The sequence below is a fragment of the Aquabacter sp. DMC10 genome, from assembly GCF_056314145.1.
Map to the genome: position 1 here is coordinate 169,680 of NZ_JBQUYX010000003.1, position 56,824 is coordinate 226,503.

The following is a 56,824-nucleotide window of genomic DNA, read 5'->3' on the forward strand; positions in this document are numbered from 1 at the left end:
AGCCGCGCGCGGGCATCCTGGAGGCGGCCGCGATCGCGGCCGAGCATCTCCACATAGGCCATGAGATGATGACCGAAGGTGACCGGCTGGGCGGTCTGGAGATGGGTGAAGCCGGGCATGACCGTGCCCGCATGGGCCAGCGCCTTCTCGGCCAGCGCCAGCTGCAGGTCGGCGATCTGGGCGTCGAGCGCGTCGATGGTGTCGCGCACATAGAGGCGGAAGTCGGTGGCCACCTGGTCGTTGCGTGAGCGGGCGGTGTGGAGACGGCCGGCGCTGGGGCCGATCAGGTCGGCGAGGCGCTGCTCCACATTCATATGGATGTCTTCCAGGTCGCGCCGGAAGGTGAAGCGGCCGGTCTCGATCTCTGACAGGATCGTGTCTAGACCCTGGGTGATCTTCTCGACATCCTCCGCGCTCACGATCCCCTGGGCGGCCAGCATGGCGGCATGGGCCTTGGAGCCGGCAATGTCCTGAGCGTAAAGACGCTGATCGAAGCCGATGGAGGCGTTGATCTCCTCCATGATGGCGTCCGGGCCGGTAGAGAACCGACCGCCCCACATCTTGTTGCTCATATCGGACCTTCCACTGATGACAGAACCGACCGCGCCGCACACCCCAGACGCCAAGGCCCCCAAGAGCGGCAAGGCAGGGGCTGTGCTTCTGGTGGGCGGGGCGATGCTGGCCGGCGCCCTCGTCGGCGCGCTTGCCCTATACGGGATGAATGGCCTTCCGGGCAATGCGCCGCTTCCGCCGCCGGCGACGTCCGCCCCCGCCTCCGGCGATGCCAGCGCGGCTGCACCCATCAAGGACCCCAACTGCGCGGGGGCCGTGACCTTGGCGGAGCGCCTGAAGCCCTATGCCAAGGGCGAGATCGCTGCCCTCTCGCTGGCCCAGGAGCCAAGGCGCATCCCGGCTCTCACCTTCGCCAATGCGGAGGGCAAGCCCATGAGCCTCAAGGACTTCGAGGGCAAGCTGCTGCTGGTGAACCTCTGGGCCACCTGGTGCGTGCCCTGCCGGAAGGAAATGCCGGCCCTCGACACGCTTCAGAAGGACCTGGGCGGAGATCGGTTCGAGGTGGTGGCCATCAATCTGGATACGCGCGACCCGGAAAAACCGAAGGCCTTCCTGAATGAGATCGGGATCACGTCGCTGGGGTTCTTTGCGGATTCGGGGACCAAGAGCTTCCAGGCGCTGCGCGCCGCCGGCCGCGGCTTCGGCTTGCCCACCACCTTGCTGGTGGATGCCAAGGGCTGCGAGGTGGGCTTCCTGGCCGGTCCCGCCGAATGGGCGAGCCCCGATGCTCAGGCCTTGGTGAAGGCCGCGCTCCAGCCCGGCTCATAGCCGGGCGAGCGGATGAATGAAGACGGGGGCCGGATCGCCCGCAGGCGCCCGGCTCAGGGTCAGCGGGTGGGAACCGGCTTCTCGCCGCGATAATCGTAAAAGCCGCGCTTGGTCTTGCGACCGAGCCAGCCAGCTTCCACATACTTCACCAGCAGCGGACAAGGCCGATACTTGCTGTCGGCGAGGCCCTCATGGAGCACCTGCATGATGGCGAGGCAGGTGTCGAGGCCGATGAAATCCGCCAGCTGCAGCGGACCCATGGGATGGTTGGCGCCGAGCTTCATGGCCCTGTCGATGGCGTCCACGGAGCCGACGCCCTCATAGAGGGTGTAGATGGCCTCGTTGATCATCGGCAGCAGGATGCGGTTGACGATGAAGGCCGGGAAGTCCTCCGCCACCGCATAGGTCTTGTGCAGGCGGGTGACGAACTGCTTGGAGCTTTCGAACGTGTCGTCGTCGGTGGCGATGCCGCGCACCAATTCCACCAGCTCCATCAGCGGAACCGGGTTCATGAAGTGGATGCCGATGAACCGCTCCGGCCGGTCGGTGGAGGCGGCGAGGCGGGTGATGGAGATGGAGGAGGTGTTGCTCGCCACCAAGGCATCCGGCCGCAGCACCGGGCAGACCGCCGCGAAAATCTTCCGCTTGGTCTCTTCCTTCTCCGTCGCCGATTCAATGACGAGATCGCAGGTGGACAGATCCTCAATGGCCGGCGCCGGCTGGATGCGCGCGAGGGCGGCCTGCCGTTCCTCCTCGGAAATGGTGCCCTTCGAGACCTGCTTGGCCATGTTGCCGTTGATCGTGGCGAGGCCCGAGCGGACCCGATCCGGATCCGCATCGTTCAAGGCGACGTCGTAGCCGGCAATGGCGCAGACATGGGCGATGCCGTTGCCCATCTGCCCGGCACCGATGACACCCACCTTCTTGATCTCGAGCGGCATTTTGCTCTCGTCTTTCACTTGGTTGACGGGGACGGACACGGCGTCCGGCCCCGTGGGTTCCGGTCGGGAGGCCGACCGGTCCCGTCAGCCCGGCCCGGTCAGCCCTTGGCCTTCTGCAGTTCAGCCTTCAGCTCGGGCACCACGGTGAAGAGATCACCCACCAGGCCGTAATCGGCAACCTGGAAAATGGGAGCCTCCTCATCCTTGTTGACGGCGACGATGACCTTGGAGTCCTTCATGCCGGCCAGATGCTGGATGGCCCCGGAAATACCCAGCGCCACATAGAGCTCGGGAGCGACCACCTTGCCGGTCTGGCCCACCTGCCAGTCGTTCGGCGCGTAGCCGGCATCCACCGCCGCGCGGGAGGCGCCAACGGCGGCACCCAGCACGTCGGCCAGCGGCTCGATCACTTCCGCGAACTTCTCCTTCGAGCCGACAGCCCGGCCGCCGGACACGATGATGCGAGCGGCGGTCAGTTCGGGCCGATCGGAGGCCGACAGGCTCTCATCCACGAAGCTCGACACGCCGGGATCGCCGGCCTTCGACACCGCTTCAATCGCTGCCGAACCACCCTCGCCGGTAGCGGCAAAGGAGGCGGTGCGCACGGTGATGACCTTCTTGGCCTCGCCGGACTGCACAGTCTGGATCGCATTGCCGGCATAGATGGGGCGCTCGAACGTGTCGGGCGATACCACCTTGGTGATGTCGGAAACCTGCATCACGTCCAGCAATGCCGCGACGCGCGGCAGGACGTTCTTGGCGGCGGTGGTGGAGGGGCCGACGATGGCGTCATAGCCACCGGCCAACCCCACGATCAGATCCGCATAGGGTTCCGCGAGGCGATGGGCATAGGCCGCATCGTCGGCCACCAGCACCTTCTCGACGCCGGAGAGCTTCGCGGCGGCCTCGGCCACCCCGCCCACATTCTGGCCAGCCACAAGCACATGGACCGGGCCGCCGAGGGCGGCGGCAGCGGTGAGGGCCTTGGCGGTTGCGCCGTTCAGCGTGGAATTGTCGTGTTCGGCGAGCAGCAACGTCGTCATCAGATCACCCCCGCCTCATCCTTGAGCTTCGCAACCAGCTCGGCCACCGAGCCCACCTTCACACCCGCTTTGCGGCCGGCCGGCTCGGCGGTCTTGAGCACCTTGAGGCGCGGCGTCACGTCGACGCCATAGGCCTCGGGGCTCTTCTCGTCGATGGGCTTCTTCTTCGCCTTCATGATGTTGGGCAGCGAAGCATAGCGCGGCTCGTTCAGCCGCAGGTCGGTGGTCACGATGGCCGGAAGGGAAAGCTTCACGGTCTGCAGGCCGCCGTCGATCTCGCGGGTGACCAGGGTGGCGCCGTCCTCGACCACCACCTTGGAGGCAAACGTGCCCTGGCCCCAGCCAAGCAGCGCCGCCAGCATCTGGCCGGTCTGGTTGCAATCGTCGTCGATCGCCTGCTTGCCGAGAATCACCAGGCCTGGGGCTTCCTCGCCCACCACGGCCTTCAGGATCTTGGCGACCGCGAGCGGCTCGGTGGGCACGTCGGTCTTCACCAGGATGCCGCGATCCGCGCCCATGGCGAGGGCGGTGCGCAGGGTTTCCGAGGCCTGTGCGGGGCCTACGGAGACCACCACCACCTCGGTCGCCTTGCCGGCCTCCTTGAGGCGCAGCGCCTCTTCGACTGCAATCTCGTCGAAGGGGTTCATAGACATCTTGACGTTGGCGAGCTCAACCCCCGTGCCGTCCGATTTCACGCGAACCTTCACGTTGTAATCGACGACACGCTTTACGGGGACGAGAATTTTCATTACCGCGCGCTCCCCCAGACCGACACTTGAAGTATGGCCGCGGGACAATGTCCCGCGTTTGACGCTCGCGCCACGTTGTCCGCAGCGCAGCATACCTTGGGGGCGGCAACGTAGGAGTGGCCTTGGAAGCTGTCAACGCCGAACGGACAGGGCTCCGCGGTGCAGCAAGTGCGGCAAACCGCGCGCCTTCACCCCTTTCTCAGGATGGCGAAGAACTCCAGCGCATTCCGTAGGGTCGGGTAGAGCTCAACCACCGAAAGATCCACGAGCCCCATCTGCTTCAGCTGGTCGAGGATGAGGCTGAAATGATCGGGCGTGAACTTCCAGCTGTGCACGTCCACATAGGCCGAGGTCGCGCCGCGCGCCTCGGCCACCACGTGCAGGAGGTCCGCGGGAGCGGTGGCCTCGATCAAGGGCACGCCGTGGTCGCCGCTCCAGTGGCGGGCGGGATCGCTATGGGTGGTGAGCAGGCGATGCTCCAGCACCTCCAGGGGAGAATGCAGGCGCCGGCTCTCCAGATGGGCCGCGAGCACGTCCACCAGCCGGGAGGGCGGCAGGAAATGATCGAAGCAGTAACGATGGTCCGGCAGCACCAGGAAATAGCAGCCGCCCGGCTGCAGGAGGCGTGAAACACTCTGAAAGTGGCCGATCAGATCCGGCTGGTGCTCGGCGCAATGGCTGCTCAGGACGTGGGCGAAGGTGCGGTCGATGATACCGAGGTCGCCCTCGTGATGGACAAAGTCGATGACCGGCGCGTTGGCAATCCGCGCCTCCCCCTGCTCGCGGTCGAACGCGCCGATCGCCATCAGATGCTCGGCACGCGCGATGAGCTGCGCGCGATCCAGCACGTCGAAATAGGCCACGGTCCCATCGTCCCGACGCAGACAGGGCGAGAGGAAGGGGCCGATTTCCAGGACATCCTCGCCTTCCGGGACCAGCGCCAGGAAGTCATGACGCTCTCGGACGCTTGAGGTGACGCGGCCTTCCGCGCGACCGTGGTCGAGATAATGGCGGCGCAGTGCCGCATCGTCGAAGGCAGAAAGGTCCGCATTCTCCGCGCGATAGATCGGAGGGTCGTAGGCGGGCGGGAACGAGTGGGGCACGAGGGTCGCTTTGCCAGAAGAGTGGCAACGACCCTCGCCGTGTGGCGTCCTCAAGTCAATGCGGGCGGCTCACCGCTCGCGGAAGGACTTGAGCAGTGCGTCGGTCAGGGGGCGGGTCAGATAGCTCATCACCGTCCGTTCACCCGTGGTGAAGACCACCTCCGCCGGCATGCCTGGACGCAGCCGCGCCTTCATCTCCTCCGGCAGGTCGGTGGAATTCACAGCCACCACGGCCTGGTAATAGGGCTCGTGGGTGCTTTCATTGACCAGGCGATCCGGCGACACCGTGCGCAGTTCGCCGAGGATGAGCGGCGTGGTGCGGGAGTGGAAGGCGGGGAAGCGCACTTCGACACCGGTGACGCCGTTGTGCAGGCGGTCGATGTCGGTGGTCGGCACCTGCGCGTCCACGATCAATTCGTCGTTCTGGGGCACGATTTCGAGCATGGTGTCGCCTGGGCGCACCACGGCACCCACGGTGTAGATCTTCTGGTTGATGTTCTGGACCACGCCATCCCGCGGCGCCCGGATGTCGATGCGCTTCAGCACATTCTGGGCCACGGAGAGCTTCTCGCGCAGGTCGGCGATCTTCTGGCGGGTGTCGGCGATCTGCCCGGCCACTTCCTCTTGCTGCTTCTGGAGCAGTTGCTGGATCTGAAGCCGCATCTCGCCGATGCTGGTCTCCGCCTTGGCGGCATCGGCCATGTTTCGGCCGACCGTACCCTCCAGGCGCGCCTTTTCCCGCTGCAGCTGCGCAAGGCGCGGCTTGGAGACGAGTCCCTTGTCGTTCAGGGTTCGAATGCCAGCCAGCTCGTCATCGATGAAATAAAGCTGTTGGTCCGCGGAATCCCGTTCCCGGGCGAGGCCCTCGAGCTCGCGCTGGCCCTGCCGGATGCGGCTGTTCAAAATGTCGGTCTGCCCCTCGATGGAGGCCTTGCGGTCCCGGAACTGGGCCAGCTGGTCCGACAGCGCGGACTTTACCGTGGGCTCGTTGGCGCGCGTCGTCAGTTCCGGCGGAAACGTCACCGAGCTGGCCTGGGCGCGCTCGGCTTCCAGGCGGGCCTCTGTTGCCAAAAGGGTATCCAGCTGCGCGCGGACGGATTCGTAATTGGCGCGGGAGGTGGTGGAGTCGAGGCGGAACAGGACTTGGCCCTGCTTCACGTCCTGGCCGTCCTTCACCATGATTTCGGACACGATGCCGCCTTCCAGGTGCTGAACCACCTGGCGCTTGCTCTCCACCGACACGACGCCGGACGCGATCACCGCGCTGTCGATGCTGGCCATGGCGGCCCAGCCGCCGCACACGCCGAAGGCGCCGATGATGACCGCGTAACCCAGCATGGCCACCCGGCGGTAATCGCTGGAAGGCACGGGCGCCTCAAAGTCGGAGGCTGGGAGGGAGGCACCGGCCGGCTGGGAGGCGAGCGGACCGCCGGAGGCCGGCGCGGGGGCCAGGCCCTTCCCCTTGAGCGGGATGTGTTCGAGCACCTGCATGGCGAGCACCGAGCCCAGCAGCCGGTTCTTGAGGCGCAGCATCATGTCCTTGAGGCGGACAAAGCCCGTGCGGAGATGGTTCATCATGACTCAGCCCTTCTTCGCGCCGGCATCGACCTTCGGCGGCTCGCCGCCCGCCTCGCGGGGGCGAACGAGACGCGGGCCGAGCATCTTTGCCAGCACCTCGTCCCGCGGGCCGAAGCTGTGCACCGTGCCCTCGCTCATCAGCAGGATCAGGTCGCAGAGGCCGAGGCTGTTGGTCTTGTGGGTGACGAGGATGACGGTGGACCCGCCCGCTTTGAGCGCCTGCACCGCCTGGGCCAGGGCCTGCTCGCCGGCGGCGTCGAGGCTGGCATTGGGCTCGTCCAGAACGATAAGGGCGGGCCGGCCATAGACGGCGCGGGCCAGGGCGATGCGTTGGCGCTGGCCACCCGAAAGGGCGGCACCGCCATCGCCGATGTCCGTATTATAGCCCTGCGGCAGGCGCTGGATCATGTCGTGCACGCCCGCCATCTGCGCGGCGTCCACCACCTTGGCCTCATCCTTGGCGCCGAAGCGGGCGATATTCTCCGCCACGGTGCCGGCAAACAGCTCCACGTCCTGGGGGAGATAGCCGATGCAGCGGCCCAGTTGCTCCGGGTCCCAGTGACTGAGGTCGGACCCATCTAGCCGGATGGAGCCAGCGGAGGTGGGCCACACGCCGACCAGCGCACGAGCCAGGGTGGACTTGCCCGCCGCGCTCGGCCCGATGACGCCCAAGGTGGTTCCCGCCGGCAGCGCGAAAGTCACGTCCCGGAGCACCGGTATCTCTCGGCCAGGCGCCGTCACGAACACATTCTCGGCGTGCACGACGCCCGTCGGGTCGGGCAGGCGCATGCGCGGCGGCTGGGCCGGGCTGAGGCGCAGCATCTCCTGCACGCGGCGATAGGCAGACCGCATGGCCACGATGCCCTTCCAGTTGCCGATGGCCATCTCAATGGGCTGGATGGAGCGCCCCACCACGATGGAGGCCGCGATCATCATGCCAGGCGAGATCTCGCGGTTGATGGCGAGATAGGCCCCGAGCCCCAGCACGAGGCTCTGCATGAACATGCGGTTGAATTTGGTGGCCGCGACCAGGAAGGCGGCGCGGTCGGAGGCGAGCCCTTGCCAGCCCAGAGCCTGGGACCGGTGGGTCATCCAGCGCTCGCGCAACTGGCGCACCATGCCCATGGCCTGGAGCACCTCGGCATTGCGGAAGGTGGTGACGGCCTGGTTGTTCGCGCTGATATTGGCCTTGGTGGCCCGGTCGAGGATCGGCCGGTTCACCCGGTCATTGGCCACCGCCAGGACGGCCGAAATGAGACAGCTGACGACCGCCAGCACGCCGTACCAGGGGTGCAGAAGGGTTGCGAAGGCGATGTAGATGGGCACCCAGGGCACATCGCACAGCGAGATGAGGCCAGCGCCGGTGAAAAAGTCGCGGACGGTGTCCACGTCGCGGAGGGCCTGGACGTGGTTGGCGGACGGGCGCCGCAACGATGCGCGCTGCACCGCGTCGAAGGCGTGCTCCTTGATGCTCTCGTCGAACTTGACGCCCGCCCGCACCAGAAGCTGCGTGCGCAGCGCCTCCAGGCCCGCAGACACCATGTAGAGGAAGGCAATGATGATGGTCAGCACCACCAGGGTCTGGATATTGCGGCTCGCCAGCACCCGGTCATAGACCTGCATCATGTAGATGGACCCGCTCAGGCCCAGCAGATTGATGAAGAAGCTGAAGGCAATGACACTCCACATGGCCGGTTTCGCGGCCTGCAGAGCAAGGTCGAGGGCGGTCGGCGCAAGGCTGGTGTTCGGACGCGCTGAGGCATGCGTCTGGGTCATGAGTCACCGATCTGAATGCCGCCCCCCGCGAGGCGCCGAATGTAAGTTCCACCAACGGTTTTGGCGTTAAAACCGCAGCGGCGCAAGGACGCCCGGGGAGATGGATGAACTTTAATCAAGCGATCTACTAATGAACTTCGCTTGCTTCAAACTGACGACGCTCCCGCCGCTTTCCTTACCTTTCATCGCAGAATCTGCCGACCCGCCGGAAGCAGGCTCGCGCGCCACCGTGAGCGCATGCTCTTCGCGGGTGCGGAAAAACGTGTCTAAACTGCCGCCTTAGACGAAAGCAGGGGGGAGTTCGGGCATGTCGAGCGCCGTTTGGGCCGTGGTGGGGGAAGGCGACGAGGATAGCAGCGAGAAGGATCGTCCCCTGCGGGACGACATTCGTCTGCTTGGTCGTCTGCTCGGCGACACGGTGCGCGCCCAGGAAGGTGAGCCGGTCTATCACCTGGTGGAAATCATCCGGCGCACCTCCATCCGCTTCCACAGGGACGCGGACGAAGGCGCGCGGCAGGAGCTGGAGACCATCTTGGGCCAGCTCTCGCCAGAAGTGGCGGTGCAGATCGTGCGCGCCTTCTCCTATTTCTCCCACCTCGCCAATATTGCGGAAGACCAGCATCACATCCGGCGCAACCGTGCCCATGCCATTGCCGGGTCCGCGCCCCGACCTGGCACCTTGTCCAATGCGCTGTCCAAGGCCAGGGCTGCGGGCTTGAGCGTGTCTGATCTGAAGAATTTTTTCGCCGGCGCCATGGTGAGCCCGGTGCTCACCGCCCACCCGACCGAAGTCCGCCGCAAGAGCACGCTCAACCGGGAGATGGAGATCTCGGACCTGCTTGATCAGCGCGAGCAGGTCGCGGCCACGCCCGAGGAACGCGAGCTCCAGGATGAGACGCTGCGGCGGGCCATCCTGACCCTCTGGCAGACGGCGCTGCTGCGCCGCATCAAGCTGACCGTCACCGACGAGGTGGTGAACGGCCTATCCTACTATGACTACACCTTCCTTCAGGAAGTGCCGCGTCTCTTCTGCACCATCGAAGACCAGCTGGGGAAGTTCGATCCTAAGGCGCCGGATGCGGAGGTGCCCTCCTTCCTGCGCATCGGCAGCTGGATCGGGGGGGATCGGGACGGAAATCCGTTCGTCACTGCCGAGGTCCTGCGCGAAACCGTTGCCCTGCAAAGGGACAGGGTGATGCGCTTCTATGAGGAGCAGGTGGAGGCCCTTGCCGGCGAACTCTCCCTCGCTGGACGGCTGGTAAAGGTCTCCTCCGACCTCGTTTCGCTGATGGATGCCGCACCCGACCGCAGTCTGATTCGTCGCGAGGAGCCCTATCGCCTCGCCCTGGCGCTGGTGGCGGCGCGTCTGCGCGCCACCGCTGCCGCATTGAAGGGCAGCTCCGCCGGGGCGGATGTCGAACCTTATGCGGGCCCCGCCGCCTTCAAGGCGGACCTTGATGTCATCCATCGCTCTCTGGTGGAGAATGGCTCGCGCATCCTGGCGCGGGGGCGCCTGCGCCACCTGCGGCGGGCGGCGGATTGCTTCGGCTTCCACCTGACCAGCCTTGACCTCCGGCAAAACTCCGACGTGCATGAGCGTACGGTGGCCGAACTTCTGGAGAAGGTGGCGCCGGGCACCGACTATCTGGCCCTCGACGAGGCGGGCCGGATCGCCCTGCTCACGCAGGAGCTGGGCAATGCGCGCCCGCTCACCTCGCCCTATCTGGCCTATGGCGAGGAAACCCAGTCGGAGCTGGACATCCTGCGCACCGCCGCTGAAGCCCATGCCCGGCTTGGGGCGGCCGTGATCCCCAATGCCATCATCTCCAAGGCCGAAGGGGTGTCCGACCTGCTGGAGCTGGCCTTGCTGCTCAAGGAAGTGGGGCTCGTGCGCGCCGACGGCACGAGCGCCATCAACGTCATCCCGCTGTTCGAGACCATCGAGGACCTGCGCGCCTGCGCCGAGGTCATGGACCGGCTGTTCTCCATCCCCGCCTATCGCGCCTTGCTGGACAGCCGGGGCGGGGTCCAGGAAGTGATGCTCGGCTATTCCGACAGCAATAAGGATGGCGGCTTCGTCACCTCGGGATGGGAATTGTACAAGGCTGAGATCGGGCTCATCGAGGTCTTCCGCCGCCATGGCGTCAAGCTCCGCCTGTTCCATGGCCGCGGCGGTTCGGTGGGCCGCGGTGGCGGGCCGAGCTACGATGCCATTCTCGCCCAGCCCGGCGGCGCGGTGAGCGGTCAGATCCGGGTGACCGAGCAGGGCGAGATCATTGCCTCCAAATATTCGACCCCCGACGTGGGGCGCCGGAACCTGGAGATCCTGGTGGCCGCGACTTTGGAGGCGACTCTCCTGCAGCCCAAGGAGAATGCGCCGCGTCCGGACTTCCTCACCACCATGGAGGACCTGTCCCAGACCGCCTTTGCCGCTTATCGCAACCTCGTCTATGAGACCGAGGGGTTCGAGGACTATTTCTGGTCCTCCACCGTTATCAACGAGATCGCAACGCTCAATATCGGCTCGCGTCCGGCATCGCGGAAGAAGACGCGGTCCATCTCGGCGTTGCGGGCAATTCCCTGGGTGTTCAGCTGGGCCCAGTGCCGGCTCATGCTGCCCGGCTGGTACGGGTTTGGTGCGGCGATCGAGGCCTATGTGGCCGCCCACCCGCAGGACGGGCTCGCCCAATTGCGGGCCATGTATCGCGAGTGGCCGTTCTTCCGCACCCTCTTGTCCAACATGGACATGGTGCTCTCGAAGAGTTCGCTCGCGGTGGCCTCCCGCTATGCCGAACTGGTGGAGGATGATGTCTTGCGGGAGCGCATTTTCGGCCGCATCAGCGCCGAATACCAGCGCACCATCGCGCATCTGCTGGCCATTACCGGTCAGGCGAAGCTGCTGGAGGGCAATCCCCTGCTCAGCCGTTCCATCCGCAACCGCTTCCCTTATCTCGACCCGCTGAACCACGTGCAGATTCAGCTCCTGAAGCTGCATCGGCGCAATGAGGCAGAGGCGGTGCCGGATGAGCATGTGCTGCATGGCATCCAGCTCACGATCAACGGGATTTCCGCAGGCCTGCGGAACAGCGGCTGACGGGCGCGGGCGCGCCTTGCGGCCGCTGCGTTCCCGGCAAAAGATCTGACCCGCCTCGGGGCCGGTTCCGGGGCGGATCGCGAGGGTGGGCATGCGCTGCGCCTTGCTTCCGTCTCGCCGATCCCTTAGAAGGCACAGGGACGCCCCGGTCCAAAGCCGGGGCTTTGCTTTGTTCGCGCCTCCCTCCCGGGAGGACGCTTCGCGGAGGACCCCACACCGTGACCAACGTGGTCGTGGTCGGCTCGCAATGGGGCGACGAAGGTAAAGGCAAGATCGTCGACTGGCTCTCGGAGCAGGCCGACGTGGTCGTTCGATTCCAGGGCGGGCACAATGCCGGCCATACCCTGGTGGTCGACGGCGTGACCTATAAGCTCTCCCTCTTGCCCTCCGGCGTGGTTCGCTCGGGCAAGCTGTCGGTGATTGGCAATGGCGTCGTGCTGGATCCGCAGGCCCTCGTGGCCGAGCTGGAGCGGCTGGCGGCCCAGGGGGTCGTTGTGGGGCCGGAGCGCCTGCGCATCGCCGAGACAACCCCTCTCATCCTGCCGCTGCACCGCGAGCTGGACGCCCTGCGGGAGAATGCCAATGTGGGCACCCGCATCGGCACCACCCGTCGCGGCATCGGCCCAGCCTATGAGGACAAGGTTGGCCGTCGCGCCATCCGCCTCGTGGACCTGGCGGACACCGCCTCGCTGCCGGCCAAGGTCGAGCGGTTGCTCAGCCATCACAATCTCCTGCGGCGCGGCCTCGGCCTGCCCGAGGTGGATGCGACGGCCCTGATCGCCGAGCTGGAAGAGGTGGCGCCGAAGGTGCTGCCCTTCATGGACCGCGTGTGGGACCTGCTGGATCGGGCGCGCCGCGAAGGCAAGAAGATCCTGTTCGAGGGCGCGCAGGGCGCGCTTCTGGACATCGACCACGGCACGTATCCCTATGTGACGTCCTCCAACACGGTGGCCTCCTCGGCCGCGAGCGGATCGGGCGTCGGCCCGGGTTCGCTCGATTACGTGCTGGGCATCACCAAGGCCTATACGACGCGCGTCGGCGAAGGCCCCTTCCCCACCGAGCTGACGGACGAGATCGGTCAGGCCCTGGGCACCCGGGGGCGCGAGTTCGGCGTCGTCACCGGGCGGCCGCGCCGCTGCGGCTGGTTCGATGCGGTACTGGTGCGCCAGACCGTGCGGACCTGCGGCATTCATGGCATTGCGCTGACCAAGCTCGACGTGCTCGACGGCTTCGACGAGATCAAGGTGTGCGTCGGCTACATGCTGGATGGCCAGGAGATCGACTATCTCCCGGCCGAAAGCGGGGCCCAGGCGCGGGCGACGCCCCTCTACGAGACGATCCCCGGCTGGAAGGAATCCACGGCTGGCGCGCGCTCTTGGGCCGACCTGCCCGCGGAAGCGGTCAAGTATGTGCGCTGGATCGAGGAATTGATCGGCTGCCCGGTGGCGGTGCTTTCCACGAGCCCGGAAAGAAACGACACGATCCTGGTTCAGAACCCGTTCCAGGCGTAACCTTCAACCTGCGGACAGGCACCAAGCTCGGGACCGATGGCTGACTATTATCCGCTCCTGGTTCGCGCGATTTCCGGTCTCGCCCAGAATACGGCCGAGACCCGGAAAATCGTATTCGACCGCGCGCGGGCAGCCCTGCTCAAGCAATTGCGCAGCGTCGAGCCCCCCCTGCCGGAGGGTGAGATCGTCCGCGAGCGCCAGTCGCTGGAAGAAGCGATCCGGCGCATCGCGGCCGAATATCCCGAGCCGCCCGCCTCGGAGGAAACGACGGTAAGGCCCAGGTCAGCGCCGCCGAGCGCCGCTGCGCCTGCGGCCACACCTGGCGAGACGACCGCCCCGCCTGTGGCCCCGAAGCCCGCAGGCGCGGAGCCCACTTTGCGGGATGCGGCCAAGGACCCGTCCAGGGATGCAGCGCGGAGCGAAGGGGCTTCTGTACCGTCCCGCGCGGACGTTGCCCCCGCCCCCGCCAAGGGGGCCGCCGTCGCCGCGGACGCGCCCGATGAAGCGGACGAGGGTCCGGCTGCGCCGGAAGACGAGAAGACGCTCACGGATCGCCGCCCCGTGCTGGGCAAGGCGCCGGTGGCGGCCAAGACCGCACGGCCGCGCCTGCCCGCGGACAAACGCGCCGGTGGCTCGCCCCGTTGGACGCGCACCATCCTGATTACCATCCTGGTTGCTGTGGTGGTGGCGGGTGCCGTGTTCGCGGCCGTGGAGCGCGACAAGCTGATGGGCTTGGTCTCTGGCGCGCCTGCGCCGGCCGCGCCGACCCCGGCCGCCGCGCCCGAGCCGGCCAAGGCCGCAGAGCAGGCCAAGTCCACCGATCGGATCGCCCAGGCGTCCGGCGATGCCAGCAAGCGTGCCGCTCCCCCGCCCATGCGCCCGGCCAATGCGGCGGCGCAGCGTGCGGTGCTGTTTGAGGAGACCACCGGCGCCTCGCAGGGATTGCAGTCCTACGAAGGCACCGTGACGTGGAAGACCGAGACCTATAATGCAGGTCCCGGCCTTCCCCCCGACATCGGCATTCGCGGTGACATCCAGATCCCCGAGCGGCGGATCTCCATCAGCTTCACCCTGCGCCGCAACCTGGACCAGGCCTTGCCCGCGTCTCACACGGTCGAGATCGGCTTCGCCCTGCCCCAGGACTTTGCCTATGGCGGCATCAGCAATGTGCCGGGCATCCGCATGAAGCAGACCGAGAGTGCCCAAGGCGCGCCGCTTGCCGGCCTCTCCGTTCGCGTCAATCCCACCTATTTCCTGGTGGGCCTGTCCGCCGTGCCGGCCGACAAGCAGCGCAACATCCAGCTGTTACAGACGCGCCCCTGGATTGACGTGCCGTTGGTCTATACCAACAACAAGCGCGGCATCATCGCCTTCGAGAAGGGCCCGACCGGCGAACAGGCGTTCCAGGATGCCTTTGCCGCCTGGGGTGAACTCATCGCCGTTACGCCGCCGCCCATGAGCCCGATCCCCGACGCGACGCCCAACCGCTGAGGCCCTGCGGGGCTACGCGGGAGCGGCCCCTCTATCGTCTATTGCAAAGGCAGATTCACACGCACGACCGTAGGGTCGTCGCTGCCTGCGGTGATCTTGAAGCCCAGGTCCTCCGCCATGTGCAGCATGGGCAGGTTTTCCCGCAGCACGTCGCCGAAGATCCGCTTCAGCCCCCTCTGCTTCCCGTAGTCCAGAATGCGCGTCATGAGCTGGAAGCCGAGGCCCTTCCCCTTGCTGTCCGAGCGCACCATGATGGCGTATTCAGCGGCTTCGTTGTCGGGATCGGCGATGATGCGGACGACGCCCAGCACTTCCCCCTCCTTGTTGACCGCCACCAGGGCCATTTCCCGGTCATAGTCGATCTGTGACAGGCGGGCGGCCATGAGGTGGGGGAAGTCCTTCACCGAGCCGAGGAAGCGCATGCGCACGTCGCGGGGGTCGGACCGGCGCACGATGTCCACCAGTTGCGGCTCATCCTCCGGCCGGATGGGACGCACCAGCAGGACCTGACCGTCGGTCAAGGTCATGGAGCTGGTGAGCTTGGTGGGATACGGCCGGATGGCGAAGCGTTCCGTGCCGATGCCCTTGGTGGGATGCACCACGATGCGAGCATCGAGGGCGATCACCCCTTGGGCGTCCGCGAGCAGCGGGTTGATGTCCAGTTCGGAGATCTGGGGCAGGTCTCCCATCAGTTCCGAGATTTTCACCAGGGTCGAGGAAATCGCGCCGATATCCGCCGGCGGCCGGTCGCGATAGCCAGCCAAGAGCCGCGCGACCCGTGTGCGCTCGATCATCTCGCGCGCGAGCACGCCATTGAGCGGCGGGAGAGCCACGGCGCGGTCGGCGATCACCTCCACTGCCACACCCCCTTCCCCGAAGAGGACCACGGGGCCGAAGGTGGGATCGTTGGCGATGCCAGCGATCAGCTCCTGGGCGTGGGAGCGGTTGATCATTTCCTGGACGGTGAAGCCCTCGATGCGGGCCGCCGGCATGCGCTCGGCCACCGTCAGCAGCATGCCCCGCGCCGCCTCTTCCACCCCGGCCGGTGTGCGCAGGTCGAGGCGCACGCCGCCGACATCGGACTTGTGGGTGACGTCGTGGGACAGGATCTTCAGGGCCACCGGCTTGCCGATCTCGGCCGCCAGGCGCCCCGCCTCCTCTGGCGTGCGGGCGATGCGGGTGTCGACGGTGGGGATGTCATAGGCCTTGAGGACCTGCTTGGCCTCGTATTCCGTCAGCGCGCTCCGGCCCTCATCTATGACCGCCTGAACAATCTCCCGCGCACGATCCCGGTCCGGCTCGTCAAAGGTCCGGGCCGGCGGCGTCTCCATCAGGGTGGTCTGGTTGCGCTGGTAGGAGACCAGATGATTGAAGGCCCGCACGGCCTCGTCCGGGGTCTCATAGGTGGGAATGCGGCAGGCGGCGAAGTTCTGGCGGGATGCCGCCACCGCGGTTTCTCCCAGCCAGCAGGTCAGCACCGGGGCCCGCCGCCGCTTGGAGACCACGCGGATCACGGCATCGGCCGCGTCCGAGCTGTCAGCGACAGCCGTCGGGCAGTTGAGCACCAGCGTGGCGTCCGAATTGGGATCTTCCAGGAGGATGGACAGCGCATCCTCGTAGCGCTTGCCGGGCGCGTCGCCGATAATGTCCACCGGATTGGCGCCGGACCAGGTGGATGGCAGCACGCCGTTGAGCTTGGCGATGGTCTCGGGGGCGAGGGTTGCCAGCTGCCCCGGCGTGCCCTCGATGGCATCGGTGGCCAGAACGCCGGCGCCACCGCCATTGGTCAGGATGGTGAGGCGATCCCCCTGCAGGCGGATGCCTGACGACAAGGTGGTCACCGCCTCGAACAATTCCCGCAGTTCGTAGACGCGCAACATGCCCGCGCGCCGGAAGGCGGCGTCATAGACGATGTCAGCACCCGCCAGCGCGCCGGTGTGAGACAAGGCCGCTTTGGCCCCGGCCGCGCTGCGCCCCGCCTTGATGACGATGACCGGCTTGGCGCGGGCTGCGATGCGCCCCGCCGACATGAACTTCCGCGCATCATTGATGCTCTCCACATAGAGCAGGATGGCGCGGGTGGTGTTGTCCAGCGCCAGCTGATCCAGCAGGTCGCCGAAATCCACGTCCGCCTTGTCGCCCAGCGAGATCACATGGGAGAAGCCCACCGACCGGGCACTGGCCCAGTCCAGCACCGTGGTCGCCATGGCGCCCGACTGGGTGACGAAGGCCACGTCGCCCTTGCGCGGCATGAGATGGGCGAAGCTGGCATTGATGCGCCGGCCGGGAGAGATGAAGCCGAGGCAGTTGGGCCCCACGATGCGCAACAGGTGGGGGCGGGCCGCATCCAGCATGCGCTGGCGCAACTCCTTGCCCGAAGCCCGATCCCCTTCCCCGAAACCGGCCGTGATGACCACCGCCGCCCGGCATCCCTTCTGGCCGAGATCCGCAATGGCCTGGGGGATGGCATCCGGCGCCGTCGCCACCACCGCAAGGTCCACGGCGATGGGAAGGTCGGCCACCGAGCCGTAATTCAGCGAGGAGCGCACGGCACGCTCCTTTGGGTTGACCGTGAGGATGGGACCCTCGAAACCCGCCTCGAACAGGTTGCGGGCAATGACAGCCCCGATGGAGCCGGCCCGGTTGCTGGCCCCCACGAGGGCGATGGCGGAAGGGTTGAAGAGAGCGTCCAGATTGCGGGTGGTCATGCGCCGGCCTCGCTTGGTCTGTGTCGCGCCTGGGCGCGATGTGGAACGCGGTCCTACGGGCGTGCCCTAAGGTAACACGCTGCGCGCTGTTCTGGTTGTCGGGAGCGGGGGCGACCCGCTTGCCATGGGGCGGACCGAGAGGAGTGAAGTCAGGCCGAGAGGCCTGCAGATCCCTCACCGGTGCGCGAGAAGCTGTCGCGGACGGCTTCGCTCAGGGCGTTGTTGAGAAGGGGTTTTTCGATGATGGCCACGCCGGCCGAGGTCGCCCGGCGGCGGACATTGGCTGTCGGCTGCGTGGTGATGAGAATGGCGGGGAGCGAGACATGGCGGTCGCTGAGCTCGCGCAACAGGTCGAGGCCGTTCACGCCGGGAAGATAATAATCGACGATGAGGCAGCCGCGGCTTGGAAGATCATCCGCCCGAAGCAATTCGTCCGCATTGGCATAGGTGCGGACGTCGAAGCCTTCGATCTCCAGCGAGAATTTCAGCGAGCCCCGGACGGCGGGATCGTCATCGATGACGAGAACGACCCCCCCGGCAGACGTGCCGCTCTCGCTCTGAACCACAGGCATTTCAATCATCTCCCACGAGCTGCTCGTGGGATCGCGCAGTCGGGCTACTGGAAGTATCCCTTCTGACGGTAAGGGGAGCCTTGAGCTAGATCAACGGGACATTTCACGTGGCCTTAGGGCAATTGCGGATGACCTAAGGTTAGTTCTTGGGCGATACCTGCCCCCCGATTCCGGCCAGGAGCGCCATCCGCACCAGTTCCGAGAGGCTTGCGGCCTTCATCTTGGTCATGACATTGGCGCGGTAGACCTCCACCGTCCGCGGGCTGATGCCGAGATCATAGGCGATGGTCTTGTTGGCGTGGCCCGCCACCAAATATTCGAGGACCTGGTGCTCGCGGTGGGAAAGCGTGGCGATGCGGTCCTCCACGTCCTCGCGCACGGCGTCGATCTTCTGGGTCTCCTGCGCGCGGGACAGGCAGGCGCGGATGGCTGAGAGCAGCGCCTCGTCGTCGAACGGCTTTTCCAGAAAGTCGGCTGCGCCGAGCTTCATCGCTTCCACCGCCAGGGGCACGTCGGCATGGCCGGTGACCACGATCACCGGGATGCGGCAGCCGGCAATGTCCAGCTTCTGCAGCAGTTCAACCCCGCTGAGGCCGGGCATCCGCACGTCGGTGATGATGCATCCGGCCTTGGCGGGAATGCCGGCCTCCAGAAAGGCGGCGGCCGAGTCGTGCTGCTTCACCTCAAACCCGCTGCTGGCCAGCAGGAAGGCGAGCGAATGCCGCACCGCATCGTCATCGTCGATGACATGAATGAGTTGCGAGTCAGGCATCGTCCTCCCCTTCCTCCCGCACTGTGCGCAGCGTGAAGCAGAAGACTGCCCCACCCTCCGGGTTGGGCTCCGCCCAGATGCGACCCCCATGGGCCTCAATGATGGTCCGCGAAATGGAAAGCCCGACGCCCATGCCTTGAGGCTTGGTCGTCACGAAGGGGGTGAACAGCTGCTGGGCCACCTCCTCCGTCAATCCGTAGCCGGTGTCGGAGACGGTCACGGAGACCATGTCGTCCGCGGCGGGTGCGGTCTGAACCGTCAATCGGCGAACCGGGGCTTCCATCATGGCTTCCACGGCGTTGCGCAGCAGGTTGAGAAGCACCTGCTGTACCTGGACCTTATCCGCGAGCACCTGGTCGCAGGTGGGGTCGAAATGGAACCGCACCTGGATGCCGTATTCCTTAACGCCCACCAGCGCAAGCGCGCTGGCCTCTTCTACCAGCTTGGCCAGGCTCTCCACCCGCCGTTCGGTCTCCCCGCGTGAGACGAAATCGCGCAGGCGCCGAATGATCTGGCCAGCGCGCAGCGCCTGCTCGGCGGCCTTGTCGAGCGCTCCCTTGAGCATTTGCGACGTGCTGTCTTCGGAGGCTTCCAACAGGCGGCGAGACCCCTTGAGGTAGTTGGCGATGGCCGAGAGGGGCTGGTTGAGCTCGTGCGCCAGTGTCGAGGCCATCTCGCCCATGGCGGTGAGGCGGGAAATATGGACCAGTTCCGACTGCAGCTCCTGCAGGCGCGCCTCCGTCTTCTGGCGCTCGGTCAGGTCGCGGATGAAGCCGGTGAAGAAGCGGCCGGAGGAAGAGCGCATCTCGCCCACCGCCAGCTCCATGGGAAAGGTGGTCCCGTCCTTGCGCTGGCCCACCACCACGCGGCCGATGCCGATGATCCGCCGCTCGCCTGTAGACAGGTAGCGATCCAGATAGGCGTCGTGGGAATCCCTGTGGGGGTTGGGCATCAGGATCGACACATTGCGCCCCACCGCCTCCGCCGAGGAGAAGCCGAACAGGCGCTCCGCCGCGGTGGAGAAGGACTGCATGATGCCGCACTCGTCGATGACGATCATGGCATCCGGCACGGTGTCGAGGATGGAGGACAGGTGGGCCTCGCGGGCCAGCAGCGCCCGGTCGCGGGCGGCTGCATCCACGCGGGTGCGCCGCAGCCTTTCGCCCAGTATGGCGGTGCCGAGCCCGGCCACCAGAAGCAGCAGGAGAACCGACCAGTCGGTTGGGGTCGGATCGGTGCCGGTATTGGCCAGAAGCAGCAGGCCCAGAATGCTCACCACCAGCGCGCCAAGGCCCGCGGCAATGCCGCGCGTGCCCACCAGCACCACGGCCAGGGTGCACAGGAGGGCGGCATGGGTGCCGAAGGGCGGCATCTTCAAGATGCCGATCAGACCGGTCACCACCGTCGCTGCGGCCACGCCGATCACCATGCGCAGGACGGTGGGAGGCATGAGGCCAAAGGCGGCCCGGCTTACGCTTGGATCACTGGAATTGAAACTCATGCGGCCCCAGCTGGATCGCCACTTAAGGTCGTGAGGCACGTTAGCACGCACTTTGCGACTAGGGGATATTACTTAAGGAGGCAGACGTAAGGGTTCAATCCGAATTTCGCCTTTCCAGGCAACGGACTATCCCTGTCGACGTCCAGATGGAGACCGCTCCGATGAACGTCCACGTCGCCCCCCTGTCCTCGCATAATGCGCTGAATGCCCGCGGCGAAGTCCGGTGGGGAGAGACTGTCGATGTCTCCCGCGCTGCTGATCTTGTCAGCAGCCTCGGCACTGTCGTGCAGGTCGCCCGCAACTCCGAAATCTTCGGAGAGGACGAGCCAGCCGAATATATTTACGTGGTGCTCTCCGGTGTGGTGCGCATCTGCAAGCTGCTCGGCGACGGCCGCCGCCAGATCGAGGCCTTCTGCCTGCCGGGCGATGCCTTCGGCTGGGAGCGCGGGGCCACCAACCGCTTCTCCGCAGAGGCGGTCAATGAATGCCGGCTCGCCCGGGTGAAGCGCTCCATCCTCTTCGCCCGTGCCTCCGATGATGCCGAGCTTGCTCAGGCCCTGTGGGCGCTGACCTTTGCGGAACTCCATCGCGCCCAGGATCACCTGCTTCTCCTCGGCCGCAAGACCGCGCAGGAGCGCGTGGCGGCCTTCCTGCTGGACCTTGCCCGCCGCTCGGCGGCGAGCCTTGAGCCGGCCACCGAAGTGGTCCTTCCCATGTCCCGCCAGGACATCGCCGACTATCTCGGGCTGACCATCGAGACCGTGTCGCGGACCCTCACCTCGCTGGAAGAAGCGGCGATCATCGCCCTGCCCTCCTCGCGCCGGGTGATGCTGCGCGACCGTCATGCCCTGCGGCGCCTCGACTCCTGAGGCCGCCGATCTCGTTTTGTGCCGCGTACCCGCGTAACTTCCTCCCCACCTCACACCGCCGCCGAATGCCGTCGAGGCTCGGCGGCGTTTTCTTTTGCGCGGGGCAGATAGGCATCGAACACGGCGCACACCACGCGCGTAAAGCTGCGCGCGGTCTCGGGGACGCGAATCACGGAGCCGATGACCTGGACGAGGCCGTCCGCTTCGAGGGGGGCCAGTGCCGCGCACTCCGCCGTGAAGACCGTGGGCGAGACGTCATGACGGGTGCAGACCGCTTCCAGGTCCACCGCCAAATCGCACATGAGGCGTTCGATCACGTCCCGCCGCAGCGTGTCCTCAGCGGTGAGCGCCCGGCCCCGGGCGATGGGAAGAAGGCCTTCGGCCACAGCCTTATGCCAGGCGGGCGTGGCGGGAAGGTTCTGAACATAGCCTTGCGGCAATGCCCCAATGGAGGACGGACCGAAGCCGATCAAGGCCGGGGCATCGTCCGTGGTGTAGCCTTGGAAGTTGCGCTTCAGCGCACCTGCTTCGGCCTTGGTGGCCAAGCTGTCGTGCGGCTTGGCGAAATGGTCCAGCCCGACGGAAACATAACCGGCCTCATTGAGCATGCGGGCAATGAGGCTCGCCTGATCGAGCCGCGCGGATGGACCCGGCAGAGTGTCCTCGGGGATGAGCGCCTGGTGGCGCTTCATCCAGGGCACATGGGCATAGCCGAACACCGCGATGCGGTCCGGCTCCAGTTCCAGCGCAGCGCGCACGGTGCGCGCCACTGTTTCAAGCGTCTGATGCGGCAGCCCATAGATGAGGTCCAGATTGATGGAGGGCACGCCGGCGGCGCGCAGCCAAGCCGCGACCTGGGCCGTCTCCTCGAAGCTCTGCATCCGGCGGATGGCCTTCTGGACATCCAGCTCGAAATCCTGGACGCCGAGGCTGACGCGGTTCACCCCATTGCGCGCGAGGGCGGCCGCCTTCGGTTCGTCCATGACCCGGGGATCGACCTCGATGGCGATTTCCGCGCCGTCCGCAATGTCGAACACCGACCGCAGGCGGTCCATGACGCGAGTGAAATCGGAATCCGACAGCATGGTGGGCGTGCCACCGCCAAAATGGACATGCCGCGCTGACAGCTTGTGGGGCAGCCGCTGGGCCACCAGCGCGATCTCCTCCAGCAGGCGATCGGTGAAGGCAGCAACGGGCGTATAGCTGCGCGCCACGCTCGTCTGGCAGCCGCAATAGAGGCACAGCTCGGCGCAGAACGGCACGTGCAGGTAAAGGGAGACATCCGCCCCCGGCGGCAGCGCTGCAAGCCATTGCGCGTAGGTGCCGGCATCCACCTGGGGCCCGAAATGAGGCGCGGTGGGATAGCTCGTATAGCGCGGCACCGGGCCGCCATAGCGCGCCAGGAGATCCTGTGCGGAGGGCAGGGCAGGCGCGGAGCGGGGGGAAAAGGCGAGCGCGGTCATGAATTCTTCATGCCGCGACCGCCCATGCAGGGCCTTGATTCAGGACAAGATGCTTTGTCCGCTCAGTGCTTGAAGTGACGCACCCCGGTGAACACCATGGCGAGGCCCGCCTCGTCGGCCGCCGCGATCACCTCGGCGTCGCGCATGGAGCCGCCCGGCTGGATCACGGCGGTGGCGCCCGCCTCCACCGCTGCCAGCAGGCCGTCGGCGAAGGGGAAGAAGGCGTCGGAGGCCACAACCGAGCCCTTGGTGAGCGGCACCGAAAGACCGGCCGCCTCGGCCGCATCCTGCGCCTTGCGGGCGGCGATGCGGGCGGAATCCACGCGGCTCATCTGCCCGGCGCCGATGCCGACGGTGGCGAGGTCCTTGGCATAGATGATGGTGTTGGACTTCACGTGCTTGGCCACGCGGAAGGCGAAGCGCAGGTCCAGAAGCTCCTGCTCGGTGGGCGCGCGGCGGGTGACCACCTTCAACTCCAGGTCGTCGGCGCTGACATTGTCACGGCTCTGCACCAGGAGGCCGCCGGCCACCGTGCGCACATTCAGGCCCTCGGCGCGCGGGTCAGGCAGGCCGCCGGTGACCAGCAGGCGCAGATTCTTCTTGGCGCCGACAATGGCGATGGCTTCCTCGGTGGCGTCGGGGGCGACGATCACCTCGGTGAAGATCTCCGTCATCAGCCGGGCGGCGTCCGCATCCAGGGTGCGATTGACGGCGATGATGCCGCCGAAGGCCGAGACGGGGTCGCAGGCCAGCGCCTTGCGATAGGCTTCTTCCAGGCTCGCCCCCTCGGCCACGCCGCAGGGATTGGCGTGCTTGACGATCACCACCGCCGCTGAGCGGGCGGGATGGAACTCGCCAACGCACTCGAAGGCTGCGTCGGTGTCATTGATATTGTTGAACGAGAGCTGCTTGCCCTGCACCTGCCGGGCGGTGGCGACGCCGGGGCGCTGCTCGCCGGTGGCATAGAAGGCCGCCTTCTGGTGGGGGTTCTCGCCATAGCGCAGCTCCTCCAGCAGCTTGCCGCCAAAGGCGCGATAGGTGGGCGCGCTCACATCCACCTGGCCCGCGAACCAGTTGGAGATGGCGGCGTCATAGGCGGCGGTGCGGGCATAGGCGGTCTGGGCGAGGCGGCGGCGCAGCGCGAGCGTGGTGCCGCCGTGCAACTCGATCTCCTTGATGACCGCCTCATAGTCGGCCACATCCACCACCACGGCCACGTCATTGTGGTTCTTGGCCGCGCCGCGGATCAAAGCCGGCCCGCCGATGTCGATATTCTCGATGGTCTCGTCGAAGTCGGCGCCGCGCGCCACGGTGGCCTCGAACGGATAGAGGTTCACCACAACCAGATCGATCGGGGCGATGGCGTGCTCGGCCATGGAGGCCTGGTGGCCGGCATCGGCGCGGATCGCCAGGATGCCGCCATGCACCTTGGGGTGCAGCGTCTTCACGCGGCCGTCCATCATTTCCGGGAAGCCGGTGAGTTCGGCGACGTCCAGGACCTCAAGTCCCGCCTCGGCCAGCGACTTGCGGGTGCCGCCGGTGGAGACGAGCTGCACGCCGGTCTTGGCCAGCGCGGTGGCGAAGGGAATGAGCCCGGCCTTGTCGGACACCGAGATCAGGGCGCGGGTGACGGGGCGGACATCAATGGTCATGGAGGCACTCCGAACGGGATTGGGCTCGCCCTATCACGTCCGGCCGCCTGTCGTCATCAAGGTCGCGCGGCTGGCCCCCGCACCGGGGTGGGACGCACGGACGGCGCCTCGCGGGTGCGCACGAAGGTCCAAAGCAGCCGCGGCGTCTCGGCGAGATTGCCGGAAAGCGCAAGCTGGAGCGTCCGACGAGGGCCATCGGGGGCTGCCAGATAGACGCTCTCCTCCACATTCACCATCTGGTTCGGGGCCACGAAGGCCCAGGCCTCCCCCCCGGGAACCGTAAGCAGAACAGTGCTTTGGTCGTCCAGCCGCTCCACTGTGATGGCCGGGTGCAGGTGGAAGCGGGCAACGAAGCCCACGGCCGGCAGCGCCGCCTCGGGCCCAGCGGTGGAGCGGAATACGTCCTCCCCGTCCAGGCGCCCGCCCTCCCCGTCCAGGCGCCAGGAGCGCTGGTGGATGACGCCGAACGGCTCTGCATAACCGTCATGGCTGGCCCGCAGCATGATGGTGCCGTCGCGGCTGCCTCTTTGCACTGGCACGGATTTCGGGCCGGACACGATGGGAATGCCCACCATGCGGGCGAGCCGCCCCTCGCCGAAGAAACGGCAGGACGAGGTATCGCCGATGACCACCGTGGAATGGGCCGCCGTGGCACGGGCCACTTGGCGCCAGCGCTCCCGGTTGATCTCGGTCATCCCGCAATTGACCACGATGCGGTGCCGGCCGGACGACATCTCGAAGGCGAGGCAGCTGGCATGCGCCTCCTCGCTGGCCGAGAGGGGCGGCGGCGCGCCGGTGTCGGCGATCACCACCGTGCCGCGTGCCTCCATGCGCTGGAAGCCTGCATGGGGGGCGTTGGCCACCGGGGCGCCTCGGGCATCGTCATAGGCCAGGATGGTGGCGAGCTGGTCGGCGGCCGTGTGGCTCATGCCATGGAAGAGCGAGAAGGCCCCGTCCCCGTGCCGGAAGAAGCGCAGCATGGGCATCATCCGGTCGATGGCGTTCATGAGCGCCGGCGGGGCGGGCTGGTTGCGCGCGGCGAACGCATGACGTAGCGGCAGGAGGTCCAGCAGCAGCGCGATCAGCATGCCCGGGCTGCGCGTGAGCGGGCCCCCATCAGGCAGGATCTGCCGGTCCAGTTCCTCTACCAGCCGCTTCTGGGCGGCTCGGAGCAGGCGAGACTGGTCGGACATGCATAGGCCCGCGAAGACCAGCGCGATCAGGGCAATAAGGCGGGGATAGCCATCTGGCGCCTCGCCGGACGCGCGACGCAGATGCCGCACCTGCCGCGCCAGGCTCTTCATGAAGCGGCGGTAGAAATCGTGATCCGCGTCCTGGAGGATGAAGGGCGCCTGGGTCAGCCAGGAAATAATGCGCCGGGCGGTGACGTCGGGCCGGGCGGCCACGGTGCGGGCGACGCCGGAATTGCGGATCCAGTCGCCGACCAAGGCACGGGCATTGGCGCGCGCGATCGTGGTTCCGGCCGCGCGCAGATGGCGCAGCCAGCCGAAGCCGTGCAGCACCTCGGCCCATTCCTCGGAGGGCGGGTCGATCTCGAACGGGGTGCGCCCCTCCAGCATGGCGATCTTGCCGGCGAAGGCGAAACGGCCGGCATAGATTTCGCTGGCGCGGGTGGGATCGCCGGTGCGCAGGTCCTGCGGCGCGATGAGCAGGCGCTCGGGCACGGGCACGCTGACCTGGCCGAGCGCCAGCGGCGCAGCCGGCGCGCGGGCCAAGAGCGAGCGCCAGGAACGCCCGACGAGATAGCCCGCCAGGCGCACGCGTTCTGCCAAGGCTCCCCGTGTCATGCGTCCTGCTACCCCTGCCCGCGGACCGTCCTTCGGAAGGCGAGGCTCGCGGCGCCCGTTCCGGGTGGCGGCGTCCCCGCGAGGGAGGCGCTCAGTCCCGAAATAGGCAAAGCCGGATCAGCCGCGCTTGCGCAACCGGGCCGCGAAGAAGCCGTCAATTCCCGAAAGCTCGGGCCTCGGCGCGGGCCAGTCCGAGGGAAGTGTGCGCAAATCCCCTTGAGGAGTGATGAATTTTTCGATCCCGGGAAGCTCATTCTTGTCGATGGGCGCACGCGCCACGTCGGAACGGCGGGCGAGCAGAGCCTCGATCTGGGCTTCCCCCTCCTCCGGCTCCAGCGAGCAGGTGGAATAGACCAGCACGCCGCCGGGCGCCAACAGGTCCACCGCGTGGTCGATGAGCCGGCTCTGGAGTGCGCCGAGGGTGGAAATGTCGGCCGGACTCTTGCTCCAGGCGACATCAGGATGGCGCCGAAGCGTGCCGGTGGCCGAGCATGGTGCATCCAGCAGGATGGCCTCGAACGGCTCCGCCTTGAAGGTGGTGGCGTCCGCCTGGACCACGCTGGCGGCAAGGCCGAGGCGGGCGAGATTTTCCTTCAGGCGTGTCAGGCGGTCGGCGGAGCGGTCCACGGCGGTGACATCCGCGCCGGCGGCGGCGAGCTGGGCGGTCTTGCCACCCGGTGCAGCGCAAAGATCCGCCACCCGCCGGCCCCGCACTTCACCCAAAAGGCGTGCGGGCAAGGCGGCGCCGGCATCCTGCACCCACCATGCCCCCGCCTCGAAGCCGGGAAGGGCGCGGATGGGGCCGGCATTGGCGAGCCGCACGGTGCCGGTGGGGGTGAGCGTGCCGCCGAGCGTTTGCGCCCAGCCTTCGGCATCGCTCTTCACGGTCAGGTCGAGCGGCGGCTCGTTCAGGAGGGCTTCGCAAATGGCGCGTGCGCCGTCGGCGCCATAGGTGGCGGTCCAGCGGGCGCGCAGCCAGTCCGGCGTGTCGAGAAGTAGAGGGGATACCTGGGACAACAGGTCCTGACCTTCCCGGGTCAGGCGGCGGAGCACCGCATTGATGAGGCCGGCAAAGCCGCCGGTGGACCGGTCATGCCGCGCCACTTCCACGCTGAGGCCCACCGCCGCATGGTCCGGCACGTCCATGAACAGAATCTGCGCGGCCCCCACGAGGAGAACGGTTTCCACCTTGGGGGCAGACCGCGGCGTCCCCCGCTCCAGCAGCTGGGCGAAAATGGCGCGCAGGGTGCCAAGGCGCCGCAGGGCCGTGGCAACGATGCGATAGGCGAGCGCCCGGTCCCGGGGATCAAGGCCGGCCGCGGCCTCCAGGGCCTCCTCGAGCGGCAGGCCGGCGCGCAGGATGCGATCCAGGGCGTCGGCAGCGACGAGCCGCGCGGGCAGGCCGGAGGGCGGCGGACGCCGCGAGGCGTTGGAAGATGGGGATTTCATGTGCGGCAGGTAAGCCAGGCCGGGCGGATTTGCAAATGTGTCGGCGGTGTTCCCGGGAATGGAAGCGCGACGCGCCCTCCATCCCCGGTCCAGATTGGGCGCGTGCTGCCGGGGCACGCGTCCGGCACAATCAGCCCCACGGGCCGCGCCGGGGGCCACCGTTCCAGGGGCCGGCGGCGCGGGGGGCGGCACGGACGCCATGACCCAGTCCCATGCCCCGACCCATCTGCCGGGCCAGATCCTGCAAGGCCGCGATGCGGTTTTCGGTGGCGGGATGGGTGGAGAAGAGGCCGTCCATCCTCTGGCCGGACAGGGGATTGATGATGAACATGTGAGCCGTGGCTGGGTGGGCCTCGGCCTCGTAATTTTCCACCTGATGGGCGATGCCGGCGATCTTGGCCAGCGCCGAAGCCAGCGCCATCGGCTGCCCGCATATCTCCGCCCCGCCCCGGTCGGCCTCATATTCGCGCGAGCGGGAAATGGCCATCTGCACCACCATGGCGGCAAGCGGCGCCAGGATGACCATCAAGATGGTGCCGATTGCGCCGAAGGGCGAGCCGTTTTCCCGGTTCCCGCCGCCGAACAGAAGGCCGATATTGGCCAGCATGGAGATGGCGCCGGCAATGGTCGCCGTGATGGTCATGGTCAGGGTGTCGTGATGCTTGATGTGCGCCAGTTCGTGCGCCATCACCCCCGCCACTTCGTCGCGATCAAGGGTGCGCAGCAGGCCGGTGGTGGCGGCCACCGCGGCATTCTGCGGATTGCGGCCGGTGGCAAAGGCGTTGGGCTGGGGATTGTCGATCAGATAGACGCGAGGCATGGGCAAGTCCGCCCGCGCCGCCAGTTCGCGCACCATGGCCACCAGTTCGGGCGCCGTGCGGTCGTCCACTTCCTGGGCGCCATACATGCGCAGAACCAGCTTGTCCGAATTCCAATAGCTGAACAGGTTCATGCCCGCGGCGATGACCAGCGCGATCATCATTCCGCCCTTGCCGCCGATGGCAAAGCCCACGGCCATGAAAAGGGCGGTCAAACCCGCAAGCAGGATGGCCGTCCGTACGTAGTTCATTCCTCTCTCCTTCAGCGGCCAAGCCTGAGTCGCATGCCGCATCGTTAAGGATGGGGATCGGGTGTTTTCGGTTCAAGGCGTCCCGGCGCGCCGGGAGAACAAAAGCGGGCCAGAGGCCGCGCCGCGATTCGGGCCCCACCTGTTCTCCTTTCGCCCCGGTCGGGTTGGTCCTGCCTGTGCCAGGATGGAACAGGCGCGCCGCGACGCGGCGGCCCTTTCCCTCGCGCCCCGCCATCCCTATCTTCCAGGAGACGTGCGGCCCTGCCGCCATCCCCTTGAAGGATGCGAGTTCCAACATGTTCATCCAGACCGAGCCGACGCCGAACCCGGCGACCTTGAAATTCCTGCCGGGACGCACCGTCCTTGGCGATGGCACCCTTGAACTGCGCAGCGAGAGCGAAGCCGAGCGTTCTCCGCTCGCCCAGCGCCTGTTCGAGGTGAATGGGGTGAACGGGGTGTTCCTGGGCTCCGACTTCATCACAGTGACCAAGGCCGGCGGCGACTGGGCGCACCTGAAGCCCGCCATTCTCGGCGCCATCATGGAGCACTTCATGTCCGGCGCCCCCGTGCTGGCGGAGGGCGTCGCGGCCTCCGAGGACGGGGACGAGTTCTTTGCCGCTGAGGATGAGGAGATCGTCGACACCATCAAGGAACTGATCGAGACGCGCGTGCGTCCGGCGGTGGCCAATGATGGCGGCGACATCACCTTCCGCGGCTTCAAGGAAGGCATCGTTTATCTCAACATGAAGGGCTCCTGCTCCGGCTGCCCCTCCTCCACCGCGACGCTGAAAAACGGCATCGAGAACCTGCTGCGCCATTTCGTACCCGAAGTGGTCGAGGTGCGGCCGGTCTGATCTGGGCGGTTGAAAAGGCGAAGGTTTCGGCGGCGGGCGGGGGATTTTCCCGCCCCTCTTCCGTTGAGGCCGGTTTCGGGGGATTGTGGGCCCGGGATTCGGGCTGCCACACCACATGTATGTTCTGGCCATTGATACGGCGCTGACCGCCTGCTCGGTTGCGGTGCTGAACGGGGAAAGCGACACCATCGTCGCCGGCGATTCCGTCTATATGGAACGCGGCCACGCGGAGGCGCTGGTCCCCATCGTCGAGCAGGTGATGCGCGATGCCGGGCTCGACTTTCCCGAGCTGGATCGCATCGTGGCGACCGTCGGGCCGGGCAGCTTCACGGGGCTTCGGGTGGGGCTATCCGCCGCCCGGGGCTTTGCCCTTGCTGCCCGTCGTCCGGTGGTCGGGGTGACGACGCTGGCCGCCCTTGCCGCCCCCTTCCTGGCCATGGATGACAGCCTGCCGGTGGTGAGTGCCATCGATGCCCGCCACGATCATGTGTTCCTGCAGATGTTCGGCACCGGCGGGCGCACCCTCATTGCCCCCCGCGTGATGGCGGCGAAGGACGCGGCGCGCTCGGTGGCCATCGGCGCCGTGCGGATCGTGGGATCGGGCGCGGCGCAGGTGGCGGAGATGTGGCCTCCGGGGGAGACGAGCCCGGTGGCCGTCGAGGTCATGGCGGCGCCGGATGTGGCCTGGGTGGCGCGCCTCGGGGCGGCGGCCGACCCATCGCAGGCAGAGCCACGCCCGCTTTATCTGAAGGCCCCTGATGCCAAGCCGCAGGATGCGGCGCGGATCGCGCGGCGGTGATTTCCTTTCCCGGCTTCTCGGCGCCCAAGGCGCCTGTGGTGCGCGATGCCGGCATGGCCGATGTGCCGGCGCTGGCGCGAATCCATGCCGCCTCTTTCCACCGCGGCTGGGGGACGGACGAACTGGAACGCCTGCTGGCCGGGCAGGCCGCCCGGGCTCATGTGGTGGGCCGGGGGCAAAATGAGGTGCTCGGCTTCGTGTTGTCGCACCTGGTGGTACCGGAGGCGGAGATCCTGACCATCGCCATTGCGCCGGCCGCCCGCGGCAAGGGGCTCGGCCGCCTGCTCCTGACCCACCATCTCCAGCGCCTGGCCGGGCTCGGTGTGACCGCGTCGCACCTGGAGGTGGAGCAGGGCAACGGGGCGGCCGTGAAGCTTTATCGTGGGCTGGGCTATGGTGAAGTGGGGCGCCGCAAGGGCTATTATGCCGGTCCCGATGGTTCCGGCGATGCCTTGGTGATGCGCCTCGACTTCTGAGCCGGCCTCGTTTTCGGTCCGGCGCCCCGGCTTGCGGTCGCCCCGGCACGACGCCATAAGCACCCTGCGGCTCGGCGAAGGAGGAGGGTATCCTTGAGCGACAAAATCAGCGCCATCGAGGAAGCCTGCCACGCCAAGGGCATGCGCATGACCGACCAGCGCCGGGTGATCGCCCGTGTTCTCACCGCTGCCGAGGATCATCCTGACGTCGAGGAGTTGTACCGCCGGGCCAGCGCCATTGATGAGCGGATCTCCATCTCCACTGTTTATCGCACGGTGAAGATGTTCGAGGATGCCGGGATCGTAGAGCGTCACGAATTCGGCGATGGGCGCTCGCGCTACGAGCCGGTGCCCGACGAGCATCACGACCATCTCATCGACCTGCGCAGCGGCGAGGTGAAGGAGTTCCGGTCCGAGGAGATCGAGCGCCTCCAGGAAGAGATCGCCCGGCGGCTCGGCTACCGGATCGTCGGCCATCGGCTCGAATTGTATGTGGTGCCGCTCGAGGAGAAGCCGGCGTGACCCTGAATGTGCCGGCCCCCCCGCCCTGGGTGGACTCCTTCGACAAGGAGCCCATGCCTGATCTCGGACCTGAATGGCCGGCCGCCTCCCGTGTGCTGGATCGCATCCGCATGGGCGGCGTGCTGGTGGCCCTGGCTGCCGTCACTGCGGTTGGCATTCCGCTCCAATGGGTTGCTTTGAAGCTGAACCTTCCGGTCCGCCGTCACATCCCCATGCTGTTTCATCGTGCCGTGCTGGCGCTCATCGGCGTGCGGGTCACGGTGAAGGGCGCCCCGGACGCCGCGCGGCCCCTTCTTTTCCTGTCCAACCATTCCACCTGGCTGGACATTGGCGTGCTCGGCTCCATCTTGCCCCTGGTGTTCGTGGCCAAGGCTGAGGTGGCGGGATGGCCGCTGATCGGGCTCCTGGCCAAGTTCCAGCGCTCGGTGTTCGTGGATCGCCAGCGCCGCGCCAAGACGGGCGCGGTCAACCAGGAAATCGCCGAGCGCCTCTCGCAGGGCGACCCGGTGGTGCTGTTCGCCGAAGGCACGTCCAGCGATGGCAACCGGGTACTGCCCTTCCGATCCGCCCTTGTGGGTGCCGTGCGCGACGTCATGGCGGCGGGAGCGGAGGCGCGGGTGCAGCCCGTGTCGGTGGCCTATGTGAAGGTCCAGGGCATTCCCATGGGGCGCCAGCATCGCCCGCTCGCCGCCTGGTACGGAGACCTGGATCTGGCACCCCATCTCCTGGAAGTGCTGCGCCAGGGCGCTGTCGACGTGACCGTGACGTTCGGGGAGGCCAAGGCGCTGGATGGCCCGTTGGACCGCAAGGCCGTCACGCGGGTGTGCGAAGAGGAGGTCACGCGTCTCCTGCAGGGCAGCCTCTCGGGCCGCGGCGGAGCGACGTGAGTTTCCAAATCGCGCGATTGCCAGTAAGACTGAAGCTGGTTCTTACAAACACGGGGAAGATGGCATCGGCGTCACAGCAGCGTCGCGTCGCGGCGCGAGGGTGACGGCGGCAGACAGGCAATGGACGAGCCCCGCAAGCTTTATGTGAAGTCGTTCGGGTGCCAGATGAACGTCTACGATTCCCATCGTATGGCGGACACCCTGGCCAAGGAAGGCTATGTGGAGACGAGCGATCCGGCGGACGCCGATCTCGTCATTCTGAACACCTGCCATATTCGCGAAAAGGCCGCCGAGAAGGTCTATTCGGAGCTTGGACGCATGCGCAAGGCGCGCGCCGAGACCGGCCGGGAGAATATCATCGCGGTGGCTGGCTGCGTCGCCCAGGCCGAGGGCGCCGAGATCATGCGCCGCGCCCCTGTGGTGGACCTGGTGGTCGGACCGCAGAGCTATCACCGCCTGCCCGAGCTGCTCGCCAAGGTGAAGGCCGGCGGGCAAGCGGTGGATACGGAGTTTCCGGTCGAGGACAAGTTCGACCATCTGCCCGCCCCCAGCCTTGAGGCGACGCGCAAGCGCGGCCCCACCGCCTTCGTCACTGTCCAGGAAGGCTGCGACAAGTTCTGCACCTTCTGCGTGGTGCCCTATACCCGCGGCGCCGAGCTGTCGCGCCCGGTGGCCAAGGTGGTTGCCGAGGCCGAGCGCCTCGCCGGCCAGGGCGTGCGCGAGATCACCCTCATCGGCCAGAATGTGAACGCCTATCATGGCGAAGGGCCGGACGGGATCGTGTGGTCGCTGGCCCGTCTGCTCCATCGACTGGCGGAAATTCCCGGCGTGGCGCGCCTGCGCTACACCACCAGTCATCCCCGCGACATGGATGACGACCTCATTGCCGCCCATCGCGATCTGCCGGCGCTGATGCCCTATCTGCACCTGCCGGTGCAGTCCGGCTCGGACCGCGTGCTCCAGGCCATGAACCGCAAGCACGGCCGCGCCGAATTCTTCGACATCATCGACCGCATGCGCGCGGCCCGGCCGGACCTGGCGCTGTCCTCCGATTTCATCGTCGGCTTCCCCGGGGAAACCGACGCCGAGTTCGAGGAGACCATGGACCTGGTGGAACGGGTGGGCTTTGCCAGCGCTTATTCGTTCAAATACTCCGCCCGTCCGGGCACGCCGGCGGCGGACCATGCCAGTCAGGTGGCGGAAGAGGTGAAAACCGAGCGGCTCGCCCGTCTGCAAGCGGCCTTGGAGCGCTCCAAGCGCGCCTTCGATCGCGCCTGCGTGGGGCGTTCCTTCCATATCCTGCTGGAGAAGCCGGGCCGCTATCCCGGACAGCTCATCGGGCGTTCGCCCTATCTGCAATCGGTGGTCGTCGAGGCGCCCGGCGCTCAGATCGGCGATGTCATCCCCGTCACCATCCTGGAGGCGGGACCCAATTCCCTTTCCGGCCGGCCCGAAACGGGTGTGGCGGCCGGGGAGACCCGCCCTCTTGCGGCAATGGAGGCCTGAGCTTGCGCAGATCTGGCGTCGACCGAGACCGTCCGCCGGTGCCCCAGGGCCCCGCCCGCGCAGCCATATCCGACCCCTGGGCGATCCAGGGGGTGGATGCGCCCACGCAGGTGGTGCTCGCCTTCGACGACAATCGCCTCGCCACCCTTCTGTTCGGCCAGTACAGCCGCAACCTTGCCCTCCTGGAGCGCAAGCTGGGGGTGAAGGCGGATTCGCGCGGCAATCATGTGACGCTGGAAGGCCCGCGCGATGCCTGTGAGCAGGCCCGCCATGTGCTTGAGCACCTCTACGACGGCCTGAAGCGGGGGCGCGAGGTGGGGCCGGGCGATGTGGAAGGCGCCATCCGCGAGGCGGTCTCCCAGGGTTCCCTGTTCGATTTCGATCCCGCCGAAGACCGCCAGAGCTTCGACGAGATCCAGCTGCGCCGCCGCCCCGTGCGGGCCCGCACCGCCGCGCAGGATGCCTATATCCGCGCCCTGAAGCGTCACACGCTGGTGTTCGGCGTCGGCCCCGCCGGTACCGGCAAGACCTGGCTAGCAGTGGCCTATGCGGTGCATCTGCTGGAGCGGCGGATGGTGGATCGCCTGATCCTCTCGCGCCCAGCGGTGGAGGCCGGTGAGCGGCTCGGCTTCCTGCCCGGCGACATGCGCGAGAAGGTCGATCCCTATCTGCGGCCCATCTATGACGCGCTCTACGACCTGATGGACCGCTCCTTCGTGGAGCGCGCCCTCCAGTCCGGCGAGATCGAGATCGCGCCGCTGGCCTTCATGCGCGGACGCACCCTCGCCAATGCCGCCGTGATCCTGGACGAGGCGCAGAATGCCACGTCCATGCAGATGAAGATGTTCCTGACCCGCCTGGGCGAGAACTCCCACATGATCATCACGGGGGACCCGAGCCAGACCGACCTGCCGAGCGGCCAGACCTCCGGCCTTGCGGAGGCGGTGCGGCTGCTGGATGGGGTTGAAGGCGTCGGCCTGTCCTATTTCACCGCCCAGGATGTGGTGCGCCACGAACTGGTGGCGCGCATCGTCGCCGCTTATGAGGCGAACGACGCGGCCAAGGCGGGCAAGGGGACCTGAGCCATGGCCATGCCCTCTCCCGGCCCCGAGGCGGACATCGACATCCTTCTGGAGGCGGAAGGCTGGGCGGAGCTGCCGGAGGCGGAGGCGCGCTGCGCGGCGGCTGCCATGGCCGTGCTCACCGCCCATGCCGAGACCTTCGACCGGTCGGTGGAACTGGCGATCACCCTGACGGACGATGCCCGCATCCAAGTGCTCAACCGCGACTGGCGCGACAAGGACAAGCCCACCAACGTCCTGTCCTTTCCCGCCGCGGAGGTGCCGGAGGACGTGACGCCGGAGCCCCTGGGCGACATCATCGTCGCCCTGGAAACAGTGCTCGCCGAGGCGACCGACGAGGGCAAGGCGCCGCTCGATCATTTGAGCCACCTGGTGGTGCATGGCACGCTGCACCTGCTCGGCTATGACCACGAGCAGGACGACGAAGCCGAGGAAATGGAAGACATGGAGCGGCGCATCCTGGCGGGGCTCGGCATCACCGACCCCTATGCGCTGCCCGCCGAAACCTGAACTGAGACCCCAAAGGGAGACCATGTCCAATATCGATTCATCGAGCGACCCGGCCGCTTCGGAGCCGCAGAGTTTTCTCGATCGATTGCGTGCCCTCCTCGGCACCTTCCGGCCCCAGGGCTCCCTCCGCACGGATCTGGAGGAAATCCTGGATGAGCAGGACACCGCCGAGGAGGTGAGCGAATTCACGCCGTCCGAGCGCAAGATGCTGCGCAACATCCTGCATCTCAAGGAGGTGGGGATCGGGGACATCATGGTGCCGCGGGCGGAGATCGTCGCGGTGCAGAAGGACGTGACCCTCGGCGAGCTCATGGTCGCCTTCGCCAATGCCAGCCATTCCCGGCTCGTGGTGCATGATGACGGCCTGGACGATCCCGTGGGCATGGTCCACATCCGCGACCTGTTGACCTTCATCGCGTCCGGCGGCCGCCCTCGGGAAGTGGTGGAAGCCGAAGGGCTGGACCCGGCCGCCCTCAATCTCGGCGCCTTCGACCTCGGCCAGTCGCTGGCCGATACCGGGCTCGTCCGTCGCATCCTTTATGTGCCGCCGTCCATGCCCGCCATCGACCTTCTGGTCTCCATGCAGGCCGCGCGCGTCCATCTGGCCCTGGTCATTGACGAATATGGCGGCACCGACGGCCTCGTCTCCATGGAAGACGTGGTGGAGGAGATTGTCGGCGAGATCGAGGACGAGCACGACGACGAGGATTCGGATGTCCAGAGGCAGGCCGACGGCAGCTTCCTGGCCGACGCCCGCACGCCCGTGGACGACGTGATCGAAGTGCTCGGCCCCGACTTTGCTCCGGCCGAACTGGTGGATGAGGTCGATAGCCTTGGCGGGCTCGTGGTGACGCTCGCCGCCCGCGTGCCCAAGGTGGGCGAGACCGTTCTGACCCCCGGGGGCTTCACCGTCGAAGTGCTGGAGGCCGATCCCCGGCGGGTGAAGCGCCTTCGGATCGTCCCGCCGGCGCCCCCTGCGCCCGAAGGCCCCGGTGAGGCCGGCGAGGCGGCGTGACGCGAATCCGGGACTGGCTCAGCCGCTCGGCCGACCGTTTGCGCACCGTCACGGACTGGCGCAGATGGGGGTGCGCCTTTCTGGTGGGGGCCGCGTCTGCCGCCTCCACCGCGCCATTCGATCTCTGGCCGGTGCTGGCCGTGACCTTTCCTGCGCTGGTGCTGCTGCTGGACGGCATTGCAGCCCCGCGTTGGCGAGGCGTTCGCGCTGCGGCCGCCATCGGCTGGTGGTTTGGCTTCGGCTATTTCCTTGCCTCCTTGTGGTGGATCGGCAGCGCGTTCCTCGTGGAGGCCGATGTCTTTGCCTGGCTCCTGCCGGTCGCGGTGGTGTCGATGCCGGCGGGGCTGGCCTTGTTCTCGGCACTGGGACTTGCGGTGGCGCGGCTGTTCTGGCGGGGCGGGCCTACGCGTCTGGCGGCCTTGTGCGTCGGCCTTGGTGGCGCGGAATGGCTGCGCGGCCATGTGCTCACCGGATTTCCCTGGAACACCTTCGGCTACGCGGTCACCGAGGTGCTCCCCCTCGCCCAAGGCGCGGCGATCGTCGGTCTGTGGGGTCTGACATTCCTGACCATCGCGATCTTTTCCACCCCCGTGCTGCTGCTGGACCGCCCCCTCCGCCGGGATTCGGTGGTCGTGGTGGTCGCCGCGGGGGTGATCCTGGCGGCGGGGTGGGCCTGGGGCGCTTGGCGGCTGGCCACAACCCAGGTCGGAACCGTGCCGGATGTTCGCCTCCGGCTGGTTCAGCCTGCCATCCCGCAGGATGAGAAATTCGCCTATGCCCGTCGGGAAGCGGTGCTGGAGGAATACCTGGAGCTAAGCGTCCGCCCCAGTGCGCGCTATCCCGGCGGCCTGGCGGACGTGACCCTCCTGATTTTTCCGGAATCCGCCTTTCCCTTCATCTATGAGTACGAGCCCTGGGCGCGACAGCGCATCGCGCAGACGCTGCCCGCGAACGTGACCTTGGTGACGGGCGCGGCCCGCCGGGGACCCCCGCCGCCGGGGCAGACCTCCTCTTTCTTCAACTCCATCCGCGTGATGGATCACACCGGGCGGGTGCTGCAGAATGCGGACAAGGTGCATCTGGTGCCGTTCGGGGAATATCTGCCGTTTCAGTCCTTTCTGGAAAGCCTGGGACTGGAGCAGCTCACGCGGGTGCGCGGCGGCTTTTCCGCCGGTCTGAAGCTTGAGGCCCTGCATATTCCCGGCGCTCCGGCGGCCGGGCCCCTCATCTGCTACGAAGCGATCTTCCCGGGCGCTGTGCTACCGGAAGGCGAACGTCCCGGGTTTCTGCTCAACGTGACCAATGATGCCTGGTTCGGACTGACCCCCGGCCCCTACCAGCACTTCCTCCAGTCCCGCTTGCGCAGCATCGAGGAAGGCCTGCCACTGGTGCGTGCCGCCAATACCGGCATCTCGGCAATTATCGACCCTTTGGGGCGTGTTGTTGCAACCCTGGGTCTTGGAGAACGAGGTGTCTTGGATACAAGTTTGCCCGAGCCGTTAGGGAATGTCCCCGTTTCAGCCCGCTATGGTGCGTTGCCCGCGCTCATTATCTACCTGGTTCTGCTGACAGTTTGTGTCATGCAAACAATTCTCTCTCTGCATCCGCGAAAACACGTAGAAGTTGATCGACGCTGAAACGTTGTATGCTTATCTTGGCGTGTGTCAGGGCAGCCTTCGCTTCGCGAAGTGAGACACTCATTTCCGATTCACCGGAGAAACCATGGCCAAGAAGGCGCCGAACCCGATCGACAAGCATGTCGGTAGCCGGGTACGTATGCGACGCATGATGGTTGGGATGAGCCAAGAAAAACTCGGCGAAAGTCTCGGCATCACATTCCAGCAGATCCAGAAGTACGAAAAAGGGACCAACCGTATCGGCGCGAGCCGTCTCCAGCAGATCTCGGTGGTGCTTGGCGTGCCCGTGGCCTTCTTCTTTGAAGGCGTGCCCACCACGGGACCTGAGACGGAGGGCTTTTCCGAGGCGGCCTCCCCCACCTACGTCTCCGATTTTCTCGCCACCTCCGACGGTCTTGCCCTGACCCGGAACTTCATGCGCATTTCAGATGCGAAAGTGCGCCGCCGCATCGTGGATCTCGTCGCATCCATTGCCGGGGAAGAGGCCGAGGGCTAGCGTTCGGTTTGTCGAACGAATCCGGCAAGCCGGCTTGACCGGCTTGTGGGGCTCTGCCACAACCTCGATGTCGAATAGCAGCGGAAAAGGCCAGATGGCGCGTTCATCTTATCTCTTCACCAGCGAATCCGTTTCCGAAGGTCATCCCGACAAGGTGTGCGATCGGATCTCCGACGAAGTGGTGGATGCCTTCTTCCGCGCTTCCCTGGAGCAGGGATTTGACCCGAGCCAGGTTCGGGTCGCGGCTGAGACCCTTGCCACCACGAACCGCGTGGTGATCGCAGGTGAGACCCGCGGCCCCTCTACCATCACCAAGGATCTCGTCACCCACCTCGCGCGTCTCGCCATTCGCGACATCGGGTACGAGCAGGACGGCTTCCATTGGGAGAATGCCGAGGTCGAGGTGCTCCTGCACGCCCAGTCGGCGGACATCGCCCAGGGCGTGGACATCTCCGGCAATAAGGACGAAGGCGCGGGCGACCAGGGCATCATGTTCGGCTATGCCGTGCGTGAAACCCCGGAGCTCATGCCGGCGCCCATCTATTATGCCCACCGCATCCTCAAGGTGCTGTCCGAAGCGCGCCGCAGCGGCGAGACCAAGGTTCTCGGCCCCGACGCCAAGAGCCAGGTCACCGTGCGCTACGAGCAGGGCAAGCCGGTCGGCGTGACCCAGCTGGTGCTGTCCACACAGCACCTGGATGAAAATCTGTCCTCGGTGGACGTGCGCCACATCGTCGAGCCCTACATCCGCCAGGCTCTGCCCGACGGCTGGATCTCGGACGAGACCATCTGGCACGTCAATCCCACCGGCAAGTTCGTGATCGGCGGCCCGGACGGCGACTGCGGCCTGACCGGCCGCAAGATCATCGTGGATACCTACGGTGGCGCGGCGCCCCATGGTGGCGGCGCCTTCTCCGGCAAGGACCCCACCAAGGTGGACCGGTCCGCGGCCTATGCGGCCCGTTACCTGGCCAAGAATGTGGTGGCCGCCGGCCTTGCCGACCGTGCCACCATTCAGCTGGCCTATGCCATCGGCGTGTCTGACCCCCTGGCGGTGTATGTGGACCTGCATGGCACCGGCCAGGTGGACGAAGCCAAGCTGGAGAAGGCCCTGCGCGAGGTGGTGAACCTGCGTCCGCGCGGCATTCGTGAGCATCTGGGCCTCAACAAGCCCATCTATGCCCGCACCTCCTCCTACGGCCATTTCGGTCGCGCCCCCGAGGCCGACGGCGGCTTCTCCTGGGAGCGCACCGATATTGCTGACGCCCTGAAGGCGGCCTTGGCCTGATCCAAGACCTTTCGAGCGATGGCCGGACGAACCGTTTGCGTTCGTCCGGCCATTTGCGTTAAGGGGCTTGGTAGGCGCTCCCATTGCTCGGCATTGCGCCGGTCGGCGCGCGAAAATGGCCGTCATGCGGCTTGAACCACCAGATGACTCCGGGTTCCCACGTGGCCACCGACATGCCTCCCGCTCCCCCGTTCGATCGCGCCGAAAAGGGCTCCTTCTACGGGCGACGGGTCGGCAAAACCTTGCGTTCCATTCCCGCCGAGGCTCTGGCGCGGCTTTTACCCGTCTACCGGATGGAGCTTGAGGCAGCCGCTGCGCCGCAGGCCCTGTTCGATGGTCCCGTGCGCGATCTCCATCTGGAAATCGGTTTCGGCGGGGGCGAACATCTCATCTCCTGCGCGCTTGCCGCGCCGGACGTGGGCTTCATCGGCGTGGAGCCGTTCGTGAACGGTATGGCGCGTGGCCTGATGGACCTGTCGGCCTCCGGCGCCGCCAATGTTCGGGTGTTCGACAAGGACGCTGCCCTCCTCCTGGCGCGCCTGCCGGAACAGTCCTTCGGGCGGGTCGATCTGCTCTATCCCGACCCCTGGCCCAAGCGCCGTCATTGGAAGCGCAGGTTCGTGCGACCGGACAATCTCGACCTGATCGCGCGCGTGTTGCGACCGGGCGGTCTGTTCCGTATTGCCAGCGACGTGCCCGACTACGTGGATTGGACGCTGCGTGAGGTGCGCGCTCATCCGGCCTTCCACTGGCTGGCGGACACCGCCGACGACTGGCGCCGGCCTTATGAGGGCTGGCCCGGAACGCGCTACGAGGCCAAGGCCCTCCAGGCCGGCCGAGTGCCAACCTACCTTCGCTTCGCGCGCCGCTGACGCCGCGCGGCGCCTCAGCTGCTGGCCGGTGCCGCCGGCCGGCGGCCGAAGTCCGGCGCGGCGGTTTCCTGGCCCTGCTCGATGATGGACCGGCGAATGGCGCGCGTCCGGGTGAAATGGTCGAACAGGGCCTGCCCGTCGCCATAGCGGATGGCCCGCTGGAGCGCCGAGAGATCCTCGTTGAAGCGGCCCAGCATCTCCAGCACGGCCTCTCGATTGTAGAGGAACACGTCCCGCCACATGGTGGGGTCGGACGCGGCGATGCGGGTGAAGTCACGGAAGCCGCCAGCCGAGAACTTGATGACCTCGGACGTGAGGGTCTGCTCCAGATGCTCGGCCGTGCCCACTATATTGTAGGCGATCAGATGCGGCACATGGCTGGTGATGGCGAGCACCAGGTCGTGGTGCTGCGGCGACATGGTCTCCACATTGGAGCCAAAGCCGCGCCAGAGTGCGGTGACGGTTTCCACCGCCGCCTCGTCTGCGTCCGCCGGTGGGGTAACGATGCACCAGCGGCCCTCGAACAAAGCGGCAAAGCCTGCGTCCGGTCCTGAGAATTCCGTTCCGGCCACCGGATGGGCTGGCACCAGATGGGCGTACGCGGGCACATGAGGGGCCATGAACTCGATCACGGCGGCCTTCACAGATCCCACGTCGGAAACAACGGCCCCGGGCTTCAGGGCCGGGCCGATGTCCGCCGCCACCGCACCGGAAGCGCCGACGGGCACGCAGGCGATGATGAGATCGGCGCCATCTGCTGCTGCGGCGGCGCTGTCCGGCACCACATGGGCAAAGCCGAGCTCGCGCACGCGCGCGCGCACCGCGGGATCCTGGTCGGTGACCACGACGGTGCGGGCGACACCCTTCTCGCGGGCGGCACGCGCAACCGACGAGCCGATCAGACCCGCGCCGATGACGGCGAGGCGCTCAACGGGCACGCTCACTGCTCCGCTCCCGCAAGGAAGTCGGACAAGGCCCGCACCGCGAGAATGTTCGCCTCTTCCGAGCCAACGGTCATGCGCAGCGCGTGTGGCAGCCCATAGGCGCCCACCGGGCGCAGGATGAGCCCCCGCCGGGTGAGGAAAGCATCTGCCGTGCGCGAGCCGCGGGGGCCCTCGGCGTCGAAATGGATCAGCACGAAATTGGCCACGGACGGCGTCACCTTGAGACCGAGGGCGCCGATCTTGGTCGTCAGCCAGGAAAGCCAGTGGTCATTGTGCTCCACGGCCTTCTCCACATGCGCCTGGTCGCCGATGGCGGCGATACCGGCGGCGAGCGCAGGGGCGCACACGTTAAACGGCCCCCGCACGCGGTTGAGCGCGTCGATCACCTCTGCAGACCCCACCGCCCAGCCAAGGCGCAGGGCGGCCAAGCCGTAAATCTTGGAGAAGGTGCGCGTCATCAGCACGTTGGGCGCCGAAAGGGCCAAATCCAGGCCGGAATCGAAGCCGGGCCGGCGGACATATTCCGCATAGGCCGCGTCCAGCACCAGGAGGACGTTGGCCGGCAAGGCGGCGTGCAGGCGCTGGACCTCGGAAAAGGGCAGGCAGGTGCCGGTGGGATTGTTGGGATTGGCCAGGAACACCAGGCGGGTGCGTTCGGTGACCGCGGCCAGGATCGCGTCCACGTCGGCGGTGTGGTCGGTCTCCTGAGCGACCACCGGCGTCCCACCGGCCGCGAGGGTGGCAATGCGATAGACCAGGAAGCCGTATTGAGTGAACACGGCCTCGTCGCCGGGGCCGACATAGGCCTTGGCCGCCAGGGCTAGCAGCTCGTCGGAGCCGGCGCCGCAGACAATGCGCTCCGGGTCGATGCCGTGGGCGGCACCAATGGCCTCGCGCAGCGCGGTCGCTGCCCCGTCAGGATAGTCCTGAAGATGGTCTGCAGTGGCCAGGAAGGCGGCGCGCGCCTTCGGGCTCGGGCCGAGCGGCGTCTCGTTGGAGGAGAGCTTGAACACCTTCTCCACCCCGGGGGCCTGGCTCTTGCCGGGCACGTAGGCATCGATGGCCAGGACGCCGGGGCGCGGCACGGGACGGGAGGTATCACGCAAATTGTGTGCGCGCGCGGTCATGGAAGCACTCCGGGAATCACGGGCGGGCGGCGAGGTCCGCGCAGTGTCGGTAGGGGGCGGCATGGCTGCCGGCGAGCACCGCCCCGCGCACCCCGGCCCCTGCCTCCGTGAGGGCGGCTAGCGCCCGGTCTCGCGCGCCGGCGGGCACGCTCATCAAAAGCGCCGCGCCGGACAGCGAACCGTCCGAGGCGGCCACGACTTCCGCCGCGGCGGATACGGCACTGGCGGCTTTCGGGCTCCAGTCGGAGACCCGCACGCTCCACACTTCCACCTCGGTGACTGCCGCATCATTGATGGGATGGGAGACCACGAACACGGGAAGCGCAGCGGGATGGTCGGCCCGGTCCACGAAGGGCAGGCGGGCGATGATCTTGGGGGCGTCCGCAGGCTCAAGGGCCGTCCACCACGCCTCGCTCCCGAAGGGCGCCGCCGCGGGCAGAAGACCCAGGTCGCCCTTGGAGGCGGCCACCGCCTCGATCACGCCCCGCGACCCCACATGGGGCACGAAGGGGGTGGTGAAGCCGAAATGGAAGCGCGCGCTGTCGCGCATCAGCGGTTCGCCCACCGATAGGTCCGCATGCACCGCATAGGGCGCTTGGACATAGGTGAAGGTGGAAATGATGACCCGCCAGATGCTCTCCACCGTGTCGAGCGGCAAGAGGCCGTGATGGCGCTCCACAAGGCGCCGCATCATGGCGGCCTCGCGGGCCGGCCGAAAGGCCGAGCCCTCGGTCTGGTTGCGCTTGACGGCCACCAGGCGGTCGATGATTTCGCCGCGCTCCATGAGAAGGCGATGCATCTGTTCATCGATGCGATCGATCTCGGCGCGCAGGTCGGCGAGGGAGGGAATGGAGGAAGGTGAGGTCATGGGGATCACGAAGCCGGACCGCTCCTGTAGACCCACAACGGCTCAAGATCAAAGCATTGTTGAGCCGGTGGCATTTGCGCGCAGGCGGGGCCATCTCCCCCGGCTTGACTTCGGGCCGGCCGCCTCCCCAATATCCGGGCCGAAAAATGCGGGCGGAGCAAATGCTTAACGTGTTCGCCACGGGACATCGGCTGGCGGTCTGGCGCTTTGTCTCCCCCGGCTGTCCGGTCGCGATCGGTCTGCCATGAGCCCCGCGCCCCGCCTCCCCTCTCTGCCTCTGCGGATCGGCTTTCGGCTGGAGCATGACGGCTGCCCGGACTGGGTGGCCCGTCTCCTGGCCGATGTCATGGCCGACGCCCGTTACCAATTGGCCTGGATCGGCCGGCAGAGCGATCCGCCCCGCCTGTCCCATGCCGCCGGCTATGCGGCCTGGGATCGGGCGCGGGTGGCCAGCGCCCCCGACCCGCTGGACCATGTGACGTTCGATGCGCTGCTGCGCCGCCATCCCAGTGTCTCCGGGCTGGTGACGCAGGCGACGGTGCCGCCAGCGGGCCTTGATGTGATCCTGGACTTCGGCGCGGGCGGAGCGTGCCCGCCCGCCCGTTTCGGCGTCTGGTCGTTTCGCCTCGGTGGGGAACGGCTGACGCAGTGCGCCGAATATGGCGTGCCCGAACTCCTGCGTGGCGCCACCTTCTGCCAGCTGGACCTGGTCAGCGAGGGTGGGGAGGGCGGCGGGCAGATCCTTTCCCGCACCTTCGGCCACGTGAATGATGCCTCCCTGTGGCGCACGCGGGCCCCCGCGCTCTGGAAGGCCCGCGCCGTGGCCCTGCGCGCCCTTTCGGACCTGGTGCGGCTCGGGCCGGACAGGTTTTTCAGCCGCGCCTTGGCACAGCATGGCCGCGACGTGCCTCCGGCTCCGGCGCCCATCTCGGTCATGGGCATGCGGTGCCTCAGGGGGAAGCTGCTGTTGCGCCGGCTGCTGACGCCCTATCGCGTGGTGCGGGAGCAATGGCGGGTGGGCCTGCGGGTGCGCCCGCCCGCCGGTGCGCCGGAAGCCCCCTGGGGCAGCGCCGCCTGGGCGCGGGGCTTTCGCTTCGTGGAAGCCCCCTTCGACCGCTTCTATGCCGATCCTTTCCTGTTCGCGCACGAGGGCCGGACCTGGCTGTTCGTGGAGGATTGGGACTGGCAGGTGGGCAAGGCCATCATCAGCGCCGCGCCGCTGGCGGAAGACGGCAGCGTCGGCGCCATGGTGCCGGCTTTGGAGCGTCCCTACCACCTGTCCAACCCGCTGGTTTTCGCCGAGGGTGGGGAGATCTACATGATCCCCGAGACCATGGCGGCGCGGCAGGTGGAGGTTTATCGCTGCCTGGAGTTTCCCGGCCGCTGGGAACTGGCGTGCACGCCGCTGACTGGCCTCGACATCGCCGACGCCTGCGTTCTGAGAACCGCCGCCGGCTGGCTTATGCTGGCGTCGGTGGCCTATGAGGGCGGCCTCGGCTGGGACGAGCTGCACGTCTTCCACGCCGATGCCTTGTGCGGCCCGTGGACACCCGATCCCGACAATCCCGTGGTCTCCGACGTGCGCACCGCGCGTCCGGGAGGGCGCATGTGGGAAAAGGACGGCCGCCTGTTTCGCCTCGCCCAGGATTCCGCCGGCCGCTACGGGTCGGGTCTCGGCCTGTTCGAGGTGACCCGCGATGCGTCCGGCGCCTTCCGGCAGGAGCCCGTGGCCAGGCTCAACAGCTTCGACTTCGCCATGAATGGCGTCCATGCCTATGATTGTGAAGGGCGTTTCGAGGTGGTGGACGGGCGGCACTATCAGCTGGCCGTGGGACGCTGGCGGGCCTATTGGCCGCTCCCGCGCTGGCTCGGCCGGAAGTGAGCGGGGGAGGGGGCTGCATGGCTGAAGAGAGCGCCGCGCCGCGCTGGGTTCCCCGGCTCGCCACCCGGGACGATTTGCCCGCCATCCATGCCCTCTATGTGCAGGTGTGGGGCAAGGCGCCGGGCGAGCCATTCCTGGCCTGGAAGCTCTTCGATGCGCCGTTCGATCCCATCCCGCCGGTGCTTGCCATGGATGGAGACCGCTGCGTGGGGGTCTATGCCGTTATCTCCACGCCCTTGATCCTGGACGGGGCCAAGGTCATGGGCGCGCAGTCCGTCGACACCATGACCCACCCGGACTATCGCCGTCAGAACATGTCCGTCACGCTGGCCCGCTTCTGCTATGGCGAGGCGGCGCGGCGCGGCTTCACGCTGGTTTATGGGGTTCCCAATGAGAACTCCTATCCCATGTTCATGAAGAAGCTGGACTGGCGGCACATCGACGAGGTGGTGCGCCACGTGCGGCCGCTCTGCGCGCCGACCCGCATTCCCGGGGTCTTGGCGGGGCCGTTGAACCTGGCCCTGTCGATCCACGCCCGTGGAGCGGGTCTGCTTGCCCCCCGGGGACGGCTCGCACCGGTGGGGCCCGGCACCCGCTTTATGCTCCCCGTCCAGCCACCTTCGACGGCCCGCTGTGTGGTGGACAAGTCCGCCCGCTGGTTCGCCTGGCGGTATGGTGATGAGCCCGATGGGCGGTACGAAATGCTCACCCTGGGGGGACCGGATCGGCCGGACGCCCTCGTGATCTTCGATCAGATCGCCGATGAAAGCGGGCGCACCCATCTGCGGCTGTCCGAGTGGATGGCGTCAAGCCTCCGGGCGCGCGGGGCGGCGCTCAAGGCGGTGGTCGCCCTGGCTGCGCGACGGGGATGCGCCTCGGTCTTCCTGTTCACCAACGAACCGCAGGCCGCTGCACTCCTGAAGCGGAACCTGTTTTTCCCGCGCGGCTCCATGCCCTTGTGCCTCGGCGGCCTCGGCGCCTTCAAGACCCGCGAGCCCGATCAGGCCGGGGCCATGGTGGTTCTGGGCGGTGACAAGGACTGATGGGAGGGCCCATCTATCTCAGCTTGAGCAGGCGGGCCAGGTCATAGGCTGACTCCCGCGCCAGTCGCCGGGACGGCGCCTTGGCGAAAGCGGCCAGATGCTGCGCGAGGGCCTCGACCCACGCGCCGCGGCTGCGGGCGAGTTCCGCCCGCGCGTCATGAAGGCGCGCCAGCGCGACGCCGCGCCAGGGCTGCGGCACGGCGGAGGGGTTCGGTACCCGGGCGCGGAACACCCGTTCCACCGTGTCCACCAGCACCTCCATGTTCCGGCTGGTGGAGCCGGGCCGCACCAGATAGCGCGTGGACCGGCGCGTGGAGCACCACACCTGTCCCACCTGGGCCAACTTGAGCCACAGGTCCCAATCCTCGCTGATGCGCAGGCCTTCATTGAACCCGCCCGCGGCATCCAGCGCGCTCCGGCGCGTGATGACGGAGGACGTCCCGCAGACCATCTCGGCGAGCAACATGGCGAAGGCGTCCGGCCCCAGAGGCAGCAGGCCCGTGCGTCCCCCGATAAAGGTGCGGAACAGAGGCCAATAGTCGAACTGATAGCCCACCAGCTTGCCGTCCGGGTCCACCGACATGACATCGGCGAAGGTGAGCGAGATGGACGGGTCCCGCTCCATCAGGTCGAGGCGATCGGCCAGGGCGCCCGGCAGATACTGGTCGTCCGCATCCAGGAAGGCGATGATTTCGGCGCTGGCCGCCGCGATGCCGGCATTGCGCGCCGCCGCGACACCGGCCGGCTGGTGGACCAGGGCTTTCAGATGGGAATCCCGCTCGGCCTGCGCGGCCAGCCAGGCACCCGTGCCGTCGGTCGAGCCGTCGTCCACCACCACGATCTCGATCTCGCCCAGGCGGATGGATGCCCCATCCTCTTGCGCGCGAATGCTGGCAATGGCGTCGGGCAGATAGGCAAGGCAGTCGCGGGTGGGGATGATGACACTGAGGCGGGGGCGGGGCGTGTCAGCCATAGGTCGCCGCCACCTTGTCGATGATGCGCTGGATCAGCTCGGCCTCACCGCCGAGGCTTGCCGCCAGGCGCCGGCCGGCGCGGGCGGTCCGCACCCGCAGCAGATCGTCCCGCCAGGCGCGGTCGATCATGGCCGCGAGCGCCTCGGGGTCTTCTGGCGGCACGGTGAGGGCCTCCTCGGTGAAGATGTCCGACATGCCCGGTCCTTCCGATCCGATCACGCACTTGCCCACCGCCATGGCGTTGAGCGCCGTGCTGATGCCAGAGGCGACGATGCTGGTCTTGAGCACGGGAATGACCACCAGCTTGGCACCCGCGAGCATGCGGAGCTGGGCCTGCGCGCTGCCGTCGTCGGGAAGCTCAGCCACATTGGGCGGCAACTGGTCCAGCCGGCGGGTGAAGCGCGCCCCATGGCCGACAAGGTCGGAGGGCTTCACCGCCGCGATGGCGCCGGGATAGGGCAGGCGCTCCATGGCGGCAAAGAAGGTATCGAAGTCGCGCAGCGAGCGGCCGAAGCAGAGCACATAGTCCTCGTGCTTCTCCACCGCAGCGACGGCTGCCGGGTCGAGATTGACCTTGAACGGCACATAGGCGCAGCGCGCGGCGGGGATGCCATAGGCCGCGGTGAGCCCCGACGTGTCCTTGAAGAGATTGAGATAAAGGTCCGCCCGCGAGAGCAGGAAGCGCTTGGGGGCGAAGACGAGCTTCGCCTTCAGCCCCGGACCGGGGCGGCGCAGCACCAGGTCGGAGGCGATGAGCGGCCGGCCATAGCCGGGCAGCGTCATCCGCGCGAGCGCCAGCTTCATGGTGAGGCCGGGGTCGCAATTGACCAGGAACACCGCGTCCTTGGCTTCGCCCTCCTCCTTGAAGGCCTCCAGGGAACGGGCGATGACGGTGCGGCCCTCCACGCCATTGGCCGCCCGCCAGCGGAGCGGCATCTCCTTATAGTTGGTCACGATCAGCATGGGCGGCCTCACCCTTTGCGATTCATTTGGCGCTGCCTTTGGGCGCCTCGAGCCAATCGGGCAGGGAGGCCTTCAGCGCCGGGGCCGCGCCCGGCGTGCAGGTGCCCGGTCGATGCCAGAGGCAGGCCGGGCCGCGCGTGCCGTTGGCGAAGCAGTCCACCAGCGTGAAGCCCAGGTCCGTGAAGGCCTGCGGCGTCTCGCCAGGGCTCTCTCGCGTGGAGAGGATATAGTTGAACGCGGTGCTCTGCTGACGGCTGGCCGGGTCATCCGCGTCAGTGCCATAGAGCGGAATGCGGCGGTCAAGAAAGACATAGCCGCCACTCAGCCACCAGGCACTTGCTGGCGCGATGGCAAGGCCGCAGGCCTTTGGATCCGCATTCACCGCCCGCGTGGCCAGGATCGTGCCGCGGCCGAGCACGAAATGGGACGAGAAATAGCCGAAGGCGCCCAGAAGGCCCGAGGTGACCACAATGAACAGGACGCCATAGGCGGCCAGGAGGCCGGTGCGGACCTTGCCGCCCCAAAGCCGCAGCGTCAGTTCCGCCCCGCCAATGCCGCACAGGACCAGCACCAGCGGAATGCCCGGATACATGTAGCGCGGGAACTTCATGGCCACGAGTTCCAGCACCAGCACATTGGCCACCGCGACCACCATGAGCAGCGGCAAGCGGCGCATGCCCACGAGTGCGGTCACGACCATCAAGGCGAAGGCGCCGGAATAATAGGCCAGGATCCAAGCGGGATACGAATACCAGGGGATGTAGCCGAACTTGCCGGAGCCGGTCTCGCCGATGCTCGAGCCCTGGTACTTCACATATTGGATGATGGAGTTGAACGGCACACCCCATGTGATCCAGTCGAGAACGCCCAGCACCGCCATGGAGGCGATGCCGCCGAGCGCCAGGGCCACATAGCTGCGGATGTTGAACCGGGCGACACCGATGGCGGCCACCGCTGCCATGGGTCCCAGCTGCATGCGGAAGGCCACGGCCAGCCCAAGGAACACGCCGGCCCAGACAAGGCGGCGGAAGTCGCGTTCCGGGCCGTTGGGATAGGCCAGGTACACGCCGGGAATGAGGAAGAAGGTGCCGAACGTGTCCTGGAGCGGATGGCCGGAGTAATAGACCGTCTCGAACCAGAAGGCGCCCAGCGCCCCGCACAGGACAGCCCCCAGCGCGCCGACAAAGCGCCAGCCCCACAGAAAGCTTGGCACCACCATGAGCAACGAGAACAGCGAGCAGACCATGGCGGCCGCCAGCACCTGGGCCTGCGGGCCGCCGCCGATCAGCTCGGCCACCTTCATGGCCGGGGCGATCAGCCCGGGCACCAGCCAGGAGCGGGCGCCCACCGCGAACTCCCATGGCACCAGGCCCTGCCCATAGAGCAGGCGGTGCGCCTGCTCCAGATATTGCATGGTGACGTCAGCGTAGGAGGTGTTGGGCCAGAGGGCGAAGACAACAACCTTGACCGCAAAGGAGCTGACCAGGAAAGCGGCCAGCACCATCTTCATGGACACCGGCAAGGGGCGCGCTGCGCCGGTCCACCGTTCCGCTTCCGCCGTCGCCATGCCCATCCCCAATCCGCAGCCCAGAGGCGCGGCCTTCCCACGAGCTCAAGACCCGCATTGGTCGCCGAAGCCCTGTCATCATCGCGGATCGGTGGCGGCTCATCTCGCCGCGGCCAAGGCCCCCGCTCTGGCTGCGCCGATCCTGCGCATGGTCTAAAGCGGCTCCGCCGGAAGGTGAAGCGCAAGGATGGGAAATTGTCGGCCCGCGCCCTTCGGCCACGCCGGGCCGCGCGACCTACAAGCAATTTCCCTCGGGTCGCATTAAGCTTGAGGGCATGATTCGCGCGATGCCGATCCCGCCGCGCCGCGGCCGGCGGTCCTTCATCCGGGGCCGGTCCCAGGCAATGATGCTGGCGGGCCTCTTGAGCCTTCTCCTGGCCGGTTGCGCCTCCAATCCCGATCCCGTCTCCCTCATTCCCAACACCGTCCAGGCGTCGGTGGTCACCGAGGATCGCACGCTGGGCCCCAACGGCGGCAGCGGAGCGGTGTCGGTGGACGAAATGCTGGCGGCCGCGCGCGGCGGCGCCGCGCCGGAGGGCACGGCCCCGGCGGGCGCTACTGCGGCTGCCGCTCAGGCGCCCGCGCCCGCAGGCACGGGAGGCGAGACGGCCCGCTCCAGCCAGCAGGCTGCGGCGGCCATGGTGGCGGGCCTGCCGGCCACGCGACAGGGCGAGGCGGGGCCGGCCACCACCGGCTCGGTGTCGGCGCCTGCCGCTTCGGGCAAGCGTTTCGAGGTCACATTCGAGGGCGGCGAAGACCAGCCGTCCCCCGCCCAGGTTGCCGCCCTGGCCAAGGCCGTGAAGGCCGCGCGTCTGCCCGCTAAGACAGGGGTAACCCTAATCGCCGGCCCCGGGCCGGGGACAACGGCATTTGAGCAGGCCCTGCTGGCGAACAAGCGGGCCCGTGCGGTAAAGTCTTTGCTGCCGGCGGATTGGTCGAGCACCCAGCTTTATGATCCCACCAGCGAACCGGATACGGTGAGCATCGTCGTCGGCGCGAGGAACTAAGACGGAATGTTGGACAATACGGCTGATACCATCGCCTACATCGTCCAGGTGGCGTGGCGCCGGCGGTTCCTGGCCTTCATCCCGATTCTCCTGCTGCCGCCGCTGGCCATCATCGCCGCGAGCGTGGCGCCGCAGCGCTATGAAGCGCGCATGACCCTGCTGGTTCAGGAAAACGCCAAGCTCAACCCGATCCTCAACGACATCGCGGTCAGCCCCAATCTGAAGGAGCGCATGTCCGCGCTCATTGCGCTCGCCCACTCGGAAGTGGTTCTGGGGCGGGTGCTGGAGGACCTTGGTCGCATCGGGCCCAATACCGATCCCAAGGAGCGGGACAATATGGTGCGCGCCCTTTCCGGGGCGGTGAACATCCAGCTTCTGGGCACCGACATCATCGAGATGCGCTACCGCGCCCTCGATCCCACCTCGCCTTCGGCCGTGCTTGAGGCCCTGTCCCGCCGCTTCATCGAGCGCCTCGTCTCCCCGGAGCGCACGGCGGTGGAGGACAGCGAGCGCTTCCTCAAGGAGCAGATGGACCAGCGCAAGAAGGCGCTCGATCAGGCGGAGAAGGCATTCTCCGACTTCAAGATCGCCAATGCGGACAAGCTTCCGGCCATCTACAACTCCACGGTGGGCCGCCTTGCCACCCTGCAGCAGCAGATCGAGGCCAAGGAGATGGAGCTGGGCAGCGCGGATGCCACCGCCCAGGATTTCCGCAAGCGCCTCGCCACCACCAACCCGCTGGTGGGCCGCATCGAGGAGGCCATTGTCCAGGTCTCCGCCGAATTGGCCTCCCTTCGCGCGCGTTACACGGACCAGCATTCCGAGGTCCAGGCGGCGGTGCGCAAGCTGACGCGGCTGGAGGAAGAGCGGCAGCACCTGCTGGCGTCCGCACGGGACATCGACTCCAGCGATCTCGACCGGCTGTGGAACATGGCGGCGGGCGTGACCCAGAACCAGGACGGCACCGAACCGAAGAATGCGCCCCTCCTGGTGTCCCAGCTTCAGCGCCTCCAGGAGGTGCAGGCCCGGCGGGTGGCGCTCCAGAAGGAAGTGGAGCAGATGAAGGAGCAGTCCGTGCTGCTTCAGCGGGACATTGCCGCCTTCGGCCCCATCGAGCAGCAGCAGCAGACGCTGGAGCGCGCGGTAAATTCCGCCCGCGACAATTATGAATCCCTCGCCAAGCGCTATGAGATGGCGCGCGTCACCGGGGCTTTGGGCCAGTTCGAGGCGCCCGAGCGGGTGAAGGTCCTGGAGCCGCCGAGCAATCCTGCCCCCAAGGTCACTCCCGGCTATGTGCTTTATGTGCTCGCCGGGATCATCGCCGGTATCGCGCTGGGTGGCGCGCTGGCGGGTGCGGCGGAACTGCTCGACAACCGCTTGCGCCGGCCGTCCGACTTCTCGCGTCTGTTCGGTGTCCCGGTCATCGCCCGCATCCCCCGCATCCAGCAGGTGGGCCGGCCGGTCATGCCATGAGCAGACACCGCCGGCCGCGTGCCGGCGGCTTCGCTGTTCCGATCTCCTCGGAAGCGATGGTCAGGGCTTGGTATTGAGGATCTTGGTGCGTTCAACGAAATCGATGAACTTGTGCACCAGGCCCGGCGCCAGCTTGGAGAAGCGATTGGCGCCGGACACCAGCTCCTCGCCCACCGTCTGATTGAAGCGGTCGTTCATCACCACCCCCTGCAGAGGGGCGCCGGCCTGGCGCAGCAGGTTGGCGGCGCGGGTGATGGAGGGGCGGGTGTCCTGTCCGGCAAGGCACACCACGATCACGCTTTCGCACGCCGCCGCCACCGTGGTGACCGGCACCGCCACGCGCTCGCGCGGTTCCACGGCCGCCAAGTCCACCACGATCATGTCATAGGTGTTCAGCAGGCGCTCGAACATGGCGCGGACCGCCCCGGCATTGCGGAACGAGAAGCTCTGTTCCGGGGTCGGGGCGGCAATCAGGCTGTCGAAGCCGCGCAGGTCCGCGACCGCATAGGTCGCGATGGCCTCATCGGTGGGCACCCATGGCGTCGCCTGCGCCGGGACCGCCGCGGTTGGATCGGCCAGACCCACGAGCAGTGCCCGGTTCTGACGCTGGCAACGCTCCGCCAGGGCGCCGGCCAGCACGCTGACGCCGCTGCCGCTGCGCACGCTGGTGATGCCCACCACGCGCGAACCCTGACCGAAGGTCGCGAGATAGACCGATTCGACCTCTCGCAGGCCTCTACCCCACATGGTGTCCGTTCCCTTCTTCGGACGGTCAGCCGCCAAAGGCCGCGATCAGCGCGACGACAGGTATGATGTTCTGCAGAGCGTCAACGAAGATCTTCCATTCGCTCTGATTGATGTTGGGTACATAGACTGTGTCTCCGGGGCGCACCACTGGAAGCTTGGTAATGTCACCCGTGCGGGCGAATTCGATCAGGTTGAAGACCCGTGCCTGCTCGCGGCAGCAGCCGAGATTCACCACCACGATCTTCTGGGCATAGGCGTCGTTGCTTGGGCCGCCGGCTTCGGCCAGGAGGTCGAGCAGCGTCATGTCCGAGATGAAGCGGTAACGCCCGGGCTTGTTGACGGCTCCCAGCACGCGCACGGTGCTTTCCTTGGGATCCTCGAACCAGTCCTTGTTGGTGCGGTCGGGAATGAAGATCACGTCGCCGTTGCGCACCTTGGGCAGGAGGCGCTCGTCGCCGGTCGCGAAATACTGCGCCAGGTTCACCTGGGTCACCTTGGAGCCGGGCAGTCCGCGATGGGACACCCGCACGTTGCGCAGGTCTGCCGATGAGGTCGGGCCGTTGGCCGCGGTCAGGATGTCCAGGAACGTCATGCTCTTGTTGAAGGCATAGCGGCCGGGCACGGCCACCTGGCCCATGATGTAGATGACGTCTTCCTTCGCCAGCTGCACCCACTTGCCCTTGTTGTCGATGGGCGAGTCCGGCAGTTCCGGCACGCGGATCACGTCGCCCGCCTGGATCTTCGGCAGGTCGTTCACGTTGCCGCCATTGGCCAGGAAGGCGCCGAGGTCGAAGGTCGTGGGCTTTCCATCGCCCCGCGCCCGCACGATCTGGATATGGGCGATGTCGCCGCGCTGGTTGGGGCCGCCGGCCTCGCCCAGCAGATCCATCAGGCTCATTTCTGAGGACCATTCGTAGCGGGAAGGCCGGTTGACGGCGCCGATCACTTCCACCGCGCGGGTGGGCGGGATCTTCAGCCAGGACGGGCGGTCCGCGGATTCAAGCTTTTCCGGCACGTAGACGGCGTCGCCTGGCATGATTTCCGGCAGCGGCTTCTTGTCGCCTTCCGTGTAGGCGGCGAGGTTGAAGGGCACGACCGAACCGTCCGCCTTCAGGATGCGCAGGCGCGTGGTCTCCGCATAGCGGGTGGGGCCGCCGGCATTGGCGATGATTTCCAGAAGCTTGGCGTCCGGCGGGGCTTCCAGGGAGCCGGGACGGTTCACCTCGCCGATCACATAGACCGTGCGCACGGAGCGGCGGATCTCCTCCTCCTGGCGGGGGATGAAGATGGTGGCGCCGGGCCGCAGCATCGGCATCAGCTTGGCATCGCCCGTATCCAGAAAGCGGCGCAGGTTGAAGACGGCGGGCTCGCCGCCTTCGATAACGCGGATCTGGTCGATGGAGGCATAGCGCGTGATGCCGCCCGCCCGCATGATCATGTCCACCACCGTCAGCCCGTCCTTGAAGGCGAACGAGCCGGGCCGGTTCACTTCGCCAAAGACCTTGATGGCCTGCGTGCTCTCGGCGGCATCGCCCTGTTCCGACAGGGTGCGGCCGTCGAAATTGATCTGCACATTGCCGGTGGCGGGCGAAGAGGGGACGAAAATGACATCGAGCGGCTGGAGCTGCGGGATGTCTTTGGGGTTTCCGGTGTCCAGATACTTCTTGTAGTCGAAGACGATGACGCGGTTCCCGCGCCGCACCTGCAGCTTGTCAAGCTGTGCACCTTGCAGAAGGCCGCCTGCCGCGGAGATGGCCTCCTGGACGGTGGCGTTGGCCGGCAGGTCCACCTCTCCCGGCTTGCCCACATAGCCGAGCACCGTGATGTAGAGCCGGCGCTCCTTGAGCGTGACGGCCAGGCGGCCGATGTCACGGTAGGCCTTCGACAATGCGTTGCGAATGAGGGTCGCGGCCTCCGCCATGGTCCGGCCGGCCACTTCCACCTGCCCCACTTCGGGCAAGGTGACGCGGCCCCGGCGGTCGATGGGCAGGTCGGCGTTGAGGGCCGATTCGCCGGGCAGCGCGATGGCCAGAATGTCCCCCGCCCGCAGCCGCGCGTCCTCGTCCGCTGCCGTGGTCTGGGCATTGGCGCCGCCGGCGAGGGCGAAAAGAAAGAGGAGCAGCGACCAGGCAAAGGCCATCAGCCGCAGCAGGGGCCACGGCTGGCTCGCGATCAGGGAGGTGCGGGTCACGCGCATGTCACGGGCCCTTCCCGGAGGCTTCCGCCACCTGGCGTTCGACTTTGTTCAATTGCTGCTTCAGCTTGGCGATCTCGATTTCCGTATCCTCGGGAAATCCGCCTTCTGACAGGCGTCGAACTTGAATCATCATCAGTTCTGCGTCCTGGAAGGACGCGGCGGCGTAGTAGCGGGCATTGCGCTCGGCCAGTCGGAACATGCGTTGTTGCAGGGCGTCGATCCGCGCATCCGTGGATGGCCGCCGCTCCGCCAGTCCTCCCGTGCCGTCGGGAGGCCAAGGGGTGAAGGAGACATTCGCGCAGCCGGAGAGCGCAAGGCCGCTCATCAGCAGCAGGAGGGAGAGCGCGCGCGAAATCATGCCTTGCGTCCGTTCTCGATCAGGTCGGACAGGCGCAGATGGGTGATGAGCTGCAGCGGTTGCCCACTGGCGCCGCGCAGGCGCAGCTTTCGGCCTGCAATGCGCAAGCGCTTGTAGAGGAACACGATGCCCCCAATGCCGGACGAATCCACAAACTCAACGCCGGCCAGGTCGAGAGTCACGTCGTCCGCCCCGGCGCCCAGTTCCTCGAACAGGGGCTTCAGGCGAGTCATGGCCGCGGCGTCCATGTCTTCCGTGATCTCCACCAGCCTTGCCATGATCTTCCCCCAGGCGACGTCCCATGCCGCCGTCGCCGATCGCTGCGACGCAGCGCTCTCGCTCTCGCAAGAACAAATGATTTACCTTAATAGCGGGTAAAGATCGGCCGTTTGGACGCCGATCGGCAACAGGTGGAGAGCGCCGTGCCGGGCGGAATGGTGCAAATCGTTCAACGCCTTAGCCCGGGAGGTATCGAGACGCTGTCGCTCGATCTGGCGGCCCGCCTCCCCGGCGTGAACCCGGTCCTGAGCTTGGACTGGAGCACCGCCGAAATCAGAGCCCATTGGCCAGCCACCTCCGCCCTCCCGGTCGAAGGGCTGGAGAAGCCGACGGGGCTCCAACCGGCCTTTGTGCTGCGTCTGGCGCGTCGGCTCCGGGCCCTGAAGCCGCGGGCGGTGGTGACTCACCATATCGGGCCGCTCCTCTATGGCGGCATCGCCGCCCATCTCGCCGGGGTGCCCGTGCTCGCCTATGTGGAGCATGATGTCTGGCACTATGAGGCGCCCCGCCGCCGCCAATTGGCCGGGGGCCTGTCTCGGGTCCTGAGGCCGCGCGTGGTGGCCGTGTCCGAAGGGGTGGCCGCCACCGTCCGGCAGATCATGCCCACGTGCCAGGTTCGGGTGATCCGCAACGCGGTGGACACGGACCGCTTCCGCCCTGCGGACCAAGGCGCGGCGCGGCGGATGCTGGGTCTGCCCGAGGGCGCCTCGATCGTGGGCTCCGCCGGGCGGATGGAGGAGGTCAAGGGCCATGACGTGCTCTTGAACGCCATCGCCGAGCTTCCCGACGTCCACCTTGCCTTGGTGGGGCATGGCAGCCGGGAAGAGTCGCTGAAGGCGCAGGCCCAGGGGCTGGGAATCACCAGCCGGGTGAGCTTCCTTGGTCATCGCGGCGACATGCCGGCCGTCTATCCCGCGTTCGATGTCATGTGCCTGCCCTCCCGGAACGAGGGGCTGCCGCT

At 67.2% G+C, this 56,824-nt stretch carries 49 protein-coding genes (2 of these 49 only partly in view); 23 read left to right on the forward strand and 26 right to left on the reverse strand.

Features of this window, described 5'->3' with window-relative positions; genetic code table 11:
* A protein-coding gene (gene argH / locus ACT54L_RS09525; protein ID WP_476085344.1) for an argininosuccinate lyase crosses the window boundary here: on the reverse strand, positions 1-572 show its 5' portion. The gene continues 820 nt to the left of window position 1, outside the view; the window shows 572 of its 1,392 coding nt (coding positions 1-572); its start codon is at positions 570-572; its stop codon lies off the left edge, out of view.
* Positions 573-588: 16 nt separating this feature from the next.
* Here argH and tlpA point away from each other — a divergent pair, with 16 nt between their 5' ends.
* Positions 589-1,341, forward strand: coding sequence for a thiol:disulfide interchange protein TlpA (gene tlpA, locus ACT54L_RS09530; RefSeq protein ID WP_476085345.1), 753 nt, complete (start codon positions 589-591; stop codon positions 1,339-1,341).
* A 59-nt stretch (positions 1,342-1,400) separates the two neighbouring features.
* On the opposite strand, the gene ACT54L_RS09535 is transcribed toward tlpA, so the two are convergent.
* The 6 genes from ACT54L_RS09535 to ACT54L_RS09560 all read right to left on the reverse strand — a co-directional run bounded on the left by ACT54L_RS09535 (position 1,401) and on the right by ACT54L_RS09560 (position 8,531).
* Entirely contained in the window at positions 1,401-2,282 is an 882-nt protein-coding gene (locus ACT54L_RS09535) for a 3-hydroxybutyryl-CoA dehydrogenase (RefSeq protein ID WP_476085346.1), read from the reverse strand.
* Positions 2,283-2,380: 98 nt separating this feature from the next.
* On the reverse strand, positions 2,381-3,325 hold the full coding sequence (locus ACT54L_RS09540) for an electron transfer flavoprotein subunit alpha/FixB family protein (RefSeq protein WP_476085347.1): 945 nt from the start codon (positions 3,323-3,325) through the stop codon (positions 2,381-2,383).
* Positions 3,325-4,074 carry an electron transfer flavoprotein subunit beta/FixA family protein gene (locus ACT54L_RS09545; RefSeq protein ID WP_476085348.1) on the reverse strand — a complete coding sequence of 250 codons (750 nt, stop codon included), beginning with the start codon at positions 4,072-4,074 and terminating at the stop codon, positions 3,325-3,327. The genes ACT54L_RS09540 and ACT54L_RS09545 overlap by 1 nt, the downstream gene beginning before the upstream one ends.
* A gap of 188 nt (positions 4,075-4,262) precedes the next feature.
* Positions 4,263-5,177 (reverse strand): methyltransferase domain-containing protein, encoded by a 915-nt coding sequence (locus ACT54L_RS09550; protein WP_476085349.1) that lies wholly within the window; start codon positions 5,175-5,177, stop codon positions 4,263-4,265.
* Positions 5,178-5,246: 69 nt separating this feature from the next.
* Positions 5,247-6,755, reverse strand: coding sequence for an HlyD family type I secretion periplasmic adaptor subunit (locus ACT54L_RS09555; protein WP_476085350.1), 1,509 nt, complete (start codon positions 6,753-6,755; stop codon positions 5,247-5,249).
* 3 nt (positions 6,756-6,758) lie between these two features.
* Positions 6,759-8,531, reverse strand: a complete 1,773-nt coding sequence (locus ACT54L_RS09560) for a type I secretion system permease/ATPase (RefSeq protein ID WP_476085351.1) — start codon at positions 8,529-8,531, stop codon at positions 6,759-6,761.
* 307 nt (positions 8,532-8,838) lie between these two features.
* On the opposite strand from ACT54L_RS09560, the gene ppc reads away from it, so the two are divergent.
* The 3 genes from ppc to ACT54L_RS09575 all read left to right on the forward strand — a co-directional run bounded on the left by ppc (position 8,839) and on the right by ACT54L_RS09575 (position 14,627).
* Complete coding sequence (ppc, locus tag ACT54L_RS09565) at positions 8,839-11,625, forward strand: phosphoenolpyruvate carboxylase (protein ID WP_476085352.1); 2,787 nt, start codon at positions 8,839-8,841, stop codon at positions 11,623-11,625.
* A 218-nt stretch (positions 11,626-11,843) separates the two neighbouring features.
* Positions 11,844-13,136, forward strand: a complete 1,293-nt coding sequence (locus ACT54L_RS09570) for an adenylosuccinate synthase (RefSeq protein WP_476085353.1) — start codon at positions 11,844-11,846, stop codon at positions 13,134-13,136.
* Between the two features lie 36 nt (positions 13,137-13,172).
* Positions 13,173-14,627: a hypothetical protein gene (locus ACT54L_RS09575; protein WP_476085354.1), complete on the forward strand. Its 1,455-nt coding sequence runs from the start codon at positions 13,173-13,175 to the stop codon at positions 14,625-14,627.
* Between the two features lie 38 nt (positions 14,628-14,665).
* Here ACT54L_RS09575 and ACT54L_RS09580 read toward each other — a convergent pair whose 3' ends face one another.
* The 4 genes from ACT54L_RS09580 to ACT54L_RS09595 all read right to left on the reverse strand — a co-directional run bounded on the left by ACT54L_RS09580 (position 14,666) and on the right by ACT54L_RS09595 (position 20,180).
* Positions 14,666-17,335 carry a bifunctional acetate--CoA ligase family protein/GNAT family N-acetyltransferase gene (locus tag ACT54L_RS09580; protein WP_476085355.1) on the reverse strand — a complete coding sequence of 890 codons (2,670 nt, stop codon included), beginning with the start codon at positions 17,333-17,335 and terminating at the stop codon, positions 14,666-14,668.
* Positions 17,336-17,484: 149 nt separating this feature from the next.
* Positions 17,485-17,907, reverse strand: a complete 423-nt coding sequence (locus ACT54L_RS09585; protein WP_476085356.1) for a response regulator transcription factor — start codon at positions 17,905-17,907, stop codon at positions 17,485-17,487.
* Between the two features lie 139 nt (positions 17,908-18,046).
* Entirely contained in the window at positions 18,047-18,679 is a 633-nt protein-coding gene (gene fixJ, locus ACT54L_RS09590) for a response regulator FixJ (RefSeq protein WP_476085357.1), read from the reverse strand.
* Positions 18,672-20,180: a PAS domain-containing sensor histidine kinase gene (locus ACT54L_RS09595; RefSeq protein ID WP_476085358.1), complete on the reverse strand. Its 1,509-nt coding sequence runs from the start codon at positions 20,178-20,180 to the stop codon at positions 18,672-18,674. Before ACT54L_RS09595 ends, fixJ begins: the two co-directional genes overlap by 8 nt.
* Positions 20,181-20,341: 161 nt before the next feature.
* Here ACT54L_RS09595 and ACT54L_RS09600 point away from each other — a divergent pair, with 161 nt between their 5' ends.
* Positions 20,342-21,049 (forward strand): helix-turn-helix domain-containing protein, encoded by a 708-nt coding sequence (locus ACT54L_RS09600; RefSeq protein WP_476085359.1) that lies wholly within the window; start codon positions 20,342-20,344, stop codon positions 21,047-21,049.
* A 50-nt stretch (positions 21,050-21,099) separates the two neighbouring features.
* Here the strand turns inward: ACT54L_RS09600 and hemN are convergent, their stop codons facing one another.
* The 5 genes from hemN to htpX all read right to left on the reverse strand — a co-directional run bounded on the left by hemN (position 21,100) and on the right by htpX (position 28,490).
* Entirely contained in the window at positions 21,100-22,512 is a 1,413-nt protein-coding gene (gene hemN / locus ACT54L_RS09605; RefSeq protein ID WP_476085360.1) for an oxygen-independent coproporphyrinogen III oxidase, read from the reverse strand.
* Positions 22,513-22,574: 62 nt separating this feature from the next.
* The gene (gene purH, locus ACT54L_RS09610) at positions 22,575-24,164 is read right to left on the reverse strand and encodes a bifunctional phosphoribosylaminoimidazolecarboxamide formyltransferase/IMP cyclohydrolase (protein ID WP_476085361.1); all 1,590 of its coding nucleotides are present in this window, start codon (positions 24,162-24,164) and stop codon (positions 22,575-22,577) included.
* Between the two features lie 56 nt (positions 24,165-24,220).
* Positions 24,221-25,972 (reverse strand): heparinase II/III family protein, encoded by a 1,752-nt coding sequence (locus ACT54L_RS09615; protein WP_476085362.1) that lies wholly within the window; start codon positions 25,970-25,972, stop codon positions 24,221-24,223.
* Positions 25,973-26,089: 117 nt separating this feature from the next.
* A complete protein-coding gene (rsmB, locus tag ACT54L_RS09620; protein WP_476085363.1) occupies positions 26,090-27,421 on the reverse strand; it encodes a 16S rRNA (cytosine(967)-C(5))-methyltransferase RsmB in 1,332 nt (443 codons plus the stop codon).
* 130 nt (positions 27,422-27,551) lie between these two features.
* Positions 27,552-28,490 carry a zinc metalloprotease HtpX gene (gene htpX, locus ACT54L_RS09625; protein ID WP_476085364.1) on the reverse strand — a complete coding sequence of 313 codons (939 nt, stop codon included), beginning with the start codon at positions 28,488-28,490 and terminating at the stop codon, positions 27,552-27,554.
* A gap of 296 nt (positions 28,491-28,786) precedes the next feature.
* Here htpX and ACT54L_RS09630 point away from each other — a divergent pair, with 296 nt between their 5' ends.
* The 13 genes from ACT54L_RS09630 to trmB all read left to right on the forward strand — a co-directional run bounded on the left by ACT54L_RS09630 (position 28,787) and on the right by trmB (position 40,434).
* On the forward strand, positions 28,787-29,344 hold the full coding sequence (locus ACT54L_RS09630) for a NifU family protein (protein ID WP_476085365.1): 558 nt from the start codon (positions 28,787-28,789) through the stop codon (positions 29,342-29,344).
* Between the two features lie 115 nt (positions 29,345-29,459).
* Positions 29,460-30,143, forward strand: a complete 684-nt coding sequence (gene tsaB / locus ACT54L_RS09635) for a tRNA (adenosine(37)-N6)-threonylcarbamoyltransferase complex dimerization subunit type 1 TsaB (RefSeq protein ID WP_476085366.1) — start codon at positions 29,460-29,462, stop codon at positions 30,141-30,143.
* A complete protein-coding gene (gene rimI, locus ACT54L_RS09640; protein ID WP_476085367.1) occupies positions 30,140-30,619 on the forward strand; it encodes a ribosomal protein S18-alanine N-acetyltransferase in 480 nt (159 codons plus the stop codon). The genes tsaB and rimI overlap by 4 nt, the downstream gene beginning before the upstream one ends.
* Positions 30,620-30,712: 93 nt before the next feature.
* On the forward strand, positions 30,713-31,141 hold the full coding sequence (locus tag ACT54L_RS09645) for a Fur family transcriptional regulator (protein WP_476085368.1): 429 nt from the start codon (positions 30,713-30,715) through the stop codon (positions 31,139-31,141).
* Positions 31,138-32,028 carry a lyso-ornithine lipid O-acyltransferase gene (olsA, locus tag ACT54L_RS09650; RefSeq protein ID WP_476085369.1) on the forward strand — a complete coding sequence of 297 codons (891 nt, stop codon included), beginning with the start codon at positions 31,138-31,140 and terminating at the stop codon, positions 32,026-32,028. Before ACT54L_RS09645 ends, olsA begins: the two co-directional genes overlap by 4 nt.
* Before the next feature lie 120 nt (positions 32,029-32,148).
* On the forward strand, positions 32,149-33,534 hold the full coding sequence (gene miaB / locus ACT54L_RS09655; protein ID WP_476085370.1) for a tRNA (N6-isopentenyl adenosine(37)-C2)-methylthiotransferase MiaB: 1,386 nt from the start codon (positions 32,149-32,151) through the stop codon (positions 33,532-33,534).
* A gap of 65 nt (positions 33,535-33,599) precedes the next feature.
* Positions 33,600-34,616, forward strand: a complete 1,017-nt coding sequence (locus ACT54L_RS09660) for a PhoH family protein (RefSeq protein WP_476085763.1) — start codon at positions 33,600-33,602, stop codon at positions 34,614-34,616.
* 3 nt (positions 34,617-34,619) lie between these two features.
* Positions 34,620-35,126 carry an rRNA maturation RNase YbeY gene (ybeY, locus tag ACT54L_RS09665; RefSeq protein WP_476085371.1) on the forward strand — a complete coding sequence of 169 codons (507 nt, stop codon included), beginning with the start codon at positions 34,620-34,622 and terminating at the stop codon, positions 35,124-35,126.
* Positions 35,127-35,148: 22 nt separating this feature from the next.
* Positions 35,149-36,141, forward strand: coding sequence for a hemolysin family protein (locus ACT54L_RS09670; protein WP_476085372.1), 993 nt, complete (start codon positions 35,149-35,151; stop codon positions 36,139-36,141).
* Positions 36,138-37,778 carry an apolipoprotein N-acyltransferase gene (gene lnt, locus ACT54L_RS09675; protein WP_476085373.1) on the forward strand — a complete coding sequence of 547 codons (1,641 nt, stop codon included), beginning with the start codon at positions 36,138-36,140 and terminating at the stop codon, positions 37,776-37,778. The genes ACT54L_RS09670 and lnt overlap by 4 nt, the downstream gene beginning before the upstream one ends.
* Positions 37,779-37,863: 85 nt before the next feature.
* Positions 37,864-38,274, forward strand: a complete 411-nt coding sequence (locus ACT54L_RS09680) for a helix-turn-helix domain-containing protein (protein WP_476085374.1) — start codon at positions 37,864-37,866, stop codon at positions 38,272-38,274.
* A gap of 94 nt (positions 38,275-38,368) precedes the next feature.
* Positions 38,369-39,562 carry a methionine adenosyltransferase gene (gene metK / locus ACT54L_RS09685; RefSeq protein WP_476085375.1) on the forward strand — a complete coding sequence of 398 codons (1,194 nt, stop codon included), beginning with the start codon at positions 38,369-38,371 and terminating at the stop codon, positions 39,560-39,562.
* A gap of 173 nt (positions 39,563-39,735) precedes the next feature.
* Positions 39,736-40,434 (forward strand): tRNA (guanine(46)-N(7))-methyltransferase TrmB, encoded by a 699-nt coding sequence (gene trmB / locus ACT54L_RS09690; protein ID WP_476085764.1) that lies wholly within the window; start codon positions 39,736-39,738, stop codon positions 40,432-40,434.
* Between the two features lie 14 nt (positions 40,435-40,448).
* Here trmB and ACT54L_RS09695 read toward each other — a convergent pair whose 3' ends face one another.
* Genes ACT54L_RS09695 through ACT54L_RS09705 form a run of 3 tightly spaced genes read right to left on the reverse strand, consistent with a single transcriptional unit; the run spans position 40,449 to position 43,373 of the window.
* Positions 40,449-41,378: a prephenate/arogenate dehydrogenase family protein gene (locus tag ACT54L_RS09695; protein WP_476085376.1), complete on the reverse strand. Its 930-nt coding sequence runs from the start codon at positions 41,376-41,378 to the stop codon at positions 40,449-40,451.
* A complete protein-coding gene (gene hisC / locus ACT54L_RS09700) occupies positions 41,375-42,505 on the reverse strand; it encodes a histidinol-phosphate transaminase (protein ID WP_476085377.1) in 1,131 nt (376 codons plus the stop codon). The genes ACT54L_RS09695 and hisC overlap by 4 nt, the downstream gene beginning before the upstream one ends.
* Before the next feature lie 16 nt (positions 42,506-42,521).
* A complete protein-coding gene (locus tag ACT54L_RS09705) occupies positions 42,522-43,373 on the reverse strand; it encodes a chorismate mutase (protein ID WP_476085378.1) in 852 nt (283 codons plus the stop codon).
* A gap of 244 nt (positions 43,374-43,617) precedes the next feature.
* On the opposite strand from ACT54L_RS09705, the gene ACT54L_RS09710 reads away from it, so the two are divergent.
* Both ACT54L_RS09710 and ACT54L_RS09715 read left to right on the forward strand, forming a co-directional pair.
* The gene (locus ACT54L_RS09710) at positions 43,618-45,255 is read left to right on the forward strand and encodes a glucosamine inositolphosphorylceramide transferase family protein (protein WP_476085379.1); all 1,638 of its coding nucleotides are present in this window, start codon (positions 43,618-43,620) and stop codon (positions 45,253-45,255) included.
* 17 nt (positions 45,256-45,272) lie between these two features.
* Positions 45,273-46,298 (forward strand): GNAT family N-acetyltransferase, encoded by a 1,026-nt coding sequence (locus ACT54L_RS09715; RefSeq protein ID WP_476085380.1) that lies wholly within the window; start codon positions 45,273-45,275, stop codon positions 46,296-46,298.
* A 13-nt stretch (positions 46,299-46,311) separates the two neighbouring features.
* Here ACT54L_RS09715 and ACT54L_RS09720 read toward each other — a convergent pair whose 3' ends face one another.
* Genes ACT54L_RS09720 through ACT54L_RS09730 form a run of 3 tightly spaced genes read right to left on the reverse strand, consistent with a single transcriptional unit; the run spans position 46,312 to position 49,802 of the window.
* Entirely contained in the window at positions 46,312-47,271 is a 960-nt protein-coding gene (locus tag ACT54L_RS09720) for a glycosyltransferase (RefSeq protein ID WP_476085381.1), read from the reverse strand.
* Positions 47,264-48,235, reverse strand: coding sequence for a glycosyltransferase (locus ACT54L_RS09725; RefSeq protein ID WP_476085382.1), 972 nt, complete (start codon positions 48,233-48,235; stop codon positions 47,264-47,266). Before ACT54L_RS09725 ends, ACT54L_RS09720 begins: the two co-directional genes overlap by 8 nt.
* 22 nt (positions 48,236-48,257) lie before the next feature.
* Positions 48,258-49,802 (reverse strand): glycosyltransferase family protein, encoded by a 1,545-nt coding sequence (locus ACT54L_RS09730; protein WP_476085383.1) that lies wholly within the window; start codon positions 49,800-49,802, stop codon positions 48,258-48,260.
* Between the two features lie 362 nt (positions 49,803-50,164).
* Here ACT54L_RS09730 and ACT54L_RS09735 point away from each other — a divergent pair, with 362 nt between their 5' ends.
* Together ACT54L_RS09735 and ACT54L_RS09740 are read left to right on the forward strand one after the other, a co-directional pair.
* Positions 50,165-50,809 (forward strand): hypothetical protein, encoded by a 645-nt coding sequence (locus tag ACT54L_RS09735; protein WP_476085384.1) that lies wholly within the window; start codon positions 50,165-50,167, stop codon positions 50,807-50,809.
* 6 nt (positions 50,810-50,815) lie between these two features.
* Complete coding sequence (locus ACT54L_RS09740; RefSeq protein WP_476085385.1) at positions 50,816-52,282, forward strand: GumC family protein; 1,467 nt, start codon at positions 50,816-50,818, stop codon at positions 52,280-52,282.
* Between the two features lie 60 nt (positions 52,283-52,342).
* Here the strand turns inward: ACT54L_RS09740 and ACT54L_RS09745 are convergent, their stop codons facing one another.
* From ACT54L_RS09745 to ACT54L_RS09760, 4 genes are read right to left on the reverse strand one after another with little or no spacing between them, the layout of a single operon-like run.
* The gene (locus ACT54L_RS09745; protein ID WP_476085386.1) at positions 52,343-53,029 is read right to left on the reverse strand and encodes a P-loop NTPase family protein; all 687 of its coding nucleotides are present in this window, start codon (positions 53,027-53,029) and stop codon (positions 52,343-52,345) included.
* 25 nt (positions 53,030-53,054) lie between these two features.
* Positions 53,055-55,226 carry an SLBB domain-containing protein gene (locus tag ACT54L_RS09750; RefSeq protein ID WP_476085387.1) on the reverse strand — a complete coding sequence of 724 codons (2,172 nt, stop codon included), beginning with the start codon at positions 55,224-55,226 and terminating at the stop codon, positions 53,055-53,057.
* Position 55,227: 1 nt separating this feature from the next.
* The gene (locus tag ACT54L_RS09755) at positions 55,228-55,584 is read right to left on the reverse strand and encodes a hypothetical protein (protein ID WP_476085388.1); all 357 of its coding nucleotides are present in this window, start codon (positions 55,582-55,584) and stop codon (positions 55,228-55,230) included.
* Entirely contained in the window at positions 55,581-55,862 is a 282-nt protein-coding gene (locus ACT54L_RS09760) for an STAS domain-containing protein (protein ID WP_476085389.1), read from the reverse strand. Before ACT54L_RS09760 ends, ACT54L_RS09755 begins: the two co-directional genes overlap by 4 nt.
* Positions 55,863-56,006: 144 nt before the next feature.
* Here ACT54L_RS09760 and ACT54L_RS09765 point away from each other — a divergent pair, with 144 nt between their 5' ends.
* Positions 56,007-56,824: the 5' portion of a glycosyltransferase gene (locus ACT54L_RS09765; RefSeq protein ID WP_476085390.1), read on the forward strand. Its footprint extends 250 nt past the window's final position; the window shows 818 of its 1,068 coding nt (coding positions 1-818); the start codon lies at positions 56,007-56,009; its stop codon lies off the right edge, out of view.

Bases quoted from the DNA above. Each gene is read 5' to 3' on its own strand.
- tlpA (WP_476085345.1), top strand. From the start codon at position 589: ATGACAGAACCGACCGCGCCGCACACCCCAGACGCCAAGGCCCCCAAG.
- ACT54L_RS09535 (WP_476085346.1), bottom strand. From the start codon at position 2,282: ATGCCGCTCGAGATCAAGAAGGTGGGTGTCATCGGTGCCGGGCAGATG.
- ACT54L_RS09540 (WP_476085347.1), bottom strand. From the start codon at position 3,325: ATGACGACGTTGCTGCTCGCCGAACACGACAATTCCACGCTGAACGGC.
- ACT54L_RS09545 (WP_476085348.1), bottom strand. From the start codon at position 4,074: ATGAAAATTCTCGTCCCCGTAAAGCGTGTCGTCGATTACAACGTGAAG.
- ACT54L_RS09555 (WP_476085350.1), bottom strand. From the start codon at position 6,755: ATGATGAACCATCTCCGCACGGGCTTTGTCCGCCTCAAGGACATGATG.
- ACT54L_RS09560 (WP_476085351.1), bottom strand. From the start codon at position 8,531: ATGACCCAGACGCATGCCTCAGCGCGTCCGAACACCAGCCTTGCGCCG.
- ppc (WP_476085352.1), top strand. From the start codon at position 8,839: ATGTCGAGCGCCGTTTGGGCCGTGGTGGGGGAAGGCGACGAGGATAGC.
- ACT54L_RS09575 (WP_476085354.1), top strand. From the start codon at position 13,173: ATGGCTGACTATTATCCGCTCCTGGTTCGCGCGATTTCCGGTCTCGCC.
- ACT54L_RS09580 (WP_476085355.1), bottom strand. From the start codon at position 17,335: ATGACCACCCGCAATCTGGACGCTCTCTTCAACCCTTCCGCCATCGCC.
- ACT54L_RS09585 (WP_476085356.1), bottom strand. From the start codon at position 17,907: ATGCCTGTGGTTCAGAGCGAGAGCGGCACGTCTGCCGGGGGGGTCGTT.
- fixJ (WP_476085357.1), bottom strand. From the start codon at position 18,679: ATGCCTGACTCGCAACTCATTCATGTCATCGACGATGACGATGCGGTG.
- ACT54L_RS09595 (WP_476085358.1), bottom strand. From the start codon at position 20,180: ATGAGTTTCAATTCCAGTGATCCAAGCGTAAGCCGGGCCGCCTTTGGC.
- ACT54L_RS09600 (WP_476085359.1), top strand. From the start codon at position 20,342: ATGAACGTCCACGTCGCCCCCCTGTCCTCGCATAATGCGCTGAATGCC.
- hemN (WP_476085360.1), bottom strand. From the start codon at position 22,512: ATGACCGCGCTCGCCTTTTCCCCCCGCTCCGCGCCTGCCCTGCCCTCC.
- purH (WP_476085361.1), bottom strand. From the start codon at position 24,164: ATGACCATTGATGTCCGCCCCGTCACCCGCGCCCTGATCTCGGTGTCC.
- ACT54L_RS09615 (WP_476085362.1), bottom strand. From the start codon at position 25,972: ATGACACGGGGAGCCTTGGCAGAACGCGTGCGCCTGGCGGGCTATCTC.
- rsmB (WP_476085363.1), bottom strand. From the start codon at position 27,421: ATGAAATCCCCATCTTCCAACGCCTCGCGGCGTCCGCCGCCCTCCGGC.
- htpX (WP_476085364.1), bottom strand. From the start codon at position 28,490: ATGAACTACGTACGGACGGCCATCCTGCTTGCGGGTTTGACCGCCCTT.
- ACT54L_RS09630 (WP_476085365.1), top strand. From the start codon at position 28,787: ATGTTCATCCAGACCGAGCCGACGCCGAACCCGGCGACCTTGAAATTC.
- tsaB (WP_476085366.1), top strand. From the start codon at position 29,460: ATGTATGTTCTGGCCATTGATACGGCGCTGACCGCCTGCTCGGTTGCG.
- miaB (WP_476085370.1), top strand. From the start codon at position 32,149: ATGGACGAGCCCCGCAAGCTTTATGTGAAGTCGTTCGGGTGCCAGATG.
- ybeY (WP_476085371.1), top strand. From the start codon at position 34,620: ATGGCCATGCCCTCTCCCGGCCCCGAGGCGGACATCGACATCCTTCTG.
- ACT54L_RS09670 (WP_476085372.1), top strand. From the start codon at position 35,149: ATGTCCAATATCGATTCATCGAGCGACCCGGCCGCTTCGGAGCCGCAG.
- ACT54L_RS09680 (WP_476085374.1), top strand. From the start codon at position 37,864: ATGGCCAAGAAGGCGCCGAACCCGATCGACAAGCATGTCGGTAGCCGG.
- metK (WP_476085375.1), top strand. From the start codon at position 38,369: ATGGCGCGTTCATCTTATCTCTTCACCAGCGAATCCGTTTCCGAAGGT.
- trmB (WP_476085764.1), top strand. From the start codon at position 39,736: ATGCCTCCCGCTCCCCCGTTCGATCGCGCCGAAAAGGGCTCCTTCTAC.
- hisC (WP_476085377.1), bottom strand. From the start codon at position 42,505: ATGACCGCGCGCGCACACAATTTGCGTGATACCTCCCGTCCCGTGCCG.
- ACT54L_RS09705 (WP_476085378.1), bottom strand. From the start codon at position 43,373: ATGACCTCACCTTCCTCCATTCCCTCCCTCGCCGACCTGCGCGCCGAG.
- ACT54L_RS09710 (WP_476085379.1), top strand. From the start codon at position 43,618: ATGAGCCCCGCGCCCCGCCTCCCCTCTCTGCCTCTGCGGATCGGCTTT.
- ACT54L_RS09715 (WP_476085380.1), top strand. From the start codon at position 45,273: ATGGCTGAAGAGAGCGCCGCGCCGCGCTGGGTTCCCCGGCTCGCCACC.
- ACT54L_RS09720 (WP_476085381.1), bottom strand. From the start codon at position 47,271: ATGGCTGACACGCCCCGCCCCCGCCTCAGTGTCATCATCCCCACCCGC.
- ACT54L_RS09725 (WP_476085382.1), bottom strand. From the start codon at position 48,235: ATGCTGATCGTGACCAACTATAAGGAGATGCCGCTCCGCTGGCGGGCG.
- ACT54L_RS09730 (WP_476085383.1), bottom strand. From the start codon at position 49,802: ATGGCGACGGCGGAAGCGGAACGGTGGACCGGCGCAGCGCGCCCCTTG.
- ACT54L_RS09740 (WP_476085385.1), top strand. From the start codon at position 50,816: ATGTTGGACAATACGGCTGATACCATCGCCTACATCGTCCAGGTGGCG.
- ACT54L_RS09745 (WP_476085386.1), bottom strand. From the start codon at position 53,029: ATGTGGGGTAGAGGCCTGCGAGAGGTCGAATCGGTCTATCTCGCGACC.
- ACT54L_RS09750 (WP_476085387.1), bottom strand. From the start codon at position 55,226: ATGCGCGTGACCCGCACCTCCCTGATCGCGAGCCAGCCGTGGCCCCTG.
- ACT54L_RS09755 (WP_476085388.1), bottom strand. From the start codon at position 55,584: ATGATTTCGCGCGCGCTCTCCCTCCTGCTGCTGATGAGCGGCCTTGCG.
- ACT54L_RS09760 (WP_476085389.1), bottom strand. From the start codon at position 55,862: ATGGCAAGGCTGGTGGAGATCACGGAAGACATGGACGCCGCGGCCATG.